We start from the raw sequence: 45,777 nt of genomic DNA, 5'->3' as shown, positions 1-45,777 counted from the left end.
GTTCTGGAGCCTGGACGTGTCGTTCACCCCGTTCCAGCAGTACACCGCGAAGGATTGCCCGCGCTACGGCGAGATGGCCGGACCCCGCGGCGGGGGGGGGGGGGGGGGGGCGCCCCCCCCCCCCCCCCCCCCCCCCACGCGCCGCGCCGGGCCCCCCCCCCCCCCCCCCGCCCGCCCCCCCCCCCACGTCCGGGTGGGCCCGGAAGAACCGGGATATGCGGGCCCACCCGCTTGCCGGAGCGAATTGGAGAACTTTTACTGCGAGTGCGGTAACGGGCATCACCTCGCTCTCGACTTTCCGATCGGCCACCGGAGGATCCGGCGTACCCGGGCGGGCCGCGCTGGCGCGCCCGCGCCGGATCCGGCCGGTGGCCTCGCGGCCGAGGAGGCTGCCGCCGGGGGACGACGCACCGCGGCCGGGGATCGCGGGCCGTGTGCAGCCGCGGCGGCCGGCGCGCCGGGGCGATATACAGCGCCTCGGCGACCTCGGCGAACAGCTCCTCGAGTTCGGGGTCCAGAACCAGCAGCCGCGGATCCACCCGCGACAGCTCGTCCGGGCAGGTACCGGTCGGTGTGGTCATGGCCGGGCTCCCTCGGTCGGACGCCGGCCGGGCGATCAGGCGTTGATGGCCTGCCGCTCGTGGTCGTGGCGTGCGATCTCGATCTTGCGGGGTTTGGCCTGCTCGGCGACGGGGATCACCAGCCGCAGCACACCGTCGCGGTAGTCGGCGCGGATCGCGTCGGTATCGAGGTTCTCGCCGAGGAACAGCTGCCGGCTGAAGACACCGCGGGTGCGTTCGGCGGCGATCATCGACCGGTCGGCGTCCAGTTCCGGGCGCGACGCACGCACCGTGACGACGTTGCGTTCGACATTCAGATCCAGTGATTCCGGGTCGATACCGGGCAGATCCAGCTCGACGAGGAAGTTGTCGCCGTCGCGCCAGGCATCCATCGGCATCGTCACGGGACGGGCCGGGGTGCCGAAAACCTGCTGCGTGAGGCGATCGAGGTCGCGGAAGGGGTCGGTACGCATCAGCATGGTCGCCACCTCCAGTTCACTCCATTCACTGTCGAAGGGAACTCAGATAACCTCTGTCATCTGACAGAGATAATATTTAGCACTCACGCCATGAGAGTGCAAGAGTCCCCCGAAGGAATTGTGGAATTCCGACGCTGTCGTGGCGGTGATGACCGCCGCGCGGCGGATGCGTCCGGGTCAGGCGCGGGGAATACGGAACTCCCATTCCGTGCCTTCGCCGACGGTATCCGCGGTGAGCAGTTCGACGGTGCCGCCGAGCGCCGCGATCCGGCCGGTGATCGAGCGCGACACCCCCATCCGCCCCTCGTTCGCGGCCTCGGCGAGGCGGCCCGGGGCGATTCCGACGCCGTCGTCGCGGACACTGACGATCAATTCCGTGCCGGTGTCCTCGAGCAAGATGTAGGCGCGGGCCGCGGGGCCGGCGTGGAGTTCGACATTGGTCAGGGCGGCGGCCACCGCGGCGGTGATCTCCCGCGCGGTCCAGCGGCCGAGAGGAACGGGTTCGCCCGGGGTGGAGACCACCACGCGAGGCGTGGCGTGTGCCGTGAGCAGGGGACGCAGGTCCACTGTGGTCTCGCCGGTCTCGCGGCCGGCGGCCTGTTCGGAGATCAGCCGCCGGAGCGCGACTTCCTGCTCACCGGCTCGCTGCGCCAATTCCGTTGCCGGACCGCCGATCTCGGTGCCACGGCGTTTGATGTAGGAAAGGATCTGCAGCACGCCGTCGTGCACCTGGCGGGCCAGTCGTTCGCGCTCCTCGGTGGCGGCGGTGAGCCGCACCGCACGCTGCAATTGTTCCTGGGCGCGGCGGGCGGTGTTCGCGGCCAGGCCCAGTGCCAGGCCCACCGACACCAGCACCGGTGCCGTCGCATCCGCCCACACATCCTCGCCCCACTGCTGCCGCATGGTGATGATCGCGGCCGCGATGAGCAGGCCCGACGTGACCCCGGCCAGCGGCCCGCGCAGGATCGCCGCGGAGATCACCGCATTCGCCGACCACATGGTGGTGGGCAGCGGCTGATGTCCGTGATACCAGGCGTAATCGGCGACCAGCGGGGTCGCCGCGATCAAGCCGAGCACCACCAGATGGTCGCCGAGCACCACCAGCGGGCGGATGCGGAGGGTGCCGGGAGTGTGCACCCGGGCCAGCAGCAGCGCCGAGATCCCGGACCAGATCACCATGAGCGCGACGAAGAACCAGCTCAGCCACGGGTTCTCGTAATACCGCACCGACGCGATCTGCTGCCCCACCGCGTACAGCAAGGTGACCAGCCGGAACGCTTGCACCGCACGCCACAGCGGGGCGGTCGCGGCCTCGGCGGGGTCGGGTTCGGCCGGATGCGCGGAGCCCATCGGTGCCTCCTGATCGGGTACAGGCGAATGTGTGCCAGTGTGGCCGGAAATCGCGCCGGCCGCGCCATCCGAGCCGCGCGCCCGGCGATCACCGGGAACGAACGTCCGGCACCACCACAGCACGCCCGCAGCGGATTCGGTGTCGGCACGAGATGTGGCTCAGCAGGGACCGAGAGCTGGCCGGCCCGGGATCTCCAGGACCGGGCCGGTAGTGGTCTTACCGGGACTCTGGATATCCGTTGCGACAGGCTCCGGTCGGAACTGGTCCGCGGGCAGGGAGATCCCGAGTTGCGTTCGGCTCCACTCCCGGTCGAACCAATCGGGCGCGGCCGCCCGGAACCGCGGCGGTGGCCACGAGCCGGCGCCCGCGGGTACCGCTCCCACGAGTTCGGTGTCGGTGACCTCCGGCAGATCGGTGCGGTTGGTCCCGGTCGCGAGATCGGGCTGCTCCGGCCAGGAGCCGACCACCAGCCCGGCGCAGCGCACACCCTCCTGCCGGAGCGCCCGGATGGTCAGCTCGCTGTGGTTGAGGGTGCCCAGTCCCGATGCCGCCACCACCAGCACCGGCGCCGCGAGTTCACGGGCGAGGTCGAGCAGGGTGAACTCGCCCAGCCGCACCAGCAGGCCGCCCGCGCCCTCGACGAGAACCAGATCGGCGGTGGAACCGAGAGCCGATACGGCGGCGGCGGTGTCGGGCAGCGTGAGAAGTGGGGCGCCGCAGCGGCGGGCGGCGGTCGCGGGAGCGAGCGGGTCGGGGTAGCGCGCCAATTCGAGCGTGTCGGTTACCCCGGAGAGCGCGGTGATCGTGGCGAGGTCGCCGGGTTCGGTAGCGGTGACGCCGGTTTGCGCCGGTTTGCAGATCGCGACCGAAAGTCCGGCGGCGCGTCCGATCGCGGCCAGCGCGGCAGTGGTGACCGACTTACCGACCTCGGTGGACGTTCCCGTGACGAAAAGCAACCGCGTCTCCCGCTGGTCATGCGGGTGCGAGGCCGGTCCGGGCCGATGCCGAACCGGAGCCGCAACGCTCGGCGTCCGGCTCGTGCTGTGCGTGCTCGGGCTGTGTGCCGGCTGCTCGTACCGGTGCTGCGCTGCCGCCCCTGAGCCCGGCTCGCCAGCGCTTCGTTCCTTCGGCGAAACCGACAGCTTTTCGGTCCGGTGCTGTACCGGCGGCTCGCCCGGACTGTGCGTGTTCCGGCTGGTTGGGGGCAGGTGGCGGCGCTGCGTTACTGCCTCGCGGCCGGACCCGCTCATACCGGTACCGCCCCGTGGTCGCGGGCGTGTGCCAGCACCGGGGTCAGGACCGCGGTGAGGGTGGCGAGATCGGCGGGGGTGAGGTCGGCGCGGGCGGTGAGCCGTAGCCGGGAGGTGCCCTCGGGTACCGACGGCGGGCGGAAGCAGCCCACCTCGACGCCCCGTTCGCGGCAGGCCAGCGCGGCGTTGTGGGCGATATGCGGGTCGCCGAGAATCACCGGTACGACGGCCGAATCGGGGCGGGGTACTCCGGCGATCCGGGCGATATCAGCGGCGCGATCCAGAACCCGCTGCCCGAGTGCGGGATCCCGGCGCAGAATGCGCAATGCCGCGCGGGCGGCGCCGACGGCGGCGGGTGCCAGGCCGGTATCGAAGATCATGGTGCGGGCGGTATCGACCAGATGCGCGCGCACCCGCTCGTGGGCCAATACCGCACCGCCCTGGGCGGCGAGTGCCTTGGACAGCGTCACGGTGACCACCACATCGGGTTCGCCGGCCAGCCCGGTCTCCTGCACCAGGCCGCGCCCGCCGTGACCGCGGACCCCGAGCCCGTGCGCTTCGTCGACGAGCAGGACCGCGCCGTGGGCGCGCGTCACCCGATGCAGTTCGGCCAGGGGCGCCAGGTCGCCGTCGGCGCTGAACACCGAATCGGTGAGAACCAGGGCGCGTTCCTCGGTGCGCTCGGCCAGCAGGCGCGCGACGGCGGCGGTATCGCGGTGCGGCGCGATCGCCACCCGCGCCCGGGAGAGCCGGCACGCGTCGACCAGGGAGGCGTGGCAGCCGGCATCGGAGACGATCAGTGCGCCCCGGCCCGCCAGCGCGGTCACCGCCCCGAGGTTGGCGGCGTAGCCGGAGGCGAAAACCAGGCCTGCCGGGAAGCCGGTGAACTCGGCGAGTTCGGCTTCGAGCAGCTCGTGGTCGGTGGTGGTCCCGGTGACCAGCCGGGAACCGGTCGACCCGGCCCCCCAGCGGCGCACCGCCTCGACAGCCCCCGCGACCACCTCCGGGTGCCGCGCGAGCCCCAGATAGTCGTTGGAAGCCAGATCCAGCGCCGGCGAATCCGCGGTGCGCGGCCGCAGTCGGCGCCGCAATCCGGCGCCGACACGGTCGGCCGCGCGGTCGTCGAGCCAGGCAAGCGGATCGTGGGTCACGACCAGCACCATACTTGAACACCGTTCAAGTCCGCCAGACTGCCGAGCCGGCATCAGCCTTCGATGGAGCCGCTCCCGAACTCGGCGGTTTCGGAGGCGCTGCCAGACACCTCAGCGGATACCTGCCCCCAGTTGATGCCGGATCCCGGCGGTGAACAGTTGCAGGCCGAAATCGAAGCGTGCCGTGGGATCGGGGACCTCTGCGGGTTCGGCCGAGCCGGGCTGTGGCGATTCCGGCAGCGCACCGGCCGAATCCATCTGCATCCGGGATTGTTCGTCGACCGTATGGCCGAGCACGTAGTAGAGCAGCGTGTAGGCGGCGAGTTCGGCCCGTTCGCGGGGCATACCCGCGCGGATGACGGCGCCGGCGATCCGTTCGCGGCCTGTGCTCGTGGTCAGGCGCGAGGCGTAGGTGGCCGAAACCAATTCCGCGCCGTCGCGGTAGGTGAGCAGGCAGTTGCGCATCCGGTGTGCCAGTTCGCTCAGGGCTGCCGCCCAATCGGTCATGCCGACGGGCTGTTCCATGGGGGCGAGGATGCGGTCGGCGACGGCGCCGAGCAGGGCTTGTTTGTTCGGGAAATGCCAGTACAGCGCGCCGGGCTGGACGCGCAGCGAGCCCGCGAGCCGGCGCATGGTGAGGTCGGCGAGGCCGTACTGGTCCAGAATGGCCAGCGCCCCGTCCACGACGTCGTCTCGGTGTAGCTGCACAGTCGGTCCTCCCGTGGCTTCGATACGCCCCTGACGCTACCCCAGCCTGAACGCTGTTCAATCTTTGCCGCTACCCTGTCCTGAACGCTGTTCAAGTCAGGTGTGTTCCGGTGCGGCCGCGGCACACCACCCACGAAGGGATTCGCCCGTGACCCAGGCCCCCGTCACCACCGGAGCATCCGTCGACGACGTGCTCGCCGTGGCCCGCGAGCAGGTGCTCGACCGCGGTATCGGACTCTCCCGCGAGCAGACCCTGGCCGTCCTGCGGCTGAGTGACGACCGGCTGGAGGAATTGCTCGAACTGGCGCACGAGGTCCGGATGCGCTGGTGCGGCCCGGAGGTCGAGGTCGAGGGAATCATCAGCCTGAAAACGGGCGGTTGCCCGGAAGACTGCCATTTCTGCTCGCAATCGGGACTGTTCGCCTCGCCCGTGCGCGCCGCCTGGCTCGATATCCCGAGCCTGGTCGAGGCGGCGAAACAGACCGCCAAAACGGGCGCCACCGAATTCTGTATCGTCGCCGCGGTCCGGGGTCCCGACGAACGGTTGATGGCACAGGTGGCCGCGGGGGTGGAGGCCATCCGCAACGAGGTCGATATCCAGATCGCCTGTTCACTGGGCATGCTCACCCAGGATCAGGTCGACCGGCTGGCCGCGATGGGTGTGCACCGTTACAACCACAACCTGGAGACGGCCCGCTCGCACTTCCCGAACGTGGTCACCACGCATACCTGGGAGGAACGCTGGGACACCCTGCGGATGGTGCGCGCGGCCGGGATGGAGGTCTGCTGCGGCGGCATCCTGGGAATGGGGGAGACCCTGGAACAACGCGCCGAATTCGCCGCCGAACTGGCGGTCCTCGAACCCGACGAGGTACCGCTGAACTTCCTCAACCCCCGTCCCGGGACCCCCTTCGGAGATCTCGAGGTTCTGCCCGCCGCCGACGCCTTGCGTGCCGTCGCCGCCTTCCGCCTCGCCCTGCCGCGGACCATCCTGCGTTTCGCCGGAGGGCGGGAGATCACCCTCGGAGACCTCGGCGCGCGGCAGGGCATCCTGGGCGGAATCAACGCCGTGATCGTCGGCAACTACCTGACCACCCTGGGCCGCCCGGCCGAACAGGACCTCGACCTGCTCGGCGAACTGCGGATGCCGGTCAAGGCACTCAACGAGACATTCTGATCGGCGGCGTCAACCGCGGAAGGCGGCCCCGGATGAGTACTGTCGGCGATATGGACGAGCGCTACAACCCGTTCACGGGCGCACCCATCGTGCCCGGGCACGACGAACCGGCCTCCCGGGCCGTGGCCCTGGGCCTGGAGCCGCCCCGGTTCTGCGCGCACTGCGGACGCCGGATGGTCGTGCAGATCGACCCCGGCGGCTGGCGGGCCCGGTGCTCACGGCACGGCGGCATCGATTCCACCGGCCTGGAAAGGCGGTAGGGATGAGCGGGGCGCGCAAGGAACTCCGGGCCGCGGCCGTGCTGCTGGCCGCGGTGGTGCTGCTGAGTGTGGTCGCGGGCGCGGTCTGGGGGCTGCTCGCACCGACCGAACTGGTGCTGGTCGTCGAACCCGGCCGCGGCGCCACTCTGGTGGGGGAGAGCCTGCACCGGTTCGACGCGCTGGCGATCTTCGCCGGTGCGGGCGCGGTGACCGGGCTGCTCGCGGCGGCCGCGGCCTGGCGATGGCGGCGGATGCGCGGCCCGATCCAGCTCCTCGGGTTGCTGCTGGGTTCGGCGGCCGGTGCGTGGGTGATGGCGTGGGCCGGGGAGGCGGTCAACACCTGGAACAACCCGCGGCCCGATGATCCGCCGGTCGGGCAGATCGTGGCGCTGCCGGTCGGTCTCGAAAGTTCACTCGTCCTGCTGGTCCAGCCGCTCACCGCGGCGCTGGTGATCCTGGTTTTGGCCGGTCTCAGCGCCGGCGAGGATCTCGGCAGCGGTTTCGCCAGCCCCTTCGGAGAGTCGCGACCCCAGCCGTACGCGGAGCCGGAGTACGACGACGCCTACTATCCCGGCGCCGCCGCCGAGCGGGTGTCCTCGGGCGCTCCGGTGCGGGCCGAACCTGCGCTTTCCCCACAGGATTCGCCGTCGGCCGGACCGTCGCTGTCGAAGTGACCTCGGCGCTCCCGGCGCGGAAAACCGGGAGCGGCAATACGTCTCACCCGCAGTGTGGTCGTCTCGCGCAGCGGGACCGGGCACCCGCCCGTCGCGCGGACCGTGTTCCCCGGCCGTAGGCTGAGCGCGTTCGGGGAGACGACAGGGAGAAGACGTGGGGTTCACCAGTGCGCTCGTGGTCGAGGAGATCGACGGGAAGTTCTGGAAGGTCCGGGAGCCGCTGAGATATCAGGGCGCGGACGAGGAGTTCGAGGTTCCGGCGGATTTCCGCACCGATTTCGCTTCGGTGCCGCGGCCGCTGGTCTGGCTCATTCCCCGGTACGGGGTGTATACGCGGGCGGCGATCCTGCACGACTACCTGTGCCGGACGGAGCGGGTGAGCGCGGCCGACGCCGACGGCATCTTCCGGCGCACACTGCGCGAATGCGATGTGTCGCGGCCGCGGCGCTGGATGATGTGGGCGGCGGTGCGGCTGGGGAGCCGGCTGGCGGGGATCACTCCGGCCGCGTTCGCGGTGTGGCTGGTGATCGCGGTGGGCTCGATCGTGTTCCTGGCGGTTCCGACCGTCGTGGTGACGGTGTTCCTGGTGCTGTTCTGGTTCGTCGAGCTGATCGCCTGGGCTGTGGACCGGCGCACGCCGCCGGAACGGCGCACCTCGGTGCCCCGGCCGCAGATGAGAACCTGAGCGCGCGCCGGCGAAACCGGCGGAAATGCCGCTCGGGTACCAGGATTCGAACCTGGACCAACGGAGCCAAAATCCGGTGAGCTGCCGTTACTCCATACCCGATCGCGCTCTGCTGCCGGGCGCGTACCCGGGACAGTAGCGGTGCGGCGTTATCGGCCGCACCCGGTTTTCGGTTCCGCGCGCGGGGGTTCGACGCTACCCACGGGGGCGTAGCGCGGCGAATTCGTCGGTGACTCGCAGACCCGAATCGGTGAATCGGTAGACCGACGCGGGACGCCCTCCGGCTCGTCCAGGGGTGGCGGTATCGCCGGTCGGGGTGATTACCTTGCGGCGGGTGAGCACCCGTTGAAGGTTGGTGGTGTCCACGTCGTATCCCAATGCCGCGCAATAGATTTCCCGCAGTGTCGACATGGTGAACCGGTCCGGGGCCAAGGCGAACGAAATATTGGTGTAGGACAGTTTGGCGGCCAGCCGGGCGCGGGCGTGACCGACCACGGTGCCGTGGTCGAAGGACATCTCGGGCAGAGCCGATACCGGATGCCAGCGGGTATCGGAAGGCAGGCGGGGATCGGCGGTGAGCGGGACGAGGCCGAGATAGGCCGAGGCGATCCGGCGCGGTCCCGGCACCCGGTCCGGTGCGCTGAACACCGACAGCTGTTCGAGGTGGTCCACCTCGCGCACATCGACCTTCTCGGCGAGCTGGCGGCGGGCCGAGGTGTCCAGATCCTCGTCGTTGCGCAATCGCCCGCCCGGTAGCGACCAGGTGCCCTGCTGCGGGTCGAGGGCGCGCTGCCACAGCAGTACCGCGAGTTCGCTGCGCTGGCCCGGCGGGCAGCGGTCGATCACCCCGTCGCGACCGCTCTCACCTGCGGCGATATTGGCGGGGAAGCGGCGAACCTGGAACACCGCGGTGAGCGATTCATGGATGGTGCTAAACTGGTCCACGTTTTCGATCATAAGTCGAAAACCTGGTTGAGTGCGAATCGGCGGAGTTGCCGAGCGCGCGTAGGAAGGAGCGACCATGGCGACGATGGGAGCAGAATTGGCCCCGGCGCCGGGTACCGCACTGCGGGAGCGGATCGTCGACGGGCCCACGGGCTATACCGGGGTGGCGGCGACGCCGGAATGGGCGGCCGAGGTGAAACGCCTGGCGCGGCAACGCAATGCGACCATTCTCGCGCACAACTACCAGCTGCCGGAGATCCAGGACGTGGCCGACCACGTCGGCGATTCGCTGGCGCTGTCGCGGATCGCCGCCGAGGCACCCGAGGACACGATCGTGTTCTGCGGGGTGCACTTCATGGCCGAAACCGCCAAGATCCTGAGTCCCGAGAAAACCGTGCTCATCCCCGACGAGCGGGCCGGTTGCTCGCTGGCCGATTCGATCACCGCCGAGGAGTTGCGCGACTGGAAGGCCGAACACCCCGGTGCCGTGGTGGTGTCCTATGTCAACACCACCGCCGCGGTGAAAGGGCTGACCGATATCTGCTGCACCTCGTCCAACGCCGTGGACGTGGTCGCCTCCATCGACCCCGGTCGCGAGGTGCTCTTCCTGCCCGACCAGTTCCTGGGCGCGCACGTCAAACGGGAAACCGGTCGCGAGAACATGCACATCTGGATGGGCGAATGCCACGTCCATGCCGGGATCAACGGTGACGAACTCAACGACCAGGCCCGCGCCCATCCCGACGCCGAACTCTTCGTGCACCCCGAATGCGGTTGCGCGACCTCGGCGCTGTACCTCGCCGGCGAGGGCGAATTTCCGGCCGACCGGGTGCACATCCTGTCCACCGGCGGCATGATCGACGCCGCCCGCGCCGCGACATCGAACCAGGTCCTGGTCGCCACCGAGGTCGGCATGCTGCACCAGTTGCGCAAGGCCGCGCCCGGGATCGATTTCCGGGCCGTGAACGACCGCGCCGCCTGCAAGTACATGAAGATGATCACCCCCGCCGCGCTGCTGCGCTGCCTGCGGGAGAACCGCGACGAGGTCCACGTCGACCCGGAAACCGCCGCCCTGGCCCGTAATTCGGTCCAGCGCATGATCGAGATCGGGAACCCCGGCGGCGGGGAATGAGGCCGATTCGGGTCGCTCGCCGAGCGTCGGTACATCCGCCGGCGCGTAGTGCATGTGCGCGCGGCGCCGGTCGGGCGGCGGTAGCCGGTGGCTGTGGATTCGGCGGATGAGCCGGGGCCTCGGCGCGGCGGTCACCGAGGCCCGGTGCGGCCGGGCCGCACTCGTGGCCGGGCGAATCGGTCGGCTCGACGGCCGGTCGTACCGCCGGCCCACCGGTGACGGCTCCCGGCAGTGGAGGACATGATGATTGGTGAACGACCGGCCCCCGGCTGGGAAGAACACGCCGACCTCGTGGTGATCGGCGGCGGCGTGGCCGGGCTCACCGCAGCGCGCGCCGCCTCGCGCCGGGGTCTGCGGGTACTGATCCTGAGCAAAGGCGGCCCCAGCGATACCGCCACTCAATACGCCCAAGGCGGTATCGCGGTCGTCGCCCCGCAGGGTGACTCGGTGGATTCCCATGTAGCCGATACGCTCGCGGCGGGCGGCGGGCTGTGCAACCCGGATGCGGTGCGATCCATCGTGGCCGCGGGCCCCGATGCGGTCGCCGCCCTCACCGACCTCGGTGCGGTATTCGACCTCGGCCGCGACGGCCAGATCTCCCGGACCCGCGAAGGGGGCCACAGTACCCGCCGCATCATCCATGCCGGAGGTGACGCGACCGGCGCGGAAGTGCAACGGGCGCTGTCGGCGGCGGGCCTGCCCGTGCTGTTCGGAACCGCGGTACTCGAGGTGGTCACGGACGCGCACGGCGTACAGGGAGTGATCGCCGTCTCCGAACGTGGTGTCGGACGTGTCCACGCGCCGGCCGTCCTGCTGGCCACCGGCGGCCTCGGCCAGCTCTACGCCCTCAGCACGAACCCCGCGGGGGCGACAGCCGACGGTGTGGCCCTGGCCCTGTGGGCGGGTGCGATGGTGGCCGACCTCGAGTTCGTGCAATTCCATCCCACCGTCCTGTACTCGCCCGACGGGTTCGGCCGGCAGCCGCTGATCAGCGAGGCGGTGCGCGGCGAAGGTGCGGTCCTCGTCGATTCCCGCGGCGAATCGGTGACCGCCGGAGTTCATCCGCGCGGTGATCTGGCGCCGCGGGACGTGGTCTCCCGGGCCATCGCCGCCCGGCTGCGCGAACGGGGTGAGGACCACGTCTATCTCGACGCTCGCGGTGTGCCGGACTTCGTCCATCGATTCCCGACGATCACGACCTCGTGCCGGGTCGCGGGGATCGACCCCCGGCGTGATCTGATTCCGGTCGCGCCCGCCGCACACTATCAATGCGGGGGTGTGGTCACCGACCTGCACGGACGGACCGGGGTTCCGGGACTGTACGCGGCCGGAGAAGTCGCCCGTACCGGGTTGCACGGTGCGAACCGGTTGGCCTCCAACAGCCTGCTCGAGGGCTTGGTGATGGGCGAACGCGCGGGTCTGGCCGCGCTGGAACGGCTGGGCGAACCGGCGCTGGTCCCCGACCGGCCCGCCGCGCACCGGCCGGCAGCGCACCGAAGTCTGCTGCAGCGGACGATGACCGACCATGCCTCCGTCGTCCGCGACGGGCGGGGGCTCGCGCAGGCAGGTGGCCTTCTCAGCGGCGCCACCGACGCGCGGCGCACCGTGCTTGGTACGGCGACCACCGCCAGCAGGCCGTCGCCGCCGGAAACGCTGTCATCGCAGGTGAACGGCTCGTCTGGGGCGCAGTCGCCGGCGGCGCTGATCGCGGAGTACGAAGATGCCGCCCTCACGGTCACAGCCCGGGCTCTGCTGCTGGCCGCTTCGGCGCGCATCGAGAGCCGCGGCTGCCACACCCGTGCCGACCACCCGGCCCCGGCGCCGGGCTCGGCGCGACCCATCGCGGTGCGGTTGAGCAGCACCGGCGCCCCGCAGATCGCAGCGGAACGGTCCGGCGAACCGCGGAACGGCGGCGACAGCGGCGCGCCGTGCGCCGTCGCCGCCGCACCGCCGGCGGCCTCGTGACCGGGCTTCGCGGAGCGTCGACCGGGGCACTCGGCCAGGCCGGTACGCGAGTGGGGGTGGCTGTTGGTCGAATGCCCCGCACAGAATCGGATATGAGGAGTTGACAATGACTTTGGACGCTGGGCTGGAGCCCGAGGCGGTCCGCGGTCTCATCCGCACCGCACTCGACGAGGACCTCCGGTACGGCCCCGATATCACCACCGTGGCCACGGTTCCGGAAGACGCCGCGGTGAAGGCCGCTGTCGTAGCCCGGCAGCCGGGCACGGTCGCGGGCATCGATATCGGACTCCTGGTCCTGGACGAGGTGATCGGGGCAGGCAACTACGAGCTCACCGAACGCGTCGCCGACGGCACCCGAATCGCCGCCGGCGACACGGTTTTCGCAGTGGCCGCACCCACCCGCGGCCTGCTCACCGCCGAACGCACCATGCTCAACCTGCTCTGCCACCTCTCCGGGATCGCCACCGCGACCGCCGCCTGGGTCGACGCCGTGGCCGGCACGAACTGCCGCATCCGCGACAGCCGCAAAACGCTGCCCGGCCTGCGCGCCCTCCAGAAGTACGCGGTCCGCGCCGGCGGCGGCGTCAACCACCGGATGGGCCTGGGCGACGCCGCCCTGATCAAGGACAACCATGTCGTCGCCGCGGGTTCGGTGGTGGATGCCCTGCGCGCCGTCCGCGCCGCCGCCCCCGATATCGACTGCGAGGTCGAAGTCGACACCCTCGACCAACTCGACGAGGTCCTGGCCGAAAACGTCCAACTGGTCCTCCTCGACAATTTCCCCCTCTGGCAAACACAGTCCGCCGTCCAGCGCCGCAACGCCCTCGCCCCCGATACGAAACTGGAATCCTCCGGCGGTCTCACCCTCGACATGGCCGCCGACTACGCCCGCACCGGCGTCGACTACCTCGCCGTAGGCGCCCTCACCCACTCCGTCCGCGTCCTGGACCTCGGGCTGGATATGTAGCTGCGCTACAGCTGTCCGCTGGGGCCGTGATCGGATCGGCTACGGCCTGGCAACTCACTCGTTCGATCGAGAGGCTGGGGTCGCGGTAGATCGCCACCGGACTCGACCGTCACGGCATGGTGGGTCTGCGGGCTGCGGCCGCCGTCCGGATGCTTGTCGACAAGCCCGCAAGGCTACGACCGGCCGAGCTCTGCTAATCAGTCAGTATGGAAAACCGTTCGGCCGCGGCGCCGGTCGTGATAGAGCTGCGCACCGAGCCGTATGACTCCCCCTCGGCAACCGCCATGATCCGGGCCGCGAACCGCACCAATGAGGCTCTGTACGGGCGCGCAGACCAGTCGCCGCTGTCGCCCGAGGAGTTCTCCCCCGAACACCGGGGCCGGTTCCTCGTTGCCTACGTGGACGAAATCCCAGTGGGATGCGGCGGTTACCGCCGCCACCACGACGACGAGAGCGGTGGTACCGCAGAGATAAAGCGTATGTATGTCGAAGCCGACGTCCGCCGTCAGGGGATCGCCCGAGCGCTGCTTTCCCAGCTGGAACGCGGTGCCCGCGGCGACGGCTATGACACGATCATCCTCGACACCGGCAGTAAACAGCACGCCGCCCACGCTCTCTACGAGTGCAGCGGCTACCGGCGGACTGCATGTTTCGGCATATACCGCGACAAACCCGGTAACCGCGCATACCTCAAATCGCTCGATTCCGGCGGCCGGACCGAAGGATGAGCGGGGGCGTATCGCCGTCGATTTCGGTTCCGTCAATCGGGCCATGAACCGGCGCTCGTCCCCCGTGCACACGGCCGTTCCCAGCACCTCGGGGTCCGCGGCGGCGAGTTCGGGAATGTAGCCGGCTACCGCCCCGGTGGAGTCGGTGCGGAGATCGTCGAGAACTTCTTGCAGGTAGTCGGCGATCGGTGAATGCACGGTATCCACCCTTTCGGGATCAGCGGTCACGGTGAACGGCAGACCGGTACCGCCGGAACCTGCCCGGGTTCGCGAAACCGCCGGCCTGTGTGCGAGCGGCTGCCCGGCACCGGAACATTTGCCGGACCGCAGCGGTTGCTCGTGGTAACACCCGGTGAGACGAGGAGTGCGATGCCGAAGCCCGTGGACGAGGCCTATCACTGGAACGGCGAGCGGCTGGACCTGGACCTGTACCTGACGCGGATCGGGTATACCGGGCCGCGGACGCCGACAGTGGGTACATTGCGCGGGCTGGTCGGCGCTCATACGACCGCCATCCCGTTCGAGAATCTGGAGGCGGTACTCGGCCGTCCGGTGCCGCTGGACCTGGAAACCTTGCAGGACAAGCTGTTACGGCAGCGGCGCGGCGGTTACTGCTACGAGAACGTGACCGTGTTCGCGGCGGCGCTGGAACGTTTGGGCTTCGGAGTCACCGGGCTGGCCGGGCGGGTGACGATGGGAGCGGGCGGAGTGCGCCCGGCCACCCACGCACTCCTGCGGGTGACCACCACCGACGACGATCGGGCGTGGCTGGCCGATGTGGGGTTCGGGGCGGGTCCCGCCGAACCGTATGCGCTCGTCGATACGTCCGGGGAGTTCACGCTCGGTGAGTGGCGGTTCCGGCTCGAATGCGAATACGGCGAACTCGACACCGAACAGTGGGTGCTGCACCAGTTCGCGAAGGACGGATGGGTCGACCGCTACACCTTCACCCTCGCCCCGCAGTACCGGATCGATTACGAGGTCGGCAACCATTTCGTCGCGACGTCACCGCGGTCACCGTTCACTCGGCGGCCGTTCGTCCAGCGTTTCCATCCCGACGCCCACCACATCCTCGACGGCCGCGTCCTCACCACAGAACACCCCGACGGTTCCAGCCGGTCGCGGGAGCTGAACCTCTCGGAATTGCCGGAAACGCTGGCGAAGGTGTTCGATATCGAACTTCCCGACGAGGATGCCGCAGCGTTGCTTCGTGCCCCGTGGGCCGTGAGCTGACCGTGCTCTTCCCAGCACTGGTCGGCCGTGCTCCGGCTCCACCGGGAGCCAGAGTTGGGCGTCGGTCCGGCTCTGTCCGTCGACAGGCGGGTGCGCGGGTCGGTCCGCTCGCCCCGTCCGCCCCGTACTTCTCCGGCAGTATCGGCACGTCGAGGTATGGGCCGCGTTCACGGCCGGGGGGAACTCGAGTCGAGTAGAGCCGTCCAGAACTCCCGTTGCACCGCATCCCACAGGTCCTGATGTTGCGGTAACACCTCACGGGCATCGGCGAGATCCAGCGGCGCCGCGTCTTCGGCGAATACGACCGTTCCACGTTGTGCCAGTGGCAGCGGCTTGTCGGGCCACTGGACCGCGGGACTCGGGTCGCCGAGCAGTGATACGCGCCGAATCCACGGGCGTCTTTGTGTCAGAGACCAGACCGCGGTCTTCTTGCCGTCGGCGGTTGTCGTCGTACGCGGTCCTTCTCGCTTCATTCGGCTTCCCCTGCGGCTGATGGTTCCCGGTGCGGGGGACTCTGGACCCCGTATCGGGACGACTCGAATCCCTCATGCCGATCCGGACGGGACCGGCCGGCCGCGCACCGTGTACACGGCAACACCGTCGGTTGTGCCGGCCGTTCGCCACTCCCGGCCGCGAGGGTTGGGCCACTGCCGGTTGTCCCCGCGAGACGAACTGGGGCCGAACGTCTCCTGTCGAAGAACACCGCTCGACTACCCGGATTGCATCCTCACGCAAGGTGTTCCGGTTCACGACAGTGTTCCAAACTCTGGGCGCAGACGCAACGGGAGATGCATCTGCATCTTCGAATGGATATGCAACTGCATGTGCATCTGTGTGTACAGTAGGCCGCGAATCTTGTTCATCGACAGGAACAGTGAGGGTGTCATGTCCGATCCCACCGCCGAGTTCCCCTCGGTCCCGAGTGCAATCACCTGGCGGAAGAGCTCTTACAGTGGACCGAACGGCAATTGTGTCGAGCTGGGCCGTATTTCCGGCGACAGCATCGGAATGCGCAACTCCCGAGACCCACAGGGCTCCGTTCTGACTCTCGGGCGCGCCGAGTTCGCTGCCTTGCTGCGCGAGATCAAGGGCGGCCGCTTCGATAGCTTCATGCTGTAAGGTGTTGCGGGGGGTACAACCAGGAGGGGGCTACAGATTCGTACTGGATGGGAGTCGAGTCGATGACAGCCAGGGCCGGCTCCGCGGCAGCGAGGTTCGACCACGACGGTGACGCGACAGCCGAGGTTTCCGTCGAACGTGGACCCACTGTCTTGCGGATCGCGCTCGGCGTCCAGCTACGGAAAATGCGCGAGGAACGCGGGATCAGTCGCGGGACGGCGGGCGAGGCATTGCGCGCAACCGAATCCAAGATCGCCCGGCTCGAGCTGGGGCGGACCGGGTTCAAAGCCCGCGATATGGGCGACCTGCTCACACTGTACGGTGTGCACGACACCGACGAGCGCGACCGCTTCCTTGCTCTGGCTCGTCAAGCCAACCAGCCGGGCTGGTGGCATCGCTACAATGACCTACTGCCCTCCTGGTTCGAGACCTATGTCGGTCTCGAACAGGCCGCCCTCGGCATTCGCATCTACGAAACCCACTACATCCCGGGCCTTTTCCAGACCGCCGAATACGCCCGTTACGTCTTCGGTCTCGATTCCCGGGAGGACGCCCAGCGCCTCGTCGATATGCGGATGCGACGCCAGCGCATACTCACTCGCACACCGAACCCGCCCACTGTGTGGGCGGTCATCGATGAGCACGTGCTGCGCAGGCTGCCACCGGATCCGTGCGTGGCCCGTAACCAGCTGCAGCGCCTGCTCGAGTTGACCGAGCAGCCCAATATCACTATGCAGGTGCTCCCGGAATCCGCCGGTCCCACGCCCGCCGAAGGCGGGTCCTTCAGTATGCTGCGCTTCCCCGAAGACGAGCTGCCCGATATCGTCTATCTCGAACAGCTCACCAGCGCGCTCTATCTCGACAAAGCTGCCGATCTGCAGCGCTACCGGAAGCTCATGGACACCCTGTGTGCGGGCTACGCGCACCCACCCGGCAGAACCCCGCTGCTCCTGCGTGAGCTCCTCGACAAAGTCGGCTAGTGTCGCCGAAGGGTTGGCGTATCGGTCTCGGCCGGGCGGCGCGTTCGAAGACGCGCGACCAGTGCCCGGGTAACAAGACCGAAGCCGCGCTCGACACCGCGTCCCGTCGGCAGCGGCATGACCGATACCGATCCCGTGCCGGAGTGGCGCTCCGTCCGCAGCATGGCATTACGCCCTGCGGGACAGGCGTATTCGCATGTCAACCCGCCGCCGCGCGAATCCGGGCTGGGGTAACGTGTGGATCGACCACAGGACTCGGCGATCCGATCTGACAGGCCGAAGTCCGTGGCCTGGACCTGCCGATAGTAAGGGGCAAGAAACAGTGGATATCCGCGACGTCCCGTGCGGGCCCGGTCGTTTACCTGTTATCGGACACGGCTGGGGAATGTGGCGTGATCCGGTCCGGTTCATGGCGGATCTGGCGGGCATCGGGAAAATCGTACGTGTCGATATCGGCAGTCTCGTTGTCTATGTCATCACCGATTTCGAACTACTTCACAAGGTGTTGGTCGAGAACTCCGACGCCTACGAGAGAGGGCTCCTGTTCGAACGAATCCGTCTCATATTCGGGGAATCGCTGATCGTGGCCGACGGTGAGCAGCACAGGGATCTTCGCCGCCTGCTGCAACCTGCGTTCCATCGAAAAGAGCTGGAAAGCCACGCGGATATCATGAAGCGGAACGCGGACGCATTGGCGAGTTCGTGGCGGCCGGGCCACCACATCGAGGCTCGTTCGGCAATGTTGGAAGTGGTGATCGCCAACGTGCTCGAGTCCATGTTCTCGCATAAACCCGATACCGGAGAGCTGCAGTTCATCTCGGGTCTGGTCGAGGATATCGGCGCAGGCGCCATGGTGGGCAGTGTGTTGCCCAAGAGGCTGGCGAACCTGCCGCTACCGGTGAACCGCAAATTCCTGTCTGCCGGCACGCAACTGCGGGAATACTGTCAGGATCTGCTCGTCGCGCGCCGGGGCAGTGGTGATCGCCGCAACGACTTGATCGACATCCTGCTGGATTCCTCAGCGGACGAACACCACAGTGACAAGTTCCTGGCAGAGCAGGCCGTGACCGTACTCTTCGGCGGAATCGACCCTTCGACCACCACGCTGACCTGGGCTCTGTACGAGTTGTCACAGCGTCCGGAGGTGGCTGCGAAACTGCGGGACGAGATCGCCGATGCGGGGGAACTCGACCCCCGGAGCCTCGGCGGGCTCGACTATCTGAACCGGTTCCTGAACGAGGTCACGCGGATTCATTCACCACTATTGCAAACCCGACGCACCGTCACCACTGTCGATCTCGACGGTTTCACCTTTCCGGCCGGGACAGATATCGGCTACAGCATTGCAGCCATTCATCGAAACCCGGAAATATTCGCCGAGCCGGACACTTTCGACCCCGATCGGTGGCCGGCTTCGAGCTCGGGAACGAAATGCCGGAGCTTCGTCCCGTTCAGCATGGGCAATCAGATGTGTATCGGCAACAATTTTGCGTGGCTGGCAATGCAGACGACGCTCCACAGTTTGTTGTCGAAGTGGGAGTTCCGGCCGGTCGTCACCGAGAAGGTCCCGCGGGCCATGGGGCCGATCCCTGGGCTCGGCAGGCTTCCGCTCGAGGTTCGTCCGGTCTCCCGGTAACGGTGCGGCCGGATCGATGACCGTGACGACCCCGCAGTCGGCGCCGTGAATCAGGCACCTGACTTGGTGACCGCAGCTCTGCGATATGCCGATATCTTGCGAATCAGGGCAGGCAGGACAGCCGCGGCGACGAAAAGGACGACCGCGAAGAGGACGAAGTAGAGCAGAGAACCGTTGCGGCCGAAGCGGGGGACGAACGCGACTTCCTGGCCGGTTGCGGCGACGGCGTTGAGGAACGGGGCAAAGGCCTGCAAGGTGTACCCGTGGGGCAGCATATTGATGGAATTCTCGGCTACATAGACCCAGAACAGCAGGACGGCCACAGCGGCGGACGGAGTGCGAATCAATGACCCGACCGCGACACCCACACCGCAAGCGGCGAACCCGTAGATCGGGACGGTCCAGAGGAACCGGAGACCGGCCGAGTCCGTGATGTCCACAGCACCATAGATCTGGGGGAACTGCGTCGGCAGGGTGACCATGACGACGACGAGCAGAACAACTGTCGACATCGCGGTGATGGTGCCGTAGTAGAACCACCGGGCCAGCGCAACCGTCCAGAACCGGGGAAACAGGAACTCATTGAGATCACTCGTCCGACCGCGCCATTGCGCGGCGTGGGCGTAGGCGGTGGTGACCATCATGACCGATACGGCCAAGGTGATCACCCAGTACACCGAGTTGGTTGTGGAGACTGTGGCCAGGTAACTCTGCCCAGGGAGGCTTGCGAGCCGTTCTGCGACAGCGGCGATTCCGAAGGTGACGATCAGCGGCAGCGCGAAGGTGAGGGGAACCGCGACGATCCACAGAAAACTGCGCCCGGTGGTGCGGGTCCATTCGGCGGCGATACCGCGGCGGATCAGTGTGGCCGCACCGGGACTGTTCATGAGGCCGTGCCGGACGCGATATCGGTAGGCAGGCCGGCGATTCGCAGGTAGGCGTCTTCGAGTCCGGTCTCGCCGGGACCCAAGGTGTCCATGAGGTGGGCGAACGGCTGGTCGGCCAGAATGCGCCGGTTTCCGAGGATGACGATATGGTCGGCGTTGCGTTCGACCTCGTCGAGCAGATGCGTGGCCACCAGGACACAGGTCCCGGCATCGGCGAGGTCGCGCAGCAGTTCGCGAATCCAGCGGATGCCCGCGATGTCGAGGCCGTTGAGCGGTTCGTCGAGCAACAGGGTTCGAGGTTCGGAAAGTAACGCGGCGGCGATGCCGACACGTTGGAGCATACCGAGCGAATAGTGCCCCAATCGGCGATCGGCGACCCGGGCGAGGTCGACGATCTCGAGAACGTCGCCCACCCGCCCGGTGGGGAGCCCACGGGCCCGGGCGATCCAGCGGAGGTGCCGCCGTGCGGTGTGACGTGGGTCGAAGGCCCGGTAGTCGATATGCAGTCCGAGCGTCGCCGGTGTGGTGTGATGGGCCCGGACGAGGGTGCCGTCGACCTGGATGGTGCCGAGGGCGGGCGCGATGACGCCGCAGATACTCCGCAGCAGTGTGGTTTTACCGGTGCCGTTGAGACCGAGCAGGTAGGTGAGTGCCCCGTCGGCCACCCTCAATTCGGGGATTTCGAGAACGGTGACGCCTGGATAGCCCAGAGTGAGATCACGGATGTCGATCACAATGCTTGCAACCGGTCAGAAATCGCAGGCCATCGCCAGCCCTACGGCCTTGACGCCCTCGCATACGGAGCTGTTGGACAGCTTCCAGACACCGTCGATACGCTTCCAGACCACCCGCGCAACGAGGTCCGGTTGGCCCGCTGTCTTGCTGCGCAGCATAGCGGTGTGCACGTTGCCTTCGTGGGTTTCGGGACCGGTGATCTCGTTCGACCCGCGCGGAGCTCGATACAGGCCGGTGTTGTAGAGGGTGCGCGCCACCACGACGGCCCGCATACCGCCTTCCATATTGGCCGCCTTGGCCTCGTCGGAGGCGGGTTTCTCGATCAGGAACGCGACCTGGGCGTCCAGATCTTCCAGGGTAGGGACATCCCGGGTGATGAGGAACTCACCCGGCGCCGCGGAGGCGGCAGGAGCATTGACAACCGAGGCGCCGGTGGTGACCGCGGCGACCGTGGCGATTGTCGAGATGACACCAGCGACAGTTTTGAGGGTCTTCATTTTCATCCTCTGATGGACCGGGACAGCATCTGTTACACGCTCGGAGAGTCAGGTGGTCGAGGAATCAGCGTGTTCATCTCGGCTCCTCACGGTTTGCGGCCGATGGCACCGAGCATGACCATTCGAGTATCCGGTAAGCCGGGGCGGAGCCACTGCTGTACCGGCACCACACCGGGTTCGAGCAACTCGAATCCGGTGAGGAATGCCTCTGTCTGGGTGGTGGACCGAAAGGCGACCTGGGCCGAGGTGCCGTTGGTGCCGGCGAGCACCTGGAGTATCTCCGGGCTGGAATCACTGGAGCCGTGCGTGATCGCCAGATAACTGCCCGGCGCGATCCGATCACGGAGGGCGGCGAGGATCTCGGCGGGGTGTTCGTGGTCCATCACATAATGAAGCACACTGACGAGGAGGATTGCTACGGGTTCGTCGAGGTCGATCAGCTCGAGGTGGACCAGCTCGTCGAGAATGTCGTGGGGACGGCGAACATCTCCCCACAGTGCGGCGACACCGGGCGATCGGGCCAGCAGCGCATCGCAATGGGTGACGACGATCTGGTCGTAGTCGACATACACCACCCGCGCCGACGGCTCGATCTCCCGAGCCACCTCGTGCACATTGGGCGAACTCGGGGTACCCGAGCCGAGATCGATGAACTGACGGATACCGGCATCAGCGGCTACCTGGACCGCTTTGTGCATGAAACTCCGGGTGAACCAGGCCAGCGTCTTGAGTTCGGGTGTGCTGGACAACATTTGATGGGCCATGTCCTGGTCGACATCGTAATTGTCTTTTCCGCCCAGCAGGTAGTCGTACACCCTGGCGGAAGTCAGCTTATCCGTGTCGAACGGGCGCGGCAGCCGGTTGTTTTCCGGCGCAGGCCCTTCGATTCCTTCGACCACGGGAGCAATCGTAGCCGACGGCATCTCGGGTGTGCATTGCACCGAAGATCTTTCGGTCTCGTACGGAGTGGGGGATACGTGACCCGAACGAGTCGGCGTTCCGGACGGCCGAATTGCTCCGGGAAGGCTCGGACCGGCGACGACGGACGGCGGCGACCGTGACCACCGGACGTTTCACAGATCGGTCTCGGCCAGGGCGACTGCGTGTGCTACTGCGGAGCGCGCCCGGTCGACGGTCTTGTACCGGCCCAGACCACACGGGGCCGCGACGTCCACCAGGCCGCCGTAGGCCGACTCCGCCGCCGCCAGACTCTGCCGGGCCTGCGCGAGCGGTTGCTCCGGATGCGCGAGCCCGGCGACAACACGCGTAGTGGCAGGCAATTCCAGGTGTGCCAGGGGTTCGTAGTAGCGCGGCCGGACCGGTGCCTGCCTGCCGTCGCCGATGGGCAGGTGAACGAATTCGAGAGGTCTCCCCGCGGGCCAGTATCGCGCTATCGCGTTGGCCAGCGCCACGACCGCGGCCGTCGATCCCGGCACCACGGCCGGCTTGTCGTCGAGACTCCCGTAGCAGAGGTGCACTCCGAAACGGGCTCCCTGGGGTGCCCGTGCTACGAGACGCGCGATCGCCCGGCCTGCCCCGGTGGCCACGGCCTGCCGCACGATCGCGGGCATCCGCGCGCAGAGGAGGGTCTCCGCGGCGAGTTCGAGTTGGAATACGACGTTGTCCCCCAACGTTTCGTGGATTCGGACGATTTCCCGGACGGTCGCGTCGACGATCGGGCGGTAGTAGGGGAAGTTCCGGTCACCGCGGCCGGTGGAGCGGCGACGCCATACGAGCATCCGTGCCTCGAAAGCGATGAAACCGATGACAAACGGCGTCGGTATACCTACCTGTAAGCGCAGTCCGGGATCGGTTCGGCGCATATCGGCCAATGCCTCGAGGGCACGCTCGGCCTCTGCCGCATAGCCGAGCGCGGCGTCGATATCGGCTTCGCCCAATGATCGGCCGGCCCGAAGCCGAAAGGTGTTGCGGGAACGCAGCGTCGACCAATCACCGCGACGCACCGGCTCCAGTACGGGGATGCTGTCGAGCCGATCGATGATGGGTCTGATGTACCACTGGGCGCGATAGGGATCCGCTTCGCCACCGGGAACCATGCCGTCCAGGAACTCACCGGCCGTCTCGACGGCGAACGCCATCGCCTTCGCTGGACTGTCCAACTGTGCGGGCAAGCTGCCCACGAAGTGAACCCTACGCTTCGGCTGCACGTCGTCAGTCTCGCATATGGCCGTCCCGAGAAGGCGGTCAGATCCCGGCGAGAGTCGACGCCGGCCGAATTCTCCGGATCCGAACTCGGACCCGCATCGGCCGGTGTGAGTATCCGCGATGCAGCTGCGCGAGAGCGGAAGTTTGTGGGTACTGCCCACGGGGTGTTGATAGATTTCCCGGTATGGAAGCCGCGCACCAGGGGGCCGCGGGCAGGCTGCGTAGTCTACCGACGCGACTGATCGACCACACCGCGTTACTGGCCGGCCGGGCGACCGAACAAGCGCTGGCCGGAACGGGTTCGCGCCGCCACCACTATGCGGTGCTGACGACCCTGAAAGAGGGCGGTGCCACCAGCCAGGCAGAACTGGGGCGTCGCACCGGAATTGATCGCAGCGATATCGTCGCCGTCCTCAACGACCTGGTGGGCCGAGGGTTTGTGGAGCGCGTCACCGATCCGGGGGATCGGCGACGCAATATCGTGAGCTTGGCCGATCCCGGCAGACAACACCTGGGCGAGCTGGACCACAGGCTGGACCTCGCGCAGCAGGATCTGCTCGCGGCGCTGACGGCCGCGGAACGCCGCACCCTGATCTCCCTGCTCGGCCGGATACTCGACGATCATGCGACCCGGCCGGCCGGAAACAGCCCGGCCTCCGTGTCCCGCAACCGGTGAGGTAACCGAGCAATTCGCCGTCGTATGCCGCCAGGAACACCGGATCGGCTTCGTGATCAATAAAGGGATCGGGGTATATCGGCGCCTCGGATTCCGAATGCCCGCAGAGGAATTCGGTCGGTGAACGGTGTCCTGCTCGCAATGTCGGCTCCCGCAGGGGGGCGGTCGACCCTGCTCGTCGAACATTCGGATATGCGTGGTGACAACCTGTCTCGGCGCGGTCAGGCTGTGAGTTCCCGTTCCAAGGGGGTGCGGAAGCGGGGAATCGGGCGTAGCTCGCCGTACCATCCGGTGGCGCGCTCGGCCTCGGCCGTGACCAGGGCGCGGGCGTCGGCGCCGATATCCTCCAGCAGCCGGGTCACGATCTCGCCGTCCTTACGTTGCGCCCAACCGCCGACGATCCGGCCGTCGAACCAGATACTCGGCCCGATATTGCCGTTGCGATCGAACAGTTGCTCCTTGTGCCCGCCCAGGTACCAGTCGCGGGACTGCCAGCCCATCGGGGTGGGATCCAATGCGGGCAGCAGAGCCGCCCAGGGGCGCGGTGGCGGGACCGGGTCGAGATCATCGGCGAGTAGCAGCCCGGTGGTGCCGTCGAGATCGACCTCCACCGTGTCGAGCCGGGCCAGGGTCGTGCGGACCTGGCCCAGCGTCCAGCCCGTCCACCATTTGATATCGCCGATCGGCGCCGGACCGAAGGTGTGCAGCCAGCGGCGCACCAGTTCGGTGCGGGCTTGTCCGGCGTCCATGCCGGTAATCGTCGCGGGAAGCCAGGATTCGGCAGGTACCCAGGAATAACTACTACTGGACCAGCTGCCGCCGGGCCGGGCCCGGACGATGCGGCCCTCGGTGCCCAGCAGAACCAGCACCCACGTGGTGATCGAGATCGGCCGGGAGTACGACTTCTCCGGATTCGTATTGAGCTGGGTGCGCAGCGCGGGGACGTCCTTGCTCAATTGCGCGCCGGTGGCGCTGCCCCGGGCCAGCAGTGCGCGATGGGTTTCGTCGGCGACGGCGGCCAGCCAGGCTTCCGGATCGTCGCCGCCGATACCGGCCTGCTCCAGCAACTTCGCGTAGGTTCGGAGTTGTTTGCGGGCAAGGTCGATAGCGCACGAGGCGTGCAGGACCGGGGCCAGCTCGACCGGGGCGACGAACATCGTGCGCCGCATCGCCAGCATGCGCAGCAGCGACCGATCCTCGTACAGTGCCCGCTCGACATCCGCGGGGCCCAGCGCAGTGCCTCGTGCGGCCACCGACAGATGCACGGTCGCGGGGTCGGTGGCGTGCAGAACCACCAGGGAACGGGTGATCTCGGCGGCATCATCGCCGCGATACTCGGCGGCCAGCCGATGCCGGACCCCGATCCTGGCCCGTCGCTGCGCTGTGGAGAAGGCATACACGAGGCGGATGGTAGCGATGCCCTCCGACACCCCGAGGCACCGCGCTCGCCCGCGGATGGGCAGCCGATCCGCCGGCGCGGTCGGCGCCGCGCGCGAATTGCCGACGGGCCCAGCCGGGTTCCCGCTTTCCCGGCCCCGGGCGTGGAACTATCGAATTATGAGCAGACGCGTACTGAGCTATCTGGCCGGGATGCTGCTCCCGGCATTGACGGCAACCCTGCTGGCCGCCGCGCCCGCGGCCGCCACCGGCGCCTGCTCCGTGCAGACGCGACCTGTCGCGATACCGGTCGACGGTGAACAAGCCACCGGCCTGGTGTACGAACCGCGGGGCTGCGCCGTCGGCAACGCCTTGGTCGTGGCCGCGCACGGGCACAAGGGTTCGGCGGCCCAGTACTCCGACTATCTGATCTCGATCGCCGCCCGCACCGCGACTCCGATCCTGTCCATGGACCTGCGCGGCAGCCCGCAGTGGCCGACCGGCGACTGGAATCTGTGGGCCGGCTGGCGGGATCTGGTGGCCGCCACCCAGTGGTACAAGTGGGAGCATCCGCGGGTCGCACGCACCGTGCTGTGGGGTTGGAGCCAGGGCGCCATGACGTCGGGCCTGGCCGCGGCCTACGGTCCCGCCGGTTTGTTCGACTACTGGGTCGACACCTTCGGCCCCTCGGATCTGTTCACCCACTTCCAGGGCCCCGCCGCCGACTATCCCGCGCTGCAGGCCCAGATCCAGCGCGACGCGGGTGGTTGTCTCCCGGCCGTCTGCCCGCTCGCCTACGCCGAACGTTCCCCGGCGCTACAGGCCGGCCGGATGAACATCCGGCACGCCTTCCTCATCCACGGCACGGCCGACGAGGTCGTGCCCTATGCGGCCAGTATGCAGATGCGGGCCGCCCTCATGCTGGCCGGTAAGCCGAGCACGATGTACTCCATCGTCAGCGGACGAACCCTGGACGGTGTCGTGGAACCGGGCCGCCACAACGTCGGCCCGGCGCTGTTCGAAGCGGGCTGTGTGGTGGAACGTCTGCTCGTGGGCACCGAACCACTCGACGGAAACCGCGACTTCCTGGTCGATGTCGCCGCCGGGGTCGTCGCGGCGCCGCCGGCCCCGCCCGGTGCCAAATGCGCGGCCTGAACGGGTACCGGTCGCCGGGTCAGCTGTTCAAGGTCGGCCTTCCTGGCACCGTAGTGGCCGATACCGGACGCAATCGCCTACTGTCGCGGCTGCGCGCCGAGGCCCCGGGCCGACATGCCGGCCGGGCGGCGCGGTCCGGCGCCGAGCCGCCGAGCGCGTCGGCTGGGCCGTGTCAGAGGGATTTCACCCAGTTGGACAGCAACTGGGCGCCCGCGTCGCCCGACTTCTCGGGGTGGAACTGGGTGGCCGAAAGCGCCCCGTTCTCGACCGCGGCGAGGAAGCGGCTGCCGTGTTCGGCCCAGGTGAGTTTCGGGGCGGCGAGGTGGTCGCTGGGCGGGAGTTCCCAGGATCGCGCCGCGTAGGTGTGCACGAAATAGAAGCGGGTGCCGGCGTCCATTCCCGCGAACAGCACACTGTCCGCGGGTGCTTCGACGGTATTCCAGCCCATATGCGGCAGCACGGGCGCCTCGAGTTTGTCGACGGTGCCGGGCCATTCCCCGCACCCCTCGGTTTCCACACCGAATTCCACACCGCGATCGAACAGGATCTGCATCCCCACGCAGATCCCCAGCACCGGGCGCCCGCCGGCCAGCCGCTGACCGATGATGCGCTCGCCGCGCACCTCCCGCAGACCTGCCATACAAGCCGCGAAGGCACCGACGCCGGGCACTACGAGACCGTCCGCGGCGAGGGCTGCCTGCGGGTCGGCGGTCACCTCGACCCGCGCACCCGCGCGGACCAGCGCGCGTTCGGCGGAATGCAGATTGCCGGACCCGTAGTCCAGCAGAACCACCGAGGTCACGGTGTCTCCTTCACATGTACGGACCGCATCACAGCGCGCCCTTGGTCGACGGCACGCCCTGGACCCGGGGGTCGGGTTCGACGGCCGCGCGCAGTGCCCGGGCGACCGCCTTGTATTCGGCTTCGGTGACATGATGCTGATCGCGGCCGTACAGCACCCGGACGTGCAGCGCGATCCGTGCGTTGAGCGCGATGGATTCGAAGACGTGCCGGTTGAGCACCGTCGAGTACGGGGCGCCCGGTTCGTTGCGACCGCGTACCGGCGCGCCGGGGATCACGGCGTGCAGCAGGTGCTCGGGTTCTCCGGTGTGCACGCAGTAGGGGCGGCCGGAGACGTCGACGGCGGCGTGCGCCAGGGTTTCGTCCATCGGGATGTAGGCGTCACCGAACCGGCGGATGCCCTTCTTGTCGCCGAGCGCCTGGCCGAGTGCCTGCCCGAACACGATGGCGGTGTCCTCGACCGTATGGTGCGCTTCGATCTCGATATCGCCGTCGGCGCGCACGGTGAGGTCGAAACTGGCGTGGGTGCCGAGCGCGGTGAGCATATGGTCGTAGAACGGGACCCCGGTGGCGATATCGGTCTGCCCGGTGCCGTCCAGGTTCAGCTCCACCACAATGCTGGATTCCTTGGTGGTGCGCTCCACTCGCGCGGTTCGGTTCATGCTCACTTCCGTGGTCGGTTCAGCTGGTGAGTTCGGTGGCGGCCAGTTTCGCGCTGACCCGCAGGAATTCGTCGTTCTCGGCGGCCAGGCCGATGGTGACGCGCAGGTGGCCGCCGATACCGACATCGCGGATCAGCACCCCCTCGTCGAGGTAGTGCTGCCAAGCGCGGGCGGCGTCACGGAATGTCCCGAACAGCAGGAAGTTCGCGTCGCTCGGCACCACCGTGAAACCCAGTCCGGCAAGTGCTTCGGCCACCCGGTCACGCTGCGCGGCCAGTTCGGCGACGCTCGCCAAGGTCTCGTCGGCATGGCGCAGCGCGGCGCGGGCCGCGGCCTGGGTGACCACCGACAGGTGGTACGGCAACCGCACCAGCAGCAGCGCGTCGATCACCGCGGGGGCGGCGACGAGATAGCCGAGGCGGCCGCCGGCGAAGGCGAATGCCTTGCTCATGGTCCGGCTCACCACGAGTTTCGCCGGATAGCGGTCGATGAGCCCGAGGGCGCTGGGCTGCGCGGAGAATTCCCCGTAGGCCTCGTCCACGATGACGATCCCGGGTGCGGCCTCGAGGATCCGGGCCAGGTCGGCGGCCGGGATACTGTGCCCGGTGGGATTGTTCGGGCTGGTCACGAACACCACATCGGGCCGGCGTTCGGCGATGGCGGCCAGTGCGGCGTCGATATCGAGCGAGAAATCCGCCGACCGTTTCGCCTCCACCCATTCGGTGTCGATGCCCTCGGAGATGATCGGATGCATCGAATACGACGGCACGAAACCGAGCGCCCGCCGGCCCGGCCCGCCGAACGCCTGCAGCAGCTGCTGCAGGATCTCGTTGGAGCCGTTGGCCGCCCAGACGTTCGCCGCGTCGACCGGGACACCGGTCTGGCGGGTGAGGTAGGCGGCGAGGTCGGTGCGCAACGCGACGGCGTCGCGGTCGGGGTAGCGGTGCAGATCCGCGGCCGCGGCGCGGACGGCCCCGGCCACGTCCTCGATCAGTGCCCGTGTCGGCGGATGCGGGTTCTCATTGGTGTTGAGCTGCACCGGAACGGTGAGTTGCGGTGCGCCGTACGGGGATTTACCGCGCAGGTTCGCACGCAGCGGCAGGGCGTCGAGCCCGATACCGGCGCCGGGCACGGTGGGGACGGAAGCGCTCACGACAGCGCCTCGAAACGTGCCCGCACGGCCTGCCCGTGTGCCGGCAGATCCTCGGCGTCGGCCAAGGCGACGACATGTCCGGCCACATCTTTCAAGGCCGCCTCGGTGTATTCGACGACGTGGATACCGCGCAGGAAGGTCTGCACGCTCAGCCCGGACGAATGCCGGGCGCAGCCGGCGGTGGGCAGTACGTGATTGGATCCGGCGCAGTAGTCGCCGAGACTCACCGGGGCGTAGGGGCCGACGAAGATCGCGCCCGCGCTGCGGACCCGGGCGGCGACCGCGTTCGCGTTCGCGGTCTGGATCTCCAGGTGTTCGGCGGCGTAGGCGTTGACCACGCGCAGGCCCTGGTCGATATCGTCGACCAGCACCGTGCCGGACTGGCTGCCGGTGAGCGCAGCGGTCACCCGTTCGGCGTGTTTCACCACGGCCATTTGGGTGGTCAGCGCGGTGTCGACCGCGTCGGCCAGGGCGGGACTATCGGTGACCAGCACACTCGCCGCCAGCACATCGTGTTCGGCCTGGCTGATCAGATCGGCGGCCACATGTACCGGATCGGCGGTGGCATCGGCCAGGATCGCGATCTCGGTGGGACCGGCCTCGGCATCGATACCGACCAGGCCGCGGCACAGGCGTTTGGCGGCGGTGACATAGATATTGCCGGGGCCGGTGATCAGATCGACCGGTGCCAGGGCGGCGCCGTCGGTATCGGTCCCCCCGTAGGACAGCAGCGCGACCGCCTGCGCTCCGCCGACGGCCCACACCTCCTCGACCCCGAGCAGTTGCGCCGCGGCCAGGATGGTGGGATGCGGCAGCCCGCCGAACTGTTCCTGTGGTGGTGAGGCCACCACCAGCGACTCCACCCCGGCGGCCTGGGCGGGCACGACGTTCATCACGACGCTGGACGGGTAGACGGCGTTACCGCCGGGCACGTACAGGCCGACCCGCTCGACGGGGACCCAGCGTTCGGTGACGGTCCCGCCGGGCACCACCTCGGTGGTGGTATCGGTACGCCGCTGATCGGCATGCACCGCGCGGGTGCGTGCGATGGCGACCTCGAGCGCCGCCCGCACCGCCGGATCCAGTCCCGCGAGGGCGGCAGTCAGTTCCGCTGCCGGGACCCGCACGGTGGCGGGGGTGACGCCGTCGAACTTCGCGCCGTATTCCAGGGCCGCGACCGCCCCGCGATCGCGGACCGCCTCGACCACCGGCCGCACCTGATGCAGTACCGAGTCCACATCGACCCCGCCGCGCGGCAGCGCGGTGCGCAACTGCGCGGTGGTGGGGGTGCGGCCGCGCAGATCGACGCGCGCGAGCTCGATACGGGAAGTCATGGTGGTATCGGTCCTTGTCCGGCTGTCCGAGTTGACATCGTCCAGCCTAACGGGCCGGTACCACCGGTTATCCGTGTGGTCCGGGTCAGGAGATCCGGGTGTAGACGAAATCCATCTCGTGCTCCCAGGTGCGGGGGTCCAATTCGGACTCCGAGCGTTCCCAGGTGGCGCGGAGTGTGTTACCGGCCTCATCCAGGGCGCCGGTGAGCCGCTGGGAATCGCCCGGAGCGTCGCGCCAGACCCGCCACAGCGGCCCGGTGACGGCCCCGTTGAAGATCCGGCGCTCCCCGTTGCTGTCGTACTGCAGGACCTTCAGCCGTTCGGGATAGGCGTCGTCGACCCCCATGACCCAGGTTCGTTCGATGCCTGCCTCCGGCACCATGTACCGCACCAGCAGGAAGGCTTCGCCGGCCAGCCACTCGATTGTCGTCCGCCCGACGGCATCGGGGTACTTATCGGTGGTGGTCTTCCATTCACCGATCATCGCCGCCATCGCGGCGAGTGGCGAATCGGTCATCTGCGCGTCTCCCATCGATGAAGCGGACTTCGGATGTTCAGCTGCAGCGGCGACGTAGTTCGGCGACTCCTTCGCCCTCGAGTTCGTCGAGGACCACCGGGCGGCCCACCATGGCCAACGCTAGCGCCTCGCCGCGGCCCCGGACCACCGGCCCGGAACCCTTGACCCAGTCGAAATCTGTCGCGACGAACTGTAACCCCTTGGTGAGCCGCCAGGGGCGGGCGAACGGGTCGGGCCGGTCGAGTACGGCGCGCAGCCGGTCGGCGGGGATTTCGCGGGGCCGGCCGAGCGGGCGGCGGATGTCCTGCTGATGGACCAGCAGGTCGGCCAGGCCGAGGCGCGGCCACAGCCGGGAGACGGTCCGCGGCGCGGATTCGAATTCGGCGAGTAGTTCCACCGGCGTCCGGCGCGTGCCCTCCGCGGCCATGGCGTTGTTGACGCCGTCGATGGCGAAGCGGTGGCGTACCGCGATCCCGAAGTACTCCGAGAGGGTGATCGCGTCGTAGCGTAGATGTCCGATCAGGTCACGCACCCGCCAGCCGGTGCACAGGGTGGGGGCATCCCACTCCGCGTCGGACAGGTCTCGCAGGAGCGCGGTCAGCTCCGCTCGCTCGGCGGCGAGCATCCCACGAATATCCATGTCGCCCAGCCTAACCCGGCCCCGCCGGGACGGGATCGGTGACGGATCAGCGGGTATCGCTGTCGATGAGCAGCCGGCCGCCCGAAAGCACTACCCGCACTGTGGGATTGCCGGTTTGCCCACCGTAACTGAGATTGTTCACGCGCATATCGACCGACCCGTCCGGATTGTTGCCCTTGAAGGCTTCGATCCGGTTGAAGCTCTCCACAGTGCGCGTCGACCAGTATTCCTGGAACTCCGCCTGGCTGCCGTAGACCTGCTGGGCGGCCGGCGTCAGCAGCGACCACGACCCCGCGGGATCCATATAGAACTGCTCCAGCAGCTGGCCTGCCTGCACCCATTCGACCTGGCCGCTGCTCGGCGTCGTACCCAGCGCCGGGCTGGTGGCCGCCGTGGTGCCGGTGGCCCGCGGCGCCGTGGAACTCACCGAGGTATCGGCCTGAGCGGCGCTGTTGTCGCCGGAATCCGACGAACTGAACCACAGCACGCCGCCGACCACCGCCGCACCCGCGATACCGCCGATGAGCACTGCCCGCCGGACACCGCCGCCACCGGAGCCCGGCCCCCCGGCGACGGGCTGAGTGCTGGTGGGGGGATGATTCGCGGCCCGGCGCGGCGGGCGGGTGTCATAGCCGTCGTCGTCGCGGGGTTCAGGCCGCCGGCGCGGGGCCGGGGCGGGCGCCGAGCCCCGGGTGCGGCCGGGTGCGGGGCTTTCCATCGTGCTCACCGCGGCGCCGCCGGAATGGCCGTTGCGATCGTGGCCGTTGCGGTCGAAGGCTTCGCGCGCCGGGACGAACCCGACATGCTCCGCGCTCGCGCCCGGGAAACCGGCGAAGCGCGACAGCTGCTCGCGGGCCTCCTGCATGGTGGGCCGCAGCCGCGGATCCGCCTCCAGCAGATCGAGCAGGAAATCGGTGGCCGGGCCGGCGTTCTGCGGTTCGCTCACCTGGCCGTTGGCCGCCGCGTAGAGCACCTTGAGCGGGTTACCGGACCCGAACGGCGGTTCGCCCTCGAGCGCGTGGAACAGCGTCGCGCCCAGCGCGAACACATCGGCGGCCGGAGTCGGATCGGCACCCCGCGCGACCTCGGGAGCCAGGTAGGCGGCGGTTCCGCAGATCAACCCGGTCTCGGTGAGGGTCACATCACCGGTGGCCCGGGAGATACCGAAATCGGTGATCTTGACGGTGCCGTGATCGTCGAGCAGCACATTGCCCGGTTTCACATCGCGATGCACGATGCCGGCCTGGTGTGCCGCGATGAGCGCCGCGGCCACCTGTTCGCCGATCCGGGCGACCTGAGGGAGCGGCAGCGGCCCCTGCGACGACAGCACCTGCGCCAGGCTGCGCGATTTCATGTACTCCATCACCAGGCACGGATCGCCGCCGTGCTCGGTGATATCGAAGACCACGATGGCGTTCGGATGCTGGAAACGGGCCGCGTTTCGGGCCTCCCGGCTCGCGCGCTGGCGCAGCACATCGCGCTCGGCGGGCGGCAGACTCGGCTTGATATGGATCTGCTTGATCGCCACCGACCGTTGCAGACGCTCGTCGACGGCACGCCAGACCACGCCTGTGCCGCCGCTACCGATCTGCTCGACCAGGCGGTAGTGATCCGCGATCATCTGACCGGTATCGATGGCGCCTACTCCGAACTTTCTCGAAATCGTGACATTCCGCGTCGGTGCCCTTTCACATCACGCGTCGGTGACCGTTCACGCGTAACGCGTCCGTGACCTTCACGCGTTCGCCGACGAGTGTAGCGGGCGCTGCGACCGGCCCAGTGGGTGATATCACTTAACGCCGCCCCGGCCCCCGGCGCACGCCGCGGGCGGCTCCGACTCGCGACCGGGCGCGCGCCGCGGGCGAACCCCGGGCTATTACGCTGTTGCGAGTGAGTCTTGTGCTGCTGCCCGCTGTCGATGTCGCCAATGGAGAGGCCGTCCGCCTGGTACAGGGCGCGGCGGGCAGTGAAACCAGTTACGGTTCGCCCCGCGACGCCGCCCTCGCCTGGCAGGACGCCGGAGCCGAATGGGTGCATCTCGTGGACCTCGACGCGGCATTCGGCCGCGGGTCCAATCGCGAACTGCTCGCCCGGGTGGTCGGCGAACTGGATGTCGCCGTCGAACTGTCCGGCGGGATCCGCGACGACGAATCGCTGAAGGCCGCGATGGCCACCGGCTGCGCCCGGGTCAACCTGGGTACCGCCGCGCTGGAGGATCCGCAGTGGTGCGCCCGCGCCATCGCCGAGTACGGCGAACGGGTCGCGGTCGGCCTGGATGTGCAGATCGTCGACGGCGACTACCGGCTGCGCGGCCGCGGCTGGGTGAGCGACGGCGGGGATCTGTGGGAGGTGCTGGAACGGCTGGAGCGCGACGGCTGCTCCCGCTACGTCGTCACCGATGTCACCAAGGACGGCACCCTCACCGGGCCGAACCTCGACCTCCTGCGCGAGGTATGTATGGCCACCGAGGCGCCGGTGATCGCCTCCGGCGGGGTCTCGGCGCTGGCCGATCTCACCGCGATCGCCGAACTCGTGCCCGAGGGCGTGGAAGGCGCGATCGTCGGCAAAGCCCTGTACGCGGGCCGGTTCACCCTGCCCGAGGCGCTGGCCGCCGTCCGTTGATCGTGCGCGGGCAGGGCCATACACCGATCGCGAGAATCCGGGAGCCGAGGCGATGACCAGGGCAGAGACCGAATTGGCCGGACTGCTGACCACGGCGGCCGAGGTGCTCGACGGTGTCGGGGACCGCTTCCTCGAAGGGCTCGGCGCACCGAGCGCGGTCGCGAAGGGGTCGCGCGATTTCGCCACCGAACTCGATCTGGAACTCGAGCGCACGATCTCCGAGCAGTTGCAGGTCCGGACGGGTATCGAGGTGCACGGTGAGGAGTTCGGCGGCCCGGCCCTCACCAGCGGCACCGCCTGGGTGCTGGACCCCATCGACGGCACCTTCAACTATTCGAACGCCCACCCGCTCACCGGCACCCTGCTCGCGCTGGTCCGCGACGGGGAACCGGTGCTCGGGATGGCCTGGTTCCCGCCGCTGGACCGCCGCTACGCCGCGCTCGCCGGGGGGCCGCTGCTGGTGGACGGGGTGGCGCAGCCCCCGTTGACCGCAGGCGTGCTCGACGAGGCGATGATCGGGTTCGGCGCCTTCAATATCGAATCCACCGGCCGTGTGCCGGGGTTGTTCCGGCACCGGGTGCTCGGTGCGCTGAGCCGGTTGTCCTCGCGCGTGCGCATGCACGGTTCCACCGGTATCGATCTGGCCTTCACCGCCGACGGCACCCTGGGCGGTGCCATCGTGTTCGGCCACCATCCGTGGGACAACGCGGCGGGCGCACTCATGGTGCGCTGCGCGGGCGGCATCGTCACCGACCTCGAGGGTGCCGAGTGGACCATCGAATCCGGTTCGGTACTGGCCGCCGCCCCGGGGATCCACGCCGAACTACTGGACATGATCGCCGCGACCCGCGGCGCCGCGGCCGCCCCGGTGGGCGATGATCGCGATACGGCTATCAGGGAGCAGCAATGACTCTGGCGACACGCGTCATCCCCTGCCTGGACGTCGATGCGGGCCGGGTGGTCAAAGGCGTCAATTTCCAGAACCTGCGGGATGCCGGTGACCCGGTCCAGCTGGCCGCCGCCTACGACGCCCAGGGCGCCGACGAACTCACCTTCCTCGATGTCACCGCCTCCAGCGGCGACCGCGCCACCATGTTCGACGTGGTCACCCGGACCGCCGAGCAGATCTTCATCCCGCTCACCGTCGGCGGCGGCGTCCGCACCGTCGAGGATGTGGACCGGCTGCTGCGCGCGGGCGCGGACAAGGTCTCGGTGAACACCGCCGCCATCGCGCGGCCCGAGGTGCTGCACGAGATGTCGCAGCGATTCGGGTCGCAGTGCATCGTGCTCTCGGTCGACGCCCGTACCGTGCCCGCCGGCGAACCGGATACGCCGTCCGGCTGGGAGGTCACCACGCACGGCGGCCGTCGCGGCACCGGGATAGACGCGGTGGAATGGGCCGTCCGTGGAGCCGAACTGGGTGTGGGCGAGATCCTGTTGAATTCGATGGACGCCGACGGCACCAAAACCGGCTTCGACCTGCCGATGATCCGCGCCGTGCGGGCCGCCGTCCCGATCCCGGTGATCGCCTCGGGCGGCGCCGGCGCCGTCGAGCATTTCGCGCCCGCGGTCGAGGCCGGGGCGGACGCGGTACTGGCCGCGAGTGTCTTCCACTTCGGCGACCTCACCATTGCGCAGGTCAAGGACGCCCTGCGGGCGAACGATCTGGTGGTGCGCTGATGAGCCTGGACCCGGCGATCGCGGCGCGGCTCAAACGCACCGATGACGGCCTGGTGGCCGCCGTCGCCCAGGAACGCGCGACCGGCGATGTGCTCATGATGGCGTGGATGGACGACGAAGCGCTGGCCCGCACCCTGGCAACCCGCCGCGCCACCTACTATTCGCGCTCGCGGCAGCAGTACTGGGTCAAGGGGGAGACCTCCGGGCACACCCAGTACGTCCACGAGGTCCGGCTGGACTGCGACGGCGATACCGTGCTGCTCGTGGTCGATCAGGAGGGCGCGGCCTGCCACACCGGCACCCACACCTGTTTCGACGCCGACGTGCTGCTCCCGTCCGAACCGGCCTGAGGCCGCACGCGCGCAACGGGAATCGACCGGGTGGCCGCCGCCCTCGGGCTGGTGCTGCTCGCCGTGGGAGTGGTCGCCGTCCGCCGCCGGGCGGGAGTGCCGCGCAAAACGCCCGGAGCTACTGGGGTGCGCGGCCGAGCACGGTGCTCAGATGCGTGGTGAGCGTCTCGCCGAGCTCGGCCAGGGCCGCGGTCTGCTCGGCATCCAGCCCGTCGAACACCAGCCGGCGGACCACGTCCATGTATCCGGGAGCTGTCTCGACGACCTTCTGGTGCCCCTCCTCGGTGAGCAGGGCCAGCACCCCGCGGCGGCCGGTGGTGGCGGTACGCCTCGCCCAGCCCATCCGCTCGAGTTTGGACACGACATGCGAAAGCCTGGATAGCGATGAATTTGCCCGTTGCGCGAGTTCGCTCATCTGCAGCCGGCGATCCGGTGCCTCCGAAAGGAGGGTGAGTACCCAGTACTCGAAATGGGTCACGCCGGATTCCCGCTGCAGGTCGGTGTCCAGTGCCCCCGGCAAGCGGTTGAGCAGTGCGACCACCGCGCGCCAGGCCCGTCCTTCGACCGGGTTCAGCCACTCCGTCACTAGTCCGCCTTCTCTCCGGCCCGGTGACGATAGCGGCAGGGTCACCCGGCTGTAGGAGAAGTTTGCCACGACTTCGCTCGAGAGTGTGTCAACTCGGAAGTCAAGGTGAGGCCATTCACAGCCGGGGTCGCACTCCCGCCGTTATGCGGTGGTTCTGCCGCGCAGGAACTCCAGCGCCCGATCGGCGTGCACATTCGCGCGCAGTTCGCTGCTGATCACGGTGAGTACCGTGCGGTCGGTATCGATGACGAAGGTGTGTCGTTTGACGGGCATGAGTTTGCCCAGCAGTCCCCGTTTGACCCCGTAGCTCTCGGCCACGGCGCCGTCGGAATCCGACAGCAGCGGGTATTCCAGCCGCTGCGCGCCCGCGAACCCGGCCTGGACGTCCACGGCATCGGCGCTGATCCCCGCGCAGCCGGCGCCGAGTGCGGCGAACTCGGCGGTCAGATCGCGGAAGTGGCACGCCTCGGCGGTGCACACCGGCGTGTTGGCGGCGGGGTAGAAGAAGAGTACGAGTGGCCCGCCGGCCACCAGGGAATCGAGGGAACGGAGGGTGCCGGTCTGGTCCGGTAGTTCGAATGCCGGGGCGAGCTGGCCGATCTGCATACCCAGGACAGTACCGGCGGGCACCTGCTCGTGGGGTGCGTCGAGCGCGCCCGGCGCCCGGCTGGAAAGATGGTTCGAATGCACGGCGCTCCCGCGACAACCACCCGCGAACGATTCCGCGAACTCGCCGCCGAACACCGGGTCGTCCCGGTGACCCGGAAGGTGCTGGCCGATTCGGAGACACCGCTGTCGGCCTACCGCAAACTCGGCGGTGACCGGGCGGGGACCTTCCTGTTCGAATCCGCGGAGAACGGCCGGTCCTGGTCGCGCTGGTCGTTCATCGGCGCGGGCAGCCCGGCGGCGCTCACCGCCGTCGACGGTGCGGCCACCTGGCTGGGCGCCACCCCGGCCGGCGCCCCCTCGGGCGGTGACCCTCTCGACGCGCTGCGCGAGACCCTGGAGTTGCTGCGCACCGAACGGCTGCCCGGCCTGCCCCCGCTCACCGGCGGTATGGTCGGCTACCTCGGCTACGACGCGGTGCGCCGGATGGAACGGCTCCCCGAACACGCCGCCGACGATCTGCACCTGCCGGAGATGGTGCTGCTGCTGGCCACCGATCTGGCCGCGTTCGATCACCACGAAGGCGCGATCACCCTGATCGCCAACGCCGTGAACTGGAACGGCACCGCCGACAATGTGGACGCCGCCTACGACGACGCGCTGGCCCGGCTCGACCGGATGACCGCCGCGCTGGCCGCCCCCGCGGTCTCCACGGTCTCGGTGTTCGACCAGCCCGAACCCGACTATCGCCGAGCCCGCACACCGGACGAATTCGGCGCCGGGGTACGCCGCCTGGTCGCCGAGATCGAGGCCGGTGAAGCCTTCCAGGTGGTGTTGTCGCAGCGTTTCGAAATGGATTACGGCGGCAGGCCCATCGACCTCTACCGGATGCTGCGCGCGGCCAACCCGAGCCCGTACATGTTTCTCCTGCACATCCCCGACAGCGCTGGGGAGACCGCGTTCTCCATCGTCGGGTCCAGCCCGGAAGCGCTGGTGGCCGTGCAGGACGGGGTCGCGACGACGCATCCGATCGCGGGTACCCGCTGGCGCGGCGCCACCGAGGAAGACGATCTGCTGCTCGAGAAGGGCCTGCTGGCCGACGAGAAGGAGAACGCCGAACACCTCATGCTCGTCGATCTGGGCCGCAACGATCTGGGCCGGGTCTGCGTGCCGGGAACGGTGCGGGTCACCGAGTACCGCCACGTCGAGCGCTACAGCCATGTGATGCATCTGGTCTCCACGGTCACCGGCCGGCTGGCCCCCGGCAAGATCGCCCTGGACGCGGTGCGCGCCTGCTTCCCGGCCGGCACCCTCTCCGGCGCTCCCAAGGTCCGGGCCATGCAGCTGATCGAGGAACTCGAACCGACCCGCCGCGGTGTGTACGGCGGCGTGGTCGGTTACCTCGATTTCGCCGGTGACGCGGATACCGCCATCGCCATCCGCACGGCCCTGCTCAAGGACGGCACCGCCTACGTTCAGGCGGGCGCGGGCGTGGTGGCCGATTCCGAGGCCGAATACGAGGACACCGAATCCCGCAACAAGGCCATGGCCGTGCTGCGCGCCGTCGCCGCCGCCGAAACCGTGCGCGCCTTCGGCGACGAACCGGCCGGGGACGAGGACCGCGAATCGGTCGCCGCCTCCTCCGGAGGGGGCGTATGACCGCAGGCGACGCCGCCCCCCGCAACACCGCCGGCATCCCAGACCCCGAGGACGGGTCCGGGCGCTCCACCGCGCCACAAGACACCGGATCCGGCGCGGCCGCGCGCACCGGGGAGTCGGCTCCCATCGAGGTGAGCCCCAGCGCCGGCCCAGGCGTGGTCGGCGCAGCCGGACCCGGCGCTGTGCGTCCCGGCCCCCTCGACTGGGGTGATGAGCAGGACTTGGCCGAGGTCGCACCGGCGCCTGCCCGGGGCGGTCGCTATCCGGTCGCCGCGATCGCGTTGCTGGCATTCGGGGCGGCGGCACTGTGGGGGTCCTCCCGGCTCACCTGGGTCACGGTGACCTCCGCGGACGGGTTGACCGAGCCGCGGACCGACGAACTGAACGGCGGGGTCTGGTTCGGTGCGCTGACGCCCTTGGCGCTGGTCCTGCTGGCGGCGATCGCCGCCGTCCTCGCCACCAAGGGCTGGGTGCGCCGGTTGGTCGGGGTGGTGGTCGCGTTGATCGCCGCGGTGACCGCGGTGCCGGCGCTGGCGCTGCTCACCGGGTCCGGTGCCACCGAGCAGCGGGCCGCGGATCTCGCCGAACTCCCCGGCCGGGCCGAGGTCCAGGAGTTGGTGACCGCCGGCGCCCCGGCCGTGCTCACCCTGTGCGGCGCGCTGGCCGCCTTCGGCGCCGGGCTCCTCCTCGCCCGCATGCCGTCGGGTGCCAAGCAGTTGTCGGGCAAGTACGACAACCCCGCCACCCGCAAGGCCGCGGCCACTCGCGCCGTCCAGGAACGCGAGTCGGGTGATGTGCTACCCGAACGCGTGCTGTGGGACGCGCTGGACGCCGGTGCCGACCCCACCGATCCCACCGGCCCGGCCGAGTCGCCGGATCTCCCCGGCGCCACGGCGCGTCCCCGCGCCGCGGGAACCGAGACGGCGGTACCGGGCTCCGTCGTGCCGGAGCAACCGCACGGCGATCCGGCAGGCCGGGACAGCGCCGCGGATCCCGAGCGCGACCGGCGCGGGTCCGGCCCCGCGGATCCGCCCGGTACCCCATAGCACTCCGATCGAAACCGGGTGACCCGCCCCCGGCTTCAGCGCGCCGCGGCCTGCCATTTACTCTTGTTCAGCATCGGTGAGACAGCGCCTGGGGGAATCCTGCAGGCAGTAACTCGCGTGTCTCCCCAGAAAGGATTCGAGCCAGATGACGGTACTCGACTCGATTCTCGACGGGGTCCGCTCGGATGTAGCCGCTCGGGAAGCGGTGCTGGACTTCCCCGCGGTGAAGGCAGCGGCCGCCGCCGCGCCCCCGCCGCTCGATGCGAAGGCCGCACTTCTCGAAGACGGAATCGGCGTGATCGCCGAGGTGAAGCGGGCCAGTCCCTCCAAGGGGGCGCTCGCCGAGATCACCGACCCGGCCAGCCTCGCCAAGGCCTACGAGGACGGGGGCGCGCGGATCATCAGCGTCCTCACCGAGGGCCGGCGTTTCCACGGGTCGCTCGAGGATCTGGACGCGGTCCGCGCCACCGTCAACATTCCGGTGCTGCGCAAGGATTTCGTCGTGGGCCCGTATCAGATCCACGAGGCGCGCGCCCACGGTGCGGATGTGATCCTGCTGATCGTCGCCGCCCTGGAACAGGACACCCTGGCCTCGCTGATCGATCGCACCGAATCCCTCGGGATGACCGCGCTGGTCGAGGTACACACCGAGGAAGAGGCCGACCGCGCGCTCACCGCCGGTGCCAGCGTGATCGGCGTCAATGCCCGCAACCTCAAAACTCTCGAAGTCGATCGGGACTGCTTCTCCCGGATCGCGCCGGGGCTACCCACCGAAGTGGTGCGGATCGCCGAATCCGGAGTGCGCGGTACCGCCGATCTGCTCGCCTACGCGGGGGCCGGTGCGGATGCGGTCCTCGTCGGCGAGGGCCTGGTCACCAGTGGTGATCCCCGTGCCGCGGTCTCCGAACTGGTCACCGCCGGCACGCATCCCTCCTGCCCCAAACCGGCCCGGCGGGGGCGCTGATGGCGGCGCACGGATCGTCCACCGACACCCCGTTGCCCGCGGCCAGCAAAGGCGTCGCGCAGCGTAGCGAGCACGAGCCCGACGAGGGTGGCCACTTCGGCGTCTACGGCGGCCGGCATGTGCCCGAGGCGCTGATGGCAGTGATCGAGGAGGTCACCGCCGAATACGACAAGGCCCGGCTGGATCCCGGTTTCCTCGGTGAACTGGATCGGCTGCAGCGTGATTACACCGGCCGCCCGTCGCCGGTGTTCGAATGCACGCGCCTGGCCGAACACGCGGGCGGTGCGCGCATCCTGCTCAAACGTGAGGACCTGAACCACACCGGTTCGCACAAGATCAACAATGTGCTCGGGCAGGCGCTGCTGGCCAAGCGGATGGGCAAGACCCGGATCATCGCCGAAACCGGCGCCGGGCAGCACGGGGTCGCCACGGCCACCGCCTGCGCCCTGCTCGGCCTGCGGTGCATCGTGTACATGGGTGCGGTCGATACCGCCCGGCAGGCGCTGAACGTGGCCCGGATGCGGCTGCTCGGCGCCGAGGTCGTCTCGGTGACCCTCGGCTCGCAGACCCTCAAGGACGCGATCAACGAGGCCCTGCGCGACTGGGTCACCAACGCCGACGACACCTACTACTGCTTCGGCACCGCCGCCGGTCCGCATCCCTTCCCGATGATGGTGCGTGATTTCCAGCGGGTCGTCGGGCTGGAGGCCCGCGCCCAGGTGCAGAGCCTGACCGGCCGGCTTCCCGATGCCGTCGCCGCCTGCGTGGGCGGCGGATCCAACGCGATCGGCATCTTCCATGCCTTCATCGACGATCCCGCCGTCCGGCTGGTCGGCTACGAAGCCGCCGGTGACGGGGTGGAAACCGGCCGGCACGCGGCGACCTTCGCCGGTGGTTCGCCGGGGGCCTTCCAGGGCGCCTACTCGTACCTGCTGCAGGACGAAGACGGCCAGACCATCGAATCGCATTCCATCTCGGCCGGACTGGACTATCCCGGCGTGGGCCCGGAGCACGCGTTCCTCAAAGATATCGGCCGGGCCGAATACCTGCCGGTCACCGATACCGCCGCCATGGACGCCCTGCTGCTGCTCAGCCGCGCCGAGGGCATCATCCCGGCCATCGAATCCGCACACGCCGTAGCGGGCGCCCTGGAATTGGGCCGTGAACTCGGCGAGGGCGCGATCATCCTGGTGAACCTGTCCGGGCGCGGCGACAAGGATATGGATACCGCCGCCCGCTGGTTCGGGCTCTTCGACGATCCGGACACCGGCAAGGAGAACGGTCAGTGAGTTCCGAATCCCGTCTCGGCGCCACCTTCGCGGCCTGCCGGGCAGACGATCGTGCGGCGCTCATCGGCTACCTGCCGGCCGGGTATCCGGACCTGGAGGGTTCCCGCCGGGTCGTGCGGGCGATGGTCGAATCCGGTTGCGATATCGTCGAAGTCGGGGTCGCCTACTCCGATCCGGTGATGGACGGGCCCACCATCCAGGCCGCCGCCGATCAGGCACTGCGCGGTGGTGTCCGGGTTCGTGATGTGTTCTCCGTGGTCGAAGCCGTTACCGAGGCGGGCGCGCAGGCGGTCGTGATGAGCTACTGGAACCCGGTGCTCAAATACGGGGTCGACCGGTTCTCCCGCGACCTCGCCGCGGCGGGCGGCGCGGGCATCATCACCCCGAACTTGATCCCGGAGGAAGCCGGCGATTGGTTCGCCGCCTCCGACGCGCACCATCTGGACCGCATTTTCCTGGTGGCGCCGTCGTCCACCGAGGAACGGCTGTCCGCGACCCTCGACGCCACCTCCGGATTCGTCTACGCCGCCTCCACCATGGGCGTCACCGGCGCCCGGGACGCGGTCTCGACCATGGCACCCGCGCTGTGCGCCCGGATCCGCGCGCACAGCGATATCCCGATCGGTGTCGGCCTCGGGGTGCGCTCCGGCGCGCAGGCCGCCGAGATCGCGGCCTACGCCGACGGCGTGATCGTGGGTTCGGCCCTGGTCACCGCCGCCGCCGAAAGCCTCGACGCGGTGCGTGCCCTCACCGCGGAACTGGCCGGGGGAGTCCGGGCCGCCGCGGTGGCATCCTGATCCCGGCCTGCTGATATGCGCGGGTGGCGGCGGTCGAATTCTGACCTGATCTGCCCTGCGGCCCGCTGCCCTGAGGACTCGGAATACCCGGTACGCGGACTTGCCGACCCGCCCGGCGGGCCCTGCGCGCCAACTCGGCCGATGGCCGTACTTGCGAACGGAGCCTCCTGGACTACGGTTGCCCCGTGACCGTTCTTGCCGTACCGGAGACCGCCTCGACCGCCGGAACCCCAGGCGGCGCCATTCCGCCCGCCACCGAACTGCTGGCCTACCTACCCAGCCCGCCGCAGGGCGTCTGGGAGCTCGGGCCGTTCCCGCTGCGCGCGTACGCGGTGTGCATCATCCTCGGCATCGTCGTCGCCATCTGGTGGGGCGAGAAACGCTGGCGTGCCCGCGGCGGTGAAGCCGGGGCCGTGCTGGACGTCGCGGTATTCGCCGTGCCGTTCGGGCTCATCGGCGGGCGGCTCTACCATGTGGCCACCGACTGGCAGAAGTATTTCGGCGCGGACGGCAACCCGATGGACGCGCTCAAGATCTATCAGGGCGGTCTCGGTATCTGGGGTGCGGTGTTCCTCGGCGGTATCGGCGCCTGGATCGCCTGCCGGATCTACAAGATCCCGCTACCCGCCCTCGGTGATGCCATCGCGCCGCCGATTCTGCTGGCCCAGGCCATCGGCCGGCTCGGTAACTACTTCAACCAGGAGCTCTACGGCCGCGAAACCGAGGTGCCGTGGGGTCTGGAGATCTACCTGCGCTTCGACGAGTCCGGCCGGCTCGACATGATGAACGGCGTCTCCTCGGGCGAGGTGCAATCCGTCGTCCATCCCACCTTCCTGTACGAGCTGGTGTGGAACGTCGCGGTGGTCGTGGCGCTGGTGTACATCGACCGGCGGTTCCGCATCGGGCACGGGCGCCTGTTCGCGCTGTACGTGGCCGGTTACTGCTTCGGGCGGTTCTTCGTGGAACTGATGCGCGACGACGAGGCCACCCAGATCGCCGGTATCCGGATCAACTCGTTCACCTCCGCGCTGGTGTTCCTGGCCGCGATCGCCTACTTCCTGTTCGCGACGAAGGGCCGGGAAACCGCGGATCAGCTGCAACCGGGCGCAGGGCCGCGTCCGTGGCCGTGGCAGTGGGGAGCCCTGCGGGCAGCGGGCGCCGCGGAACCGGGTTCCACCACCGGCGAACCTGCCGAACCCGCCGGAGACGAGTCCACGAAGCCGGCTCCGGACACCGACGCCGAAACCGCCGGTGACGCCGCCGAGGCCGATATGACGAAGGACGCCCTCGCGAAAGACGTCGCAGACGAGGAGTCGCCGAAATCCGCGAGCGAGGAAAACACCACGGACTCGAAGCCCGGCGCGAAAGAATCCACCCGGGACGAATCCGGCACCGCACACACCGATCCTGCATCCCATGAGCAGGCGGACTCCGCAGCCGGCGCAACGGAGAAGGCCTGAGCAGCCAGGTCTCCTATACCGTCCACCTCCGTGGTTCGGGGCCCGTCTCGTTCTGGAGCGGCGGAGTGAAGAACGAGACTCCGGGGGCCCCGAACCGGCGACGCCGGAGGCGGCGCAATCGAACACAGAGCGTCGGAGTGAAAGAACGCGACCAAGGGCCCGAACCCCTGCGTCGCCGTAGGCGGCGCCATGCACAGGACAGGGCGTTGCGAAGCGGCTACCGTGGCCGTCTGGCAGCATCTCGGGGGAGGGGAGGCGAGAAATCGGTTGTCCTCCAATACCGGGGGCACCACGAAGGAGGAGAATGTGACCGATCCGTACCAGCAGGGCGGACCTCAGTACGGCCCGCCGGGTACCGGCCCGGATCTGAGCAAATCACCCGGGGCGCCGGGTTATCCGTCGCAGCCGCAGGCCCAGCCGTACCCGTCGCAGCCGTACCCGTCGGAGCCGTACGGGGCGCAGCCGTATCCTGGCCAGCAGCCCTATCCCGGGCAACCGGACCCGCAGTACGGCGCCGCACCGGGCTACGGGCAGCCGGGCCCCGGCTACGGCGCGCCCATGGGGTACAACCCGATGGACCCCGAGGCGCCGTACGGCCGCGATATGTACGGTGTGCCGCTGTCGGACAAGCAGAAGTTGGTGGCGGGGCTGCTGCAGATCTTCCTCGGCGGGTTCGGTGTCGGCCGGTTCTACATCGGTGACACGGGTATCGCCATCGGCCAGATCGCGGCCACCATTTTCACCTGCGGAATCGTGGGACCGATCTGGGGTCTCATCGACGGCATCATGATGCTCACCGGCAAGGTGACCGACTCCTACGGCCGTCCCCTGCGGGACTGAGCCGCTCTGCCGGGAACGATATGCGGGTCCGCTGCGGTGGGCCCGCTTTCGTCGTTTCCGGCGGTTCGTTCGTGTCGACTCCAGGAATTTCGCCGCGGGTAACAGGTCCGTCAAACCGGTGGTTCATCCTGGGGTGGGCGGCGTTGGGCCGCCGTTCACCCGAAGTTCGGCGGTGGGGGCCGGGGGGGGGGGCGGGCGGGGGGGGGCCCCCCGCGGGGAGTTTGGTGGGGGAGTGGGGGGGGGGGGGGTGGTTTTGTGGTCCCGCGGCCCGGCCCCGC

46 protein-coding genes, 1 tRNA gene and 1 pseudogene are annotated in these 45,777 nt (G+C 68.9%); 25 read left to right on the top strand and 23 right to left on the bottom strand.

Annotation, left to right across the window (positions count from 1 at the left end):
• Positions 1-616: 616 nt before the first annotated feature.
• The 5 genes from QH276_RS30295 to QH276_RS30275 form a co-directional block, all read right to left on the bottom strand.
• Positions 617-1,039: an Hsp20/alpha crystallin family protein gene (locus QH276_RS30295; RefSeq protein ID WP_280399159.1), complete on the bottom strand. Its 423-nt coding sequence runs from the start codon at positions 1,037-1,039 to the stop codon at positions 617-619.
• Positions 1,040-1,216: 177 nt separating this feature from the next.
• Positions 1,217-2,389, bottom strand: coding sequence for a MacS family sensor histidine kinase (gene macS / locus QH276_RS30290; protein ID WP_280399158.1), 1,173 nt, complete (start codon positions 2,387-2,389; stop codon positions 1,217-1,219).
• A 159-nt stretch (positions 2,390-2,548) separates the two neighbouring features.
• Positions 2,549-3,346: a dethiobiotin synthase gene (gene bioD, locus QH276_RS30285; RefSeq protein WP_348536626.1), complete on the bottom strand. Its 798-nt coding sequence runs from the start codon at positions 3,344-3,346 to the stop codon at positions 2,549-2,551.
• Between the two features lie 290 nt (positions 3,347-3,636).
• Positions 3,637-4,803: an 8-amino-7-oxononanoate synthase gene (locus tag QH276_RS30280; protein WP_280399157.1), complete on the bottom strand. Its 1,167-nt coding sequence runs from the start codon at positions 4,801-4,803 to the stop codon at positions 3,637-3,639.
• A 99-nt stretch (positions 4,804-4,902) separates the two neighbouring features.
• Positions 4,903-5,499, bottom strand: coding sequence for a TetR/AcrR family transcriptional regulator C-terminal domain-containing protein (locus QH276_RS30275; RefSeq protein ID WP_280399156.1), 597 nt, complete (start codon positions 5,497-5,499; stop codon positions 4,903-4,905).
• 148 nt (positions 5,500-5,647) lie between these two features.
• On the opposite strand from QH276_RS30275, the gene bioB reads away from it, so the two are divergent.
• The 4 genes from bioB to QH276_RS30255 all read left to right on the top strand — a co-directional run bounded on the left by bioB (position 5,648) and on the right by QH276_RS30255 (position 8,295).
• Entirely contained in the window at positions 5,648-6,676 is a 1,029-nt protein-coding gene (bioB, locus tag QH276_RS30270; protein WP_280399155.1) for a biotin synthase BioB, read from the top strand.
• A 32-nt stretch (positions 6,677-6,708) separates the two neighbouring features.
• On the top strand, positions 6,709-6,936 hold the full coding sequence (locus QH276_RS30265) for a hypothetical protein (protein ID WP_280399154.1): 228 nt from the start codon (positions 6,709-6,711) through the stop codon (positions 6,934-6,936).
• Between the two features lie 2 nt (positions 6,937-6,938).
• Positions 6,939-7,610 (top strand): DUF2567 domain-containing protein, encoded by a 672-nt coding sequence (locus QH276_RS30260; protein WP_280399153.1) that lies wholly within the window; start codon positions 6,939-6,941, stop codon positions 7,608-7,610.
• Positions 7,611-7,764: 154 nt separating this feature from the next.
• Positions 7,765-8,295: a DUF1353 domain-containing protein gene (locus QH276_RS30255; RefSeq protein ID WP_280399152.1), complete on the top strand. Its 531-nt coding sequence runs from the start codon at positions 7,765-7,767 to the stop codon at positions 8,293-8,295.
• 31 nt (positions 8,296-8,326) lie between these two features.
• Here the strand turns inward: QH276_RS30255 and QH276_RS30250 are convergent.
• Both QH276_RS30250 and QH276_RS30245 read right to left on the bottom strand, forming a co-directional pair.
• A tRNA-Gln gene (locus tag QH276_RS30250) sits at positions 8,327-8,397 on the bottom strand.
• Between the two features lie 93 nt (positions 8,398-8,490).
• Positions 8,491-9,252 carry an NUDIX hydrolase gene (locus QH276_RS30245; RefSeq protein WP_432278632.1) on the bottom strand — a complete coding sequence of 254 codons (762 nt, stop codon included), beginning with the start codon at positions 9,250-9,252 and terminating at the stop codon, positions 8,491-8,493.
• A gap of 64 nt (positions 9,253-9,316) precedes the next feature.
• Here QH276_RS30245 and nadA point away from each other — a divergent pair, with 64 nt between their 5' ends.
• The 5 genes from nadA to QH276_RS30220 all read left to right on the top strand — a co-directional run bounded on the left by nadA (position 9,317) and on the right by QH276_RS30220 (position 15,265).
• The gene (gene nadA / locus QH276_RS30240) at positions 9,317-10,372 is read left to right on the top strand and encodes a quinolinate synthase NadA (RefSeq protein ID WP_432278631.1); all 1,056 of its coding nucleotides are present in this window, start codon (positions 9,317-9,319) and stop codon (positions 10,370-10,372) included.
• A gap of 243 nt (positions 10,373-10,615) precedes the next feature.
• On the top strand, positions 10,616-12,337 hold the full coding sequence (locus tag QH276_RS30235; RefSeq protein WP_432278634.1) for an L-aspartate oxidase: 1,722 nt from the start codon (positions 10,616-10,618) through the stop codon (positions 12,335-12,337).
• Between the two features lie 106 nt (positions 12,338-12,443).
• Positions 12,444-13,304 carry a carboxylating nicotinate-nucleotide diphosphorylase gene (nadC, locus tag QH276_RS30230; protein ID WP_280399149.1) on the top strand — a complete coding sequence of 287 codons (861 nt, stop codon included), beginning with the start codon at positions 12,444-12,446 and terminating at the stop codon, positions 13,302-13,304.
• A gap of 206 nt (positions 13,305-13,510) precedes the next feature.
• Entirely contained in the window at positions 13,511-14,032 is a 522-nt protein-coding gene (locus tag QH276_RS35635; protein WP_432278630.1) for a GNAT family N-acetyltransferase, read from the top strand.
• Positions 14,033-14,401: 369 nt separating this feature from the next.
• On the top strand, positions 14,402-15,265 hold the full coding sequence (locus QH276_RS30220) for an arylamine N-acetyltransferase family protein (RefSeq protein ID WP_280399147.1): 864 nt from the start codon (positions 14,402-14,404) through the stop codon (positions 15,263-15,265).
• 167 nt (positions 15,266-15,432) lie between these two features.
• Here QH276_RS30220 and QH276_RS30215 read toward each other — a convergent pair whose 3' ends face one another.
• Positions 15,433-15,738: a hypothetical protein gene (locus QH276_RS30215; RefSeq protein WP_280399146.1), complete on the bottom strand. Its 306-nt coding sequence runs from the start codon at positions 15,736-15,738 to the stop codon at positions 15,433-15,435.
• Positions 15,739-16,150: 412 nt separating this feature from the next.
• On the opposite strand from QH276_RS30215, the gene QH276_RS30210 reads away from it, so the two are divergent.
• The 3 genes from QH276_RS30210 (at position 16,151) to QH276_RS30200 (ending at position 19,000) form a co-directional block, all read left to right on the top strand.
• Positions 16,151-16,384 (top strand): DUF397 domain-containing protein, encoded by a 234-nt coding sequence (locus QH276_RS30210; protein WP_280399145.1) that lies wholly within the window; start codon positions 16,151-16,153, stop codon positions 16,382-16,384.
• Between the two features lie 62 nt (positions 16,385-16,446).
• Positions 16,447-17,364, top strand: coding sequence for a helix-turn-helix domain-containing protein (locus QH276_RS30205; protein WP_280399144.1), 918 nt, complete (start codon positions 16,447-16,449; stop codon positions 17,362-17,364).
• Between the two features lie 322 nt (positions 17,365-17,686).
• A complete protein-coding gene (locus tag QH276_RS30200; RefSeq protein ID WP_280399143.1) occupies positions 17,687-19,000 on the top strand; it encodes a cytochrome P450 in 1,314 nt (437 codons plus the stop codon).
• A 50-nt stretch (positions 19,001-19,050) separates the two neighbouring features.
• On the opposite strand, the gene QH276_RS30195 is transcribed toward QH276_RS30200, so the two are convergent.
• The 5 genes from QH276_RS30195 to QH276_RS30175 form a co-directional block, all read right to left on the bottom strand.
• Positions 19,051-19,887, bottom strand: coding sequence for an ABC transporter permease (locus QH276_RS30195; protein ID WP_280399142.1), 837 nt, complete (start codon positions 19,885-19,887; stop codon positions 19,051-19,053).
• The gene (locus tag QH276_RS30190; RefSeq protein WP_280399141.1) at positions 19,884-20,621 is read right to left on the bottom strand and encodes an ABC transporter ATP-binding protein; all 738 of its coding nucleotides are present in this window, start codon (positions 20,619-20,621) and stop codon (positions 19,884-19,886) included. Before QH276_RS30190 ends, QH276_RS30195 begins: the two co-directional genes overlap by 4 nt.
• Before the next feature lie 15 nt (positions 20,622-20,636).
• On the bottom strand, positions 20,637-21,119 hold the full coding sequence (locus tag QH276_RS30185) for a hypothetical protein (protein WP_280399140.1): 483 nt from the start codon (positions 21,117-21,119) through the stop codon (positions 20,637-20,639).
• An 86-nt stretch (positions 21,120-21,205) separates the two neighbouring features.
• On the bottom strand, positions 21,206-22,018 hold the full coding sequence (locus tag QH276_RS30180; RefSeq protein ID WP_280399139.1) for an SAM-dependent methyltransferase: 813 nt from the start codon (positions 22,016-22,018) through the stop codon (positions 21,206-21,208).
• A gap of 174 nt (positions 22,019-22,192) precedes the next feature.
• A complete protein-coding gene (locus QH276_RS30175; protein ID WP_280399138.1) occupies positions 22,193-23,260 on the bottom strand; it encodes a hypothetical protein in 1,068 nt (355 codons plus the stop codon).
• A gap of 209 nt (positions 23,261-23,469) precedes the next feature.
• Between QH276_RS30175 and QH276_RS30170 the strand changes: the two genes are divergently transcribed.
• A complete protein-coding gene (locus QH276_RS30170) occupies positions 23,470-23,961 on the top strand; it encodes a MarR family winged helix-turn-helix transcriptional regulator (RefSeq protein WP_280399137.1) in 492 nt (163 codons plus the stop codon).
• A 221-nt stretch (positions 23,962-24,182) separates the two neighbouring features.
• Here QH276_RS30170 and QH276_RS30165 read toward each other — a convergent pair whose 3' ends face one another.
• A complete protein-coding gene (locus QH276_RS30165) occupies positions 24,183-25,361 on the bottom strand; it encodes a winged helix DNA-binding domain-containing protein (RefSeq protein WP_280399136.1) in 1,179 nt (392 codons plus the stop codon).
• A 157-nt stretch (positions 25,362-25,518) separates the two neighbouring features.
• On the opposite strand from QH276_RS30165, the gene QH276_RS30160 reads away from it, so the two are divergent.
• Positions 25,519-26,493: an alpha/beta hydrolase family protein gene (locus tag QH276_RS30160; protein ID WP_280399135.1), complete on the top strand. Its 975-nt coding sequence runs from the start codon at positions 25,519-25,521 to the stop codon at positions 26,491-26,493.
• Between the two features lie 172 nt (positions 26,494-26,665).
• Here QH276_RS30160 and hisH read toward each other — a convergent pair whose 3' ends face one another.
• The 7 genes from hisH to QH276_RS30125 form a co-directional block, all read right to left on the bottom strand.
• Complete coding sequence (gene hisH, locus QH276_RS30155; RefSeq protein WP_432278633.1) at positions 26,666-27,286, bottom strand: imidazole glycerol phosphate synthase subunit HisH; 621 nt, start codon at positions 27,284-27,286, stop codon at positions 26,666-26,668.
• Positions 27,287-27,323: 37 nt separating this feature from the next.
• Positions 27,324-27,956 carry an imidazoleglycerol-phosphate dehydratase HisB gene (gene hisB, locus QH276_RS30150; protein WP_280399133.1) on the bottom strand — a complete coding sequence of 211 codons (633 nt, stop codon included), beginning with the start codon at positions 27,954-27,956 and terminating at the stop codon, positions 27,324-27,326.
• Between the two features lie 19 nt (positions 27,957-27,975).
• The gene (locus QH276_RS30145) at positions 27,976-29,109 is read right to left on the bottom strand and encodes a histidinol-phosphate transaminase (RefSeq protein WP_280399132.1); all 1,134 of its coding nucleotides are present in this window, start codon (positions 29,107-29,109) and stop codon (positions 27,976-27,978) included.
• On the bottom strand, positions 29,106-30,443 hold the full coding sequence (gene hisD, locus QH276_RS30140; protein WP_280399131.1) for a histidinol dehydrogenase: 1,338 nt from the start codon (positions 30,441-30,443) through the stop codon (positions 29,106-29,108). Before hisD ends, QH276_RS30145 begins: the two co-directional genes overlap by 4 nt.
• Before the next feature lie 85 nt (positions 30,444-30,528).
• Positions 30,529-30,960 (bottom strand): hypothetical protein, encoded by a 432-nt coding sequence (locus QH276_RS30135; protein WP_280399130.1) that lies wholly within the window; start codon positions 30,958-30,960, stop codon positions 30,529-30,531.
• Between the two features lie 37 nt (positions 30,961-30,997).
• Complete coding sequence (locus QH276_RS30130; RefSeq protein ID WP_280399129.1) at positions 30,998-31,600, bottom strand: maleylpyruvate isomerase family mycothiol-dependent enzyme; 603 nt, start codon at positions 31,598-31,600, stop codon at positions 30,998-31,000.
• A 46-nt stretch (positions 31,601-31,646) separates the two neighbouring features.
• Positions 31,647-33,221 (bottom strand): serine/threonine-protein kinase, encoded by a 1,575-nt coding sequence (locus QH276_RS30125; protein WP_280399128.1) that lies wholly within the window; start codon positions 33,219-33,221, stop codon positions 31,647-31,649.
• 269 nt (positions 33,222-33,490) lie between these two features.
• Here QH276_RS30125 and priA point away from each other — a divergent pair, with 269 nt between their 5' ends.
• The 4 genes from priA to hisI are packed head-to-tail and all read left to right on the top strand — an operon-like array spanning position 33,491 to position 36,252.
• Positions 33,491-34,222, top strand: a complete 732-nt coding sequence (gene priA, locus QH276_RS30120; RefSeq protein WP_280399127.1) for a bifunctional 1-(5-phosphoribosyl)-5-((5-phosphoribosylamino)methylideneamino)imidazole-4-carboxamide isomerase/phosphoribosylanthranilate isomerase PriA — start codon at positions 33,491-33,493, stop codon at positions 34,220-34,222.
• A 52-nt stretch (positions 34,223-34,274) separates the two neighbouring features.
• A complete protein-coding gene (locus QH276_RS30115) occupies positions 34,275-35,132 on the top strand; it encodes an inositol monophosphatase family protein (RefSeq protein WP_280399126.1) in 858 nt (285 codons plus the stop codon).
• Positions 35,129-35,902 carry an imidazole glycerol phosphate synthase subunit HisF gene (gene hisF, locus QH276_RS30110; protein WP_280399125.1) on the top strand — a complete coding sequence of 258 codons (774 nt, stop codon included), beginning with the start codon at positions 35,129-35,131 and terminating at the stop codon, positions 35,900-35,902. Before QH276_RS30115 ends, hisF begins: the two co-directional genes overlap by 4 nt.
• Positions 35,902-36,252: a phosphoribosyl-AMP cyclohydrolase gene (gene hisI / locus QH276_RS30105; RefSeq protein ID WP_280399124.1), complete on the top strand. Its 351-nt coding sequence runs from the start codon at positions 35,902-35,904 to the stop codon at positions 36,250-36,252. Before hisF ends, hisI begins: the two co-directional genes overlap by 1 nt.
• 118 nt (positions 36,253-36,370) lie before the next feature.
• Here hisI and QH276_RS30100 read toward each other — a convergent pair whose 3' ends face one another.
• Together QH276_RS30100 and QH276_RS30095 are read right to left on the bottom strand one after the other, a co-directional pair.
• On the bottom strand, positions 36,371-36,838 hold the full coding sequence (locus QH276_RS30100; RefSeq protein WP_280399123.1) for a MarR family winged helix-turn-helix transcriptional regulator: 468 nt from the start codon (positions 36,836-36,838) through the stop codon (positions 36,371-36,373).
• Positions 36,839-36,979: 141 nt separating this feature from the next.
• Entirely contained in the window at positions 36,980-37,444 is a 465-nt protein-coding gene (locus tag QH276_RS30095) for a peroxiredoxin (RefSeq protein WP_280399162.1), read from the bottom strand.
• A 78-nt stretch (positions 37,445-37,522) separates the two neighbouring features.
• Between QH276_RS30095 and QH276_RS30090 the strand changes: the two genes are divergently transcribed.
• The 7 genes and pseudogenes from QH276_RS30090 (at position 37,523) to QH276_RS30060 (ending at position 45,499) form a co-directional block, all read left to right on the top strand.
• Positions 37,523-39,103, top strand: coding sequence for an anthranilate synthase component I (locus tag QH276_RS30090; protein WP_280399122.1), 1,581 nt, complete (start codon positions 37,523-37,525; stop codon positions 39,101-39,103).
• 221 nt (positions 39,104-39,324) lie between these two features.
• A pseudogene (locus QH276_RS35630) lies at positions 39,325-39,981 on the top strand (TIGR02234 family membrane protein); the annotation flags it as partial.
• Between the two features lie 313 nt (positions 39,982-40,294).
• Complete coding sequence (trpC, locus tag QH276_RS30080) at positions 40,295-41,113, top strand: indole-3-glycerol phosphate synthase TrpC (RefSeq protein ID WP_280399120.1); 819 nt, start codon at positions 40,295-40,297, stop codon at positions 41,111-41,113.
• Positions 41,113-42,402 carry a tryptophan synthase subunit beta gene (trpB, locus tag QH276_RS30075; protein ID WP_280399119.1) on the top strand — a complete coding sequence of 430 codons (1,290 nt, stop codon included), beginning with the start codon at positions 41,113-41,115 and terminating at the stop codon, positions 42,400-42,402. Before trpC ends, trpB begins: the two co-directional genes overlap by 1 nt.
• A complete protein-coding gene (gene trpA, locus QH276_RS30070; RefSeq protein WP_280399118.1) occupies positions 42,399-43,199 on the top strand; it encodes a tryptophan synthase subunit alpha in 801 nt (266 codons plus the stop codon). Before trpB ends, trpA begins: the two co-directional genes overlap by 4 nt.
• Positions 43,200-43,441: 242 nt before the next feature.
• On the top strand, positions 43,442-44,659 hold the full coding sequence (gene lgt, locus QH276_RS30065; protein ID WP_280399161.1) for a prolipoprotein diacylglyceryl transferase: 1,218 nt from the start codon (positions 43,442-43,444) through the stop codon (positions 44,657-44,659).
• A 306-nt stretch (positions 44,660-44,965) separates the two neighbouring features.
• The gene (locus QH276_RS30060) at positions 44,966-45,499 is read left to right on the top strand and encodes a TM2 domain-containing protein (RefSeq protein WP_280399258.1); all 534 of its coding nucleotides are present in this window, start codon (positions 44,966-44,968) and stop codon (positions 45,497-45,499) included.
• Positions 45,500-45,777: the final 278 nt, after the last annotated feature.

Source organism: Nocardia carnea (genome assembly GCF_029869215.1).
GTDB lineage: Bacteria > Actinomycetota > Actinomycetes > Mycobacteriales > Mycobacteriaceae > Nocardia > Nocardia carnea_B.
Note: the sequence above shows the minus strand (reverse complement) of the source record. Positions and strands in the feature narration are given on the sequence as shown.

What these genes read in the sequence shown, in the direction of transcription:
- hisB (WP_280399133.1), bottom strand. Translation starts at nt 27,956, where the DNA reads ATGAACCGAACCGCGCGAGTGGAGCGCACCACCAAGGAATCCAGCATT.
- QH276_RS30195 (WP_280399142.1), bottom strand. Translation starts at nt 19,887, where the DNA reads ATGAACAGTCCCGGTGCGGCCACACTGATCCGCCGCGGTATCGCCGCC.
- nadC (WP_280399149.1), top strand. Translation starts at nt 12,444, where the DNA reads ATGACTTTGGACGCTGGGCTGGAGCCCGAGGCGGTCCGCGGTCTCATC.
- QH276_RS30220 (WP_280399147.1), top strand. Translation starts at nt 14,402, where the DNA reads ATGCCGAAGCCCGTGGACGAGGCCTATCACTGGAACGGCGAGCGGCTG.
- hisF (WP_280399125.1), top strand. Translation starts at nt 35,129, where the DNA reads ATGACTCTGGCGACACGCGTCATCCCCTGCCTGGACGTCGATGCGGGC.
- nadA (WP_432278631.1), top strand. Translation starts at nt 9,317, where the DNA reads ATGGCGACGATGGGAGCAGAATTGGCCCCGGCGCCGGGTACCGCACTG.
- QH276_RS30280 (WP_280399157.1), bottom strand. Translation starts at nt 4,803, where the DNA reads ATGGTGCTGGTCGTGACCCACGATCCGCTTGCCTGGCTCGACGACCGC.
- QH276_RS30210 (WP_280399145.1), top strand. Translation starts at nt 16,151, where the DNA reads ATGTCCGATCCCACCGCCGAGTTCCCCTCGGTCCCGAGTGCAATCACC.
- QH276_RS35635 (WP_432278630.1), top strand. Translation starts at nt 13,511, where the DNA reads ATGGAAAACCGTTCGGCCGCGGCGCCGGTCGTGATAGAGCTGCGCACC.
- QH276_RS30090 (WP_280399122.1), top strand. Translation starts at nt 37,523, where the DNA reads ATGCACGGCGCTCCCGCGACAACCACCCGCGAACGATTCCGCGAACTC.
- QH276_RS30170 (WP_280399137.1), top strand. Translation starts at nt 23,470, where the DNA reads ATGGAAGCCGCGCACCAGGGGGCCGCGGGCAGGCTGCGTAGTCTACCG.
- trpB (WP_280399119.1), top strand. Translation starts at nt 41,113, where the DNA reads ATGGCGGCGCACGGATCGTCCACCGACACCCCGTTGCCCGCGGCCAGC.
- QH276_RS30245 (WP_432278632.1), bottom strand. Translation starts at nt 9,252, where the DNA reads ATGATCGAAAACGTGGACCAGTTTAGCACCATCCATGAATCGCTCACC.
- QH276_RS30260 (WP_280399153.1), top strand. Translation starts at nt 6,939, where the DNA reads ATGAGCGGGGCGCGCAAGGAACTCCGGGCCGCGGCCGTGCTGCTGGCC.
- QH276_RS30205 (WP_280399144.1), top strand. Translation starts at nt 16,447, where the DNA reads ATGACAGCCAGGGCCGGCTCCGCGGCAGCGAGGTTCGACCACGACGGT.
- QH276_RS30265 (WP_280399154.1), top strand. Translation starts at nt 6,709, where the DNA reads ATGAGTACTGTCGGCGATATGGACGAGCGCTACAACCCGTTCACGGGC.
- hisD (WP_280399131.1), bottom strand. Translation starts at nt 30,443, where the DNA reads ATGACTTCCCGTATCGAGCTCGCGCGCGTCGATCTGCGCGGCCGCACC.
- QH276_RS30125 (WP_280399128.1), bottom strand. Translation starts at nt 33,221, where the DNA reads ATGATCGCGGATCACTACCGCCTGGTCGAGCAGATCGGTAGCGGCGGC.
- QH276_RS30160 (WP_280399135.1), top strand. Translation starts at nt 25,519, where the DNA reads ATGAGCAGACGCGTACTGAGCTATCTGGCCGGGATGCTGCTCCCGGCA.
- QH276_RS30135 (WP_280399130.1), bottom strand. Translation starts at nt 30,960, where the DNA reads ATGACCGATTCGCCACTCGCCGCGATGGCGGCGATGATCGGTGAATGG.
- QH276_RS30130 (WP_280399129.1), bottom strand. Translation starts at nt 31,600, where the DNA reads ATGGATATTCGTGGGATGCTCGCCGCCGAGCGAGCGGAGCTGACCGCG.
- QH276_RS30115 (WP_280399126.1), top strand. Translation starts at nt 34,275, where the DNA reads ATGACCAGGGCAGAGACCGAATTGGCCGGACTGCTGACCACGGCGGCC.
- trpC (WP_280399120.1), top strand. Translation starts at nt 40,295, where the DNA reads ATGACGGTACTCGACTCGATTCTCGACGGGGTCCGCTCGGATGTAGCC.
- macS (WP_280399158.1), bottom strand. Translation starts at nt 2,389, where the DNA reads ATGGGCTCCGCGCATCCGGCCGAACCCGACCCCGCCGAGGCCGCGACC.
- QH276_RS30295 (WP_280399159.1), bottom strand. Translation starts at nt 1,039, where the DNA reads ATGCTGATGCGTACCGACCCCTTCCGCGACCTCGATCGCCTCACGCAG.
- QH276_RS30185 (WP_280399140.1), bottom strand. Translation starts at nt 21,119, where the DNA reads ATGAAGACCCTCAAAACTGTCGCTGGTGTCATCTCGACAATCGCCACG.
- QH276_RS30235 (WP_432278634.1), top strand. Translation starts at nt 10,616, where the DNA reads ATGATTGGTGAACGACCGGCCCCCGGCTGGGAAGAACACGCCGACCTC.
- QH276_RS30095 (WP_280399162.1), bottom strand. Translation starts at nt 37,444, where the DNA reads ATGCAGATCGGCCAGCTCGCCCCGGCATTCGAACTACCGGACCAGACC.
- QH276_RS30215 (WP_280399146.1), bottom strand. Translation starts at nt 15,738, where the DNA reads ATGAAGCGAGAAGGACCGCGTACGACGACAACCGCCGACGGCAAGAAG.
- hisI (WP_280399124.1), top strand. Translation starts at nt 35,902, where the DNA reads ATGAGCCTGGACCCGGCGATCGCGGCGCGGCTCAAACGCACCGATGAC.